The following is a 57,377-nucleotide window of genomic DNA, read 5'->3' as shown; positions in this document are numbered from 1 at the left end:
GCCCCCGCTCCGACCCCCCAGGCCGAGCCGGTCGACCTCCCGGTCGACAGGAACTCGGCCTTCTCCGTGTCACGGGCCGGTTCCGACGCGGGCGCCGCCTTCGACGACCTCTTCGCCGACCTCGGAGACGAGCCCGACGCGTCGGCGTCCGGCGGGCGCCGTGCCGACGCATCCGCTCGCTCGGCTCGGCCCTCGCGCGCCGAGCGCAAGGCCGCGAAGGCCGAGAAGGCGCCGAAGGGCGCCAAGGCCGCCAAGTCCTCCCGTTCCGCCGCCGTGGCCACGACCCCAGCGGTTCCGGTCGCAGCGCCCGAGGCGGCTCCGTCGGCGACCGCCGACTTCGCCGCGGTGATCGCCGCCTCTGCGATGACGCGCATCCCGAGCAGCGCCGAGGCGCCCGCGCCCGATTCGCAGTCCGCCGAGCAGTTCGTGCCCACCGCGGTCTGGCAGCCGTCCAACGGCGTCGCCGCGGCGCAGGAACGGCCTCGTCGTTCCGCGGGTCCCGACGCCGTCGGTGCGCGACGTTCCACGGCTCGCGAGGGGTCGTCGGCTCCCCGGGCCACGACCGGCTCCCCGAAGCCCACGGCGAAGCGCCGGGTGACGCGCGCAGGGCGAGTCGCCCGCATGTCCAGCGGCTTCGTCGCCATGAGCTTCGCGGCACTGCTCGCCGTCGCGACATCCGTGCCCTCGCTCTCGCTCCTCTCACCCGCCGACGTGCAGGCCATGGCGCTCGAGCAGGCGACGATCGGCAGCGAGCCCGGCCAGCAGGTCGAGATCACCGGCGGCACGCTCGCGCAGACCGTCCAGCGCGACGGCTACGAGACGCAGACCATCGACGAGTACGCGCGCGCAGCCGGCATCCGGCCCGAGGCGACGTTCACGAACAACCCGTCGGGCACCATCCAGTGGCCGTTCGCGGTCGGCGTCCACATCGGCGACCGGTTCGGGTACCGCGACTGCGCCGGTTGCTCGAGCGACCACGGCGGCCAGGACTTCAACCCTGGACTCGGCGCCGAGATCCAGTCCATCGCCGACGGCGTCGTCGCCAACTCGACGGACTCCGGCGGATCGCTCGGCGTCGTGATGATGATCGACCACATCATCGACGGCGAGCTCGTCACGAGCGTCTACGCGCACATGGAGTACAACTCCCGCCGCTTCGAGACGGGCGACACCGTCAAGGTCGGCGACGTGATCGGCCAGACCGGCGACACCGGCATGTCGACCGGCCCGCACCTCCACTTCGAGATCCGCCTCGGCGGCATGAGCGGCACCAAGGTCGACCCGCTCGACTGGCTGTACGCCAACACGAACTGACATGCGACCGCACGTCCACGGGCGCACCGTCGACGGTGTGACCCGGTGCGTGCACTACGCGACCGACGTCGACATCATCGCCATCCGCTTCGCGTGCTGCGATCGTTACTACCCGTGCCACGCCTGTCATGCCGAGGCCGAGTCGCACCCGGTCGTGGTCCGGCCGCGCGCCGAGTGGGACGAACCCGGCATCCTGTGCGGAGCGTGCGGCACCGAGCTCTCGGTGACCGCGTACCGGTCAACCGATTCCTGCCCCGCCTGCGCCGCCGACTTCAACCCGCGCTGCCGCCTGCACTGGGATCTCTACTTCGAGGCGTAGGCGTAGGCGCAGGCGCGCGCCCGGGCCCCGGTGCGCGCAGCACGAACGACGACGGCGCCGCCCCCGTCGAGACGGGAACGGCGCCGCAGGTGACGCGTGAGGTTACGCCGAGAGCCACACCGTGGTGTCGGCGGGCAGCGTGCGGCCGTCGATCGGCTCGCTCGAGAGCAGCACGTCGCCGTCGGGCAGGTCGACGGGGGAGTCCCCGGCGTTCGCGATCACGACGAGGTCGCCGTTGCGGAACGCGACGGTCGACTCGGGGTAGCCGGGCAGCCACTCGAGCGTGCCCGCACCGAGGTCGTGCGCCCGGCGCCGCGCGAGGGCGTCGCGGTAGAGCGAGAGGGTCGATGAGGCGTCGCCGCGCTGCACGTCGCGCGCGAGCGCGGCCCACTGCTCGGGCTGCGGGAGCCACGCGGCATCCGTCGGGCCGAAGCCGTACGAGGGCGCCGCCGATTCCCAGGGCAGGGGCACGCGGCATCCGTCTCGCCCGTAGCGCTCGTGGTTCGTGCGGAACCACGTCGGGTCCTGACGGGCGTCGTCGGGCAGGTCGATGACCTCGGGCAGACCGAGCTCCTCGCCCTGGTAGAGGTAGACCGAACCGGGCAGCGCGAGCATGAGCGCGGTCGCGGCGCGGGCGCGGCGGAGGCCGGGCGCGTACTCGGGCAGGCCCTTCGAGCGCGGGCCGAGGCCGTGGCCCTGCGGGTTCGCCTCGGTGACCGACAGTCGAGTGGCGTGGCGCACGACGTCGTGGTTCGAGAGCACCCAGGTCGAGGGCGCGCCGACCGCGGCGAACGCGGCGAGCGAGTCGTCGATGACGTGGCGCAGCGCCTCGGCGTTCCACGGCGTCTCGAGGTAGGCGAAGTTGAACGCCTGGTGCATCTCGTCGGGGCGCACCCACTTCGCGAGTCGGGGCAGCGGATCGACCCAGGCCTCGGCCGCGAGCACGCGGTCGTCGGGGTACTCGTCGAGCAGCTTCCGCCAGTCGCGGTAGATCTCGTGCACGCCGTCCTGACCCCAGTACGGAGCGCCGTCGCCGGGCTCCGCCGAGATCTCGGGCTCGAGCGGCACACCGGTGGTCGCCGCGCCGCCCATGCTGCCGCCCTCGGCCGGGGGCGTGAAGTCGGGGAGTCCCTCGGCCTTGATCATGCCGTGGGCGACGTCGACGCGGAAGCCGTCGACCCCGCGGTCGAGCCAGAAGCGCAGGATGCTGCGGAACTCCTCGCGGACCTCGGGGTTCGTCCAGTCGAAGTCGGGCTGCGAGCTGTCGAAGAGGTGCAGGTACCACTGGCCGGGCGTGCCGTCGGCTTCGACGACGCGGGTCCATGCCGGCCCGCCGAAGACGGACTCCCAGTTGTTGGGTGCCTCGGAGCCGTCGGCGCCGCGGCCGTCGCGGAACAGGTAGCGGGCGCGCTCCGCGCTGCCCGGCGCTGCGGCGAGTGCTGCCTGGAACCACTCGTGCTCGTCGGAGGAGTGGTTCGGCACGAGGTCGACGATGACGCGGATGCCGCGGGCATGCGCCTCGGCGACCATCGCGTCGAAGTCGGCGAGGGTGCCGAAGAGCGGGTCGACGTCGCAGTAGTCGGCGACGTCGTAGCCGGCGTCCCGCTGGGGCGACGTGTAGAAGGGGGAGAGCCAGATCGCGTCGATGCCGAGCTCCTGCAGCGCACCGAGGCGCGAGGTGATGCCGGCGAGGTCGCCCATGCCGTCGCCGTTCGCGTCGGCGAACGACCGGGGGTAGATCTGGTAGATCGCGGCGGTGCGCCACCATTCGGAAGTCATGCGGAAACTGTACGTCATCTCGATACCTGATGGAAACGCTTGCAGTTTCTACTCGTCGCACGATGGTTACAAACCGGTATCAATACGCGCTACCTCATTTGGTAAAGGGGACGAGGCAAGGTATACCTGTAATCGCTTGCACCAAGCGAGCACTCCATACGGAAGAACGGCCTTTCGGGCGCGGTGCCCCGTTTCACAGCGGAACGGGCGACTCTCACCAGGCGAAGGCGCCGTCTCACGCACACTGAGAAGGGCACACCAATGAGGGTGAACACGAAGAGCCTCCTTGCTGCCGGGGCCGTCGCGGTTGTCGCGACGCTCGGGCTCGCGAGCTGCTCCGCCGGCGACAGCGGCTCCGAGGGCGAAGCCTCGGCGAGCAGCACGCTGACGGTCTGGGTCGACGCCGAGCGCGTCGACGCGCTGAAGGGCGCGGCTGACGCATACACCGAGAAGACCGGCGTCAAGGTCGACCTCGTCGGCAAGGACAACGCCGACATCAAGGACGACTTCATCCAGCAGGTTCCGACCGGCAAGGGCCCCGACATCACCATGGGCGCCCACGACTGGCTGGGCGAGCTCTCGACCAACGGCGTCGTCGCCCCCATCGAACTCGGCGACTCCGCCGCCGACTACCTCCCGGTCGCGATCGACGCGTCGACCTACGAGGGCACGACCTACATGCTCCCCTACGCGGTGGAGAACATCGCGGTGCTCCGCAACGCCGACCTCGTTCCCGAGGCCGCCACGAGCTTCGACGACATGATCGCCAAGGGCCAGGCCGCCGGCCTCACCCAGCCGTTCGTGGTCGAGCAGGGCGCAGAGGGCAACCCCTACCACCTGTACCCGTTCCAGACCGCGTTCGGCGCTCCCGTCTTCGGCAGCGGCGCAGAGGGCTACGACCCCACCGACCTGCAGCTCGGCAACGCGGGCGGCGAGCAGTTCGCCACGTGGCTCGGCAGCCAGGGCAAGAACGGCACCGGCGTCTTCAACACCGACATCGACGGCGACATCGCCAAGCAGGCCTTCATCGACGGCACCGCGGCCTTCTGGCTGACCGGCCCGTGGAACGTCGGCGCCGCGACCGACGCCGGCATCAACGTCGCGATCGACTCCGTGCCGAGCCCGACCGCCGAGGTCGCGTCGCCGTTCGCCGGCGTCAAGGGCTTCTTCGTCTCGTCCGAGTCGAAGAACAAGGTCGCCGCGAACGACTTCCTCGTCAACTACATCGGCACCGAAGACGTTCAGCTCGAGCTGTTCAAGGCCGGCAACGTGCTCCCCGCGCTCTCGGCTGCCGCTGAGACCGCGTCGAGCGACCCGATCGTCGCCGGCTTCGCCGCCGTCGGCGCCGAGGCAGTGCCGATGCCCGCGATCCCCGCGATGGGCGCCGTGTGGCAGTACTGGGGCATCGCCGAGGCCGACATCATCAACGGTGCCGACCCCGTCGCGACGTGGCAGAAGCTCGCCGCCGACGTGCAGGCCGCGATCAGCAAGTAACGACTGAGAAGCTCCGGGCCGGATGCCGCTGCGGCATCCGGCCCGGAGCACTCACGTTCGACGAGAAGAGCGAGCAGGATGAGCACCACGATCGACGACGAGGTCTCCGCGGCGACGCCGCAGAAGCCGACGAAGAAGCAGCGGCGTGCCGCGAACATCGCCGACGCGGCATCCGGTGGGCTGAAGATGCTCCTCGTGAAGCTGCTGATGCTCGGCCTCGTCGACGCGATCGCGATCTACGGGGTCATCATCCTCGCGAGCGCCGAGCAGTGGCTCGTCGCGGCGATCGTCGCGGTCGTCGCGGTGATCGTCAACTGGATCTACTTCTCGCGTCGCAAGCTCCCCGCGAAGTACCTCACGCCCGGCGTGATCTTCCTCGTCGTCTTCCAGGTGTTCGTGCTCGTCTACACGGGCTACATCGCCTTCACGAACTACGGCACCGGCCACAACGGGTCGAAGGAGCAGGCGGTCTCGTCGCTCATGGCCTCCTCGCTCCAGCGCGTCGAGGACTCGCCCACCTACCCCGTCACCGTCGTCGACCAGGGCGGCACGCTCGGCCTGCTCGTGACGGACCCCGACGGCGAGGCGCTGCTCGGCACCAGCGAGCAGCCGCTCGCCCCCGTCGACGCCGAGATGGACGGCGACAAGGCCGTCGCCGTCGACGGCTGGACGACCCTGCAGTTCGCCGACGTGATCTCCCGCACCGACGAGATCACCGAACTCGCCGTGCCGTTCTCCGACGACCCGAACGACGGAGCGCTGCGCACCCCCGACGGCTCGAGCGCCTACCTCTACCTCTCGAACCTCGAGTACGACGAGGCCGCCGGCACGATGACGAACCTCGACACCGGCACCGTTTACTCTGACGTCGGCACCGGCGCCTTCACCTCCGAGAGCGGCGAAGAGCTCCTGCCCGGCTGGCAGATCGTGGTCGGCTTCGACAACTTCGTGCGCGCCGTCACCGACGAGCGCCTCGCCGGCCCGCTCGTCTACGTCACGCTCTGGACCTTCGCGTTCGCGCTCATCTCGGTCGCGTCGACGTTCTTCCTCGGCCTCTTCCTCGCGATCGTCTTCAACGACATGCGCATGAAGGGCCGCAAGTACTACCGCGTGCTCATGATCCTCCCGTACGCCGTGCCGTCGTTCCTCTCGGCGCTGATCTGGGCCGGCATGATGAACGAGAGCTTCGGCTTCATCAACCAGGTGCTCTTCGGCGGGGCATCCATTCCCTGGCTGACCGATCCCGTGCTCGCCAAGTTCTCGGTGCTGCTCGTGAACCTGTGGCTCGGCTTCCCATACATGTTCCTCGTGTGCACGGGCGCCCTGCAGTCGATTCCCGAGGAGCTGCAGGAGGCGGCGACGGTCGACGGCGCGAAGCCGTGGGCGGTGTTCCGGCTCATCAAGCTGCCGCTGCTGCTCGTCTCGGTCGCGCCCCTGCTCATCGCGTCGTTCGCGTTCAACTTCAACAACTTCAACGTGATCTACATGCTCACCGACGGCGGGCCGAGGGACTCGAACGCCCCGATCCCCGTCGGGTTCACCGACATCCTGATCTCGATGGTCTACAAGGTGGCGTTCACCGGGCAGACGCGCGACTACGGTCTCGCGAGCGCCTACTCGATCATCATCTTCATCATCGTGGCCGTGATCTCGGTCATCGCCTTCCGACGCACCAAGTCCCTCGAGGAGCTGAACTGATGGCCGCCCAGCAGCCCGTTCCCGGAACCCAGACCGGCCTCGTCATCGGCGAGGCGGCGGAGTTCGCGGATGCCTCGACGCGTGCGAGCGTCTCGATCGCACGCGACGGCGGCGACGGCGGCCCCGGCCGTGAGATCGCGCGCCGGCCGTTCAACCTTCGTCGCTGGTTCGCTGCGACCGGGTGGCGCCACATCGTCGGCATCGTGATGGTCGTGTTCTCGCTCTTCCCGATCGTCTTCGTGATCTCGTCGTCGCTGAACCCGCACGGCACGCTCACCGGCTCGAACGCCCTCTTCTCGGCGATCGGCCTCGAGAGCTACGTGCGCATCCTCACCGACCCGCAGGTGCCGTTCCTCACCTGGTTCGGCAACACGCTCATGATCGCCGGCATCACGGCGGTGCTGACGGTCTTCCTCGGGGCGCTCGCCGCGTACTCGTTCTCGCGAATGCGCTTCACCGGCCGTCGCTTCGGCCTGATCTCGATCGTCGTCGTGCAGATGTTCCCGCAGCTGCTCGCCGTCGTCGCGATCTTCCTGCTGATGAGCGCGATCGGAGACTGGTTCCCGGCGATCGGCCTGAACACGCACATCGGCCTGATCATGGTGTACCTCGGCGGCGCGCTCGGGGTGAACACGTACCTCATGTACGGCTTCTTCAACACGGTGCCGGCGTCGATCGACGAGGCCGCGAAGATCGACGGTGCCGGTCACGCCCGCATCTTCTTCACGATCATCCTGCGGCTCGTCGCCCCGATCCTCGCGGTCGTCGCACTGCTGTCGTTCATCGCCTCGGTCAACGAGTTCGTCGTGGCATCCGTGCTGCTCATCGACACCGACAAGCAGACGCTCGCCGTCGGCCTCACGAAGCTCGTGTCGAACCCGCGCTACGCCGACTGGAGCGCCTTCTCGGCGGGTGCCGTCATCGCGGCGCTGCCGGTCGTGGCGCTCTTCCTCTTCCTGCAGAAGTACATCGTCGGCGGGCTGACCGCCGGCGCCGTGAAGTAGCAGCCGCCCGCCCGGACGGTGCGGCCATGTCACCTGCGTGTCATGCGCAGGTGGAAAGGTGATGGAATGACCCCGCCGACCGTACTCGCCCAACTGGCTCCACTGGCTCCGCACCACGACGGATCACCGCTGCACGTCTCGACGCAGACGCCCGCGCTCGGCGAGACGGTGCGGCTGCGCCTGCGCGTACCCGAGTCGTTCGGGCCGCTCTCGTGGGTCGGCACCCGGTCGAACCCGAACCGGGAGCCGCGGTTCGACGAGGCCGTGCTGCTGCCTTCGACGGGCTCGGGCAGCGACGGTTCGGCTGACGGCTGGCAGTGGTGGGAGGCATCCGTCGAGGTCGAGAACCCGGTGCACGGGTACCGATGGTTGCTCGTCGGCGGCGACGGCCGCCAGCACTGGCTGAACCAGCTCGGCCTGTCGACGGTGGAGACCCGCGACCACGACGACTTCAGGCTCGTCGCGTACGAGCCCGCGCCCGACTGGGCGGCGTCGAGCGTGATGTACCAGGTGTTCCCCGATCGCTTCGCGAAGTCGGCGGCGGCGCCCTTCGATGCGCTCCGTGCGGCGGGCGAGCTGCCCGAATGGGCGATCGCGGCCGACTGGGGCGACCCCGTCGACCCCGTGTACCCAGGCCGGTCGAAGCAGCTGTTCGGCGGCGACCTCGACGGCGTGCGTGAGAAGCTCGACCACCTGGCATCGCTCGGCGTCGACCTGCTCTACCTGACGCCCGTCTTCCCGGCGCGCTCGAACCATCGCTACGACGCCACGACCTTCGACCTCGTCGACCCGCTGCTCGGCGGCGACGAGGCGCTCGTGCGGCTCGTCGAGGCGGCGCACGCCCGAGGCATCCGCGTCATCGGCGACCTGACCTCGAACCACTCGGGCGATGCGCACGAGTGGTTCCGCGCGGCGCAGGCCGACGCAGAGACGCCGGAGCGCCAGTTCTACTTCTTCCGCGACGAGGCCGACGGCGGCGGCTACGAGTCGTGGCTCGGGGTGCCGAGCCTGCCGAAGTTCGACTGGAGCTCCGACGAACTGCGCCGCCGCTTCATCGAGGGCCCCGACTCGGTCGTGGCTCGGTTCCTCGGAGCGCCGTTCCACCTCGACGGATGGCGCATCGACGTCGCCAACATGACCGGCCGGCTGGGCTCAGCCGACCTGAACGCCGAGGTGCGCCGGACGATCCGCCGCACGATGCTCGACGTGAAGCCCGACACGCTGCTGCTGGGGGAGTCGACGAACGACGCCGCGAGCGACTTCCAGGGCGATGCGTGGCACGGGGCGATGACCTACACGCCGTTCACCCGCCCGCTGTGGAGCTGGCTGCTGGAACCGGGCAGCCCGGCCGGCGGCGGCCTCGGCTTCGCGCTGCAACAGGTGCCTGCCTTCACGGGCGATGACTTCCACGCGGCGCACCTGCGGTTCGCCGCGGGCTTCCCGTGGCGCACGCGCCTCGCGACCATGAACGCGCTCGACACCCACGACACCCCGCGCTTCGCGACGCATGCGCGACCCGGGGCTCTGCCCGTGGCCCTCGGCCTCGCGATCTCGCTCCCCGGCATCCCCGTGGTCTGGGCCGGCGACGAGTTCGGGCTCACCGGCGTCGACGGCGAGGCCTCGCGCACGCCGATGCCGTGGGGGAGCGAGACCTCGCCCGAGGTCGCGCCCGTGCTCGAGACGTACCGCTCGCTGCTTCGGTTGCGCCGCGAGCGCCCGGTGCTCGCGACCGGCGGCATCCGCTGGCTCGCGATCGCCGACGACGCCGTGGCGTTCGTGCGCGAGTCGGTCGAGGAGTCGGTGCTCGTGTTCGCCGCGCGTTCGGCAGCCACGCTCGCGATCGACTCGGTCGCGCTCGGCGCGCTCGGTCGACTCGGCGAGCTCGGCGAGCTCGGCTCAGCGGATGTCGCGGCGCGACTCTTCGGGACGGCGCGAGTCGAGGCATCCGCTGGTCTCGTGACCCTTCAGGCCGACGAAGCCGGCTTCGCCGCGTGGAGCCTGCCGGGCGTCTCGGCGCCGTCCTGGGGATAGTTTCGACGAAGTCGCGGGCGGATGGCTACTGTCGGATTCCCCGACCGAGAGGACCATTCATGCAGCCTCCCGCGACGCCCCCGGCGCCCATGAGGCTCGGACACGCGCCGTCGCCGGATCCGAACGCGACGAACGCCTTCGCAAAGGTGAGTGTGGCGCTGCTCGCCGGGACCCTCGTGTTGGGACTGAACGCCTCGATCACCGCCGTCATCTTCGGCCATCTCGCGTGGGCGCAGTTGCGGCGAGTTCCCCAACGCGGGCGAGGGCTCGCCCTCACCGGCATCATCGGTGGCTATGTGATGACCGCGGTGTGGTTCGTGGTCGGGTTCGTGCTCATCGCACTGGTGATTCTCTGGCCGTACCTGCTCTGGGGACTCGCAGAAGGCTAGTTGCAGGGCATGGTCGCGCTGGTTCGGAGGTGCCGCCGAGAGGTGATATCCTCGTACGGTTGCCAAGTGCGGCAACATGCCCCGATAGCTCAGTGGTAGAGCACTTCCATGGTAAGGAAGGGGTCGTCAGTTCAATCCTGACTCGGGGCTCTGGTTCACTTCGTTCGGCCGTTCGGCTGGGCGGGGGAAGCCTACCCGGCGGGGTAGCTCAGGTGGTTAGAGCACACGGCTCATAATCGTGGTGTCGCGGGTTCGAGTCCCGCCCTCGCTACAACATCAGGACCCGGCTTGTCGCGGAATCGGTCCGTTGGCATGCGACCAGCCTGGCAGCCGGTGACGGTATGCCCCGCCCGCTCATCGACGGGCTTCCGACACATCAGCGGGTCGGTGTCAGGCCACCGGGCGCCACCGACAGCGGTGCGTCGAGCAGGTTGTCGCGCGCCAGCCATTCGGGGAGCATCGCCGAGACGAGCTTTCCCGCCCCGTCGACGTCCGCGCCGGTCTGCAGGTCCTCGTGCAGCAGTGAGAGGATCCCGCCGACGAGGAACCGCGCCCCGCGGTCGACGTCGAAGCCGACGGGCATGGCCGGCGAGCGTTCGATCGCGGTGGTGACGTGCGTCACCAGCGCGGCGTGGAGCTCTGCAAGCGCGGGCATCTGCTCATCCGAAACCAGCACCGCGACGCACAGGTCCCGATGTGCGGCGAGGTGGTCGAAGAGGTCCTGGAAACTCGCCGCCGTCGGCGCGACCTGCCCCCTGTGCTCGCGTTCGTCGTCGACCGGGTCGAAGGAATCGAGAATCGAACGGAGTGCGGCGACGCCCACTTCCTCGATGCCCGCGAAATGGGTGTAGAACGAACTCCTGCTCACCCCGGCTGCACGCACGAGGTCGGCGACCGTGGGTGAACTCGACGAGGCGAGGAGTCGCTCGTACGCGGACAGCAACTGACTCCGTGTTCGCACCGACCTCGGGTCGGTCGGATCGCCGTCGCGCATGAACGCCGCGGGTGGAATGCCTGTCAGCCCCATCGGTCCGCCTCCTCAGCATGAGCGTATCGGATGACAATCGGACAGATGTCCGTTAGTGTGATCCGCACCACTTCCGCTGAAAGGACGTCGAGATGTCAACGATGATGCTCGATCCACAGATCGCCGCCATGTACCGAGCCCTGGCCGAGAATCTGCAATCGCTCGGAGACTTCACGCCCCCTGTGCGCGGCGACGTGCACGGGCTGCGCGCCATGATCGATGGGTCGATGCCCGCATGTCCCGCCCCGCTGTCGACGGGCGTCTCCGTGCGAGAGCACACGATCACGTCGTCGCGGCAGGGACGGTTCGACCTCCGCTGGTACGAGCCCGAGACCCGGCAGGACGACGAGCTCCGGCCCGCAGTCGTCTACTTGCACGGCGGCGGCATGGTCGCCGGAAAGGCGGAGTACTACGACGGCCTCGTCCGGTACTACGTGCAGGAATCGCGAGTTGCCTTCGCCTCGGTGGACTACCGCCTGGCACCCGAGAACCCGGGCACGGGCATGGCCACCGACGCCGTCGACGCCATGGAGTGGCTCATCGAGCACGCCGACGAGCTCGGTGTCGACATCGAGCGAATCGCCGTCATGGGTGACAGTGGCGGGGGCGGCGTGGCCGCCGGAGCGGCGATCCTCGCTCGAGACCGGGGCATCGCGCTCGCGAAACAGGTCCTCATCTACCCGATGCTCGACGATCGCACCACGGTTCCCGACCCCAACATCGCCCCCTACGCCGCGTGGGACTGGGACTCCAACTGGACCTGCTGGAGTGCCGTGCTCGGAGCCGACGTCGGCGGCGACACCGTGTCGCCGATCGCGGCTCCCGCACGGCTCGCCGATTTCACCGGCCTGGCGCCGGCGTACATCGAGGTCGGCGATCTCGACATCTTCCGGGACGAATCGATCAGCTACGCCCAGCGCCTGCTCGCGGCCGGCATACCGTGCGAACTCCATGTGCTGCCCGGCGTCACCCACGGTCACGACCGCGTCAGCGTGGAGATCGACGTGTCACGCCGAACGCTCGCGGAGCGATGCCGCGTGCTCGCAGCGCTGTAGGCCTTCGCGCTCGACATCGCTTCGCCTCTGACTCCGCCCCACCCGCCCGTTCATCGCCTGCTCGACGGGTGGGGCTGGGGACCTCCTTTCTCCGCTTCGGCTAGCAGCCTCCCCTCAGTTCGGCCCGCGGCTACCCGGTTCTCGGGACGGAAGGTTCAGATCATCGGGGTCGACGTCGACGTCGCCCGTATCGTCGGGCCCGCCCGTTCCCGGAACAGCGCGCACGTCGTCGGGATCGATGCCGTCGTCGAGGTCCTCCGGGTCGACGCCGTCCTGCTTCGCTGCCGTCTCGGCCTCGCTCGACGGGCTGTAGGCGACATCCTTCCGTATCTGCTGGGTGTCGTTCAGTGGTGCGGGCTCGGACTTCGCGACTTCCGGATTCCCGGGCGCTCGGTTCTCATCATTGACTCGCATGCCGGGATGCTACGCCGATGCGATTCATGCGGTCAGCGGCTTGACAGGACCTTTGGCGCGCCTGCCGGCTGGAGTCAGAGCCCGTCCTGGTCATGCCAGTGCTACGTCGTCGACCCCGCAGAACGGCGACCGCTCACGGTCTCGGGCGACCGCCTTGGGCGGGAGCATCGATGCTACCGAGAACAAGCATGCGACCCGATCTCGTCGAGAATCCAGCGTTCGTGCGGAAATAGTCCTTGGTATCGGTAACAAATTGTGGCACGATCGGACCACCCCCACGGAGCCCCGTTCGAGGCTGCGCCGGGACTGGATCCGATCGCACCGACGGTGCGGGTCGACGGATGCGTTGCCCCCGGTGACGCAGGAAATTGGAGACGAAGATGCCTTCACCTCGCCCAGCGGGCCGCCTCTGGCGGCTCGGCCTCGGCTGCGCGATCGTCAGCGGCGCACTCGTGCCGTTCGCGGCCGCGCCGGCGACGGCCGCCCCGGACCTGGCCATCCAACCGTTCGCCGCCTCCACGGCCGGCGCAGCGCTCAACCTTCGGAGCGAGGAGTTGACCGTCGCGGCCGACGCCGGGTTCCCTCAGGTCGTCACGTACACCGATCGTGAGTCCGGTGCCGTCCTGCACGGCAACGACACGACGATCACGACGATCACCATCAACGGCGAGGCCCAGCCCGTGGGCGTGGTGTCGAAGCCGAGCGGCCGCGCAGCGGTCGACTACGTGCTCAAGCCGACCGCGCTTCCGGGCGTCTCGATCGCCGTGCGTCTCTCGGTCTCGCACCGTGTCGTGACGATCAAGGTGACGAAGATCGTCGACCCCCAGGGAGTGGTGAAGAGTCTGCAGATTCCCGATCACCGCCTGGTCACCGTCTCCTCCGACGAGCCCGGCGCGGCCGTCGCTGCGGCGAACCTCTCGGTCGACCGCGGCGTCTCGGGCGATGCGTTCCTCCCCGTCACGGTCGACACCCCGATCGACGCCGCCCCGAAGGGTTCGACGGCGATCATCGCGAACACGGGCGAGCTCGCCGCGGCGTTCGCGACGAACGCGCTCTACGACACCTCGTCGGGACCGAGCAGCAAGGATGCAGGCAACTTCTGGCGCCAGGCCGTCGCCGACGGTGACGGCGGCGTCGAGGTGGGCGTCGCGAGCGGCCCGTGGCTCTACCGTGCACAGGGGTCGGATGTCGCGGAGGAGCTGCCGTGGGTCAAGGTCGCGATCACTCCCGACGCCAACGACGACGACGTGGTCGACTGGCAGGACGGCGCGATCGCGATGCGCGGCATCCGCGTCGCCCCGTTCAAGGGCGGCCAGACTCCCGAGAACGTGATCACCCACATCCCGTTCAACTTCGCGTCGCAGGCGACGCATCCGTTCCTGCGCACCCTCGACGACGTGAAGCGCATCGCGCTCGCGACCGACGGCCTCGGCCAGGTCGCCATGCTCAAGGGCTTCACGAGCGAGGGACACGACTCGGCCAACACCGACTACGGCGACAACTTCAACGAGCGGGCGGGCGGACTGAACGACCTGAACCGGCTCGCGAAGGAAGGCGCGAAGTGGAACGCCTCGTTCGGCGTGCACATCAACGCGACCGAGATCTATCCCGAGGCGAACTCGATGAGCGACGAGGTCGCCACGACGTCGAACGGGTGGAACTGGCTCGACCAGTCGTACTACATGGACCAGCGCCACGACATCGTCTCGGGTGACCTCGACAAGCGCATCGGGCAGCTCGCCGACGCGACCGACGACAACCTCGACTTCGCCTACGTCGACGTGTACTACCAGCACGGATGGCTCGCGCAGAAGATCCAGGACTCGCTCGTGAAGCACGGGTTCCGGGTCGGCTCCGAGTGGGCCGACAAGCTGTCCGAGAACAACACGTGGTCGCACTGGGCGAACGACGAGAACTACGGCGGCGCGACCAACAAGGGCGTGAACTCGCAGATCCTGCGGTTCGTCAACAACACGAAAGCCGATGTGTGGAACCCCGACCCGAAGTTGGGCACGAGCCACATCGTCGAGTTCGAGGGCTGGACGAATCAGAACGACTTCACCGCGTTCCTCGAGAACGTGTGGGTCGCGAACGTGCCGACGAAGTTCCTGCAGCACCACGAGATCATGCGCTGGACGCCCGAGCGCATCGACCTCGAGGACGGCGTGAGCGTCACGGGGACCACCGCCGCCGATCGCTCGATCACCGTGGACGGCGCCGAGGTGCTGCGCGGTGGCACCTACCTGCTGCCCTGGTCGTCGACCGCCGATGAGGTGGCCGACAAGCTCTACCACTACAACCCCGCCGGCGGAGCGACCACGTGGACCCTGACCGATGAGTTCGCCGGGCTCGAGTCGCTGCAGCTGTTCGAGCTCAGCGACACGGGCCGCGAGAAGCTCGCCGACGTGCCGGTCGTCGACGGCACCGTGACGATCGACGCCGTGGCGGGTCAGCCGTACCTGCTGGCCGCCGGCGAGGAGGCGACGGCCGCCCAGGCGTTGCCGACGAAGGTCTCGTTCGGCCAGGGGACGACCGTCGACGACCCCGGCTTCAACGCGGGCGACCTGGACGCGTGGAACCCGACCGGAGCCGCGACCGCGGTGAGCGACGAGCTCGGACGGCGCTCCGCGCTGCTCGGGGCGGGTGAGGCCTCGATCAGCCAGCGCCTCGACCTGCTGAAGCCCGGCACCTACGCGGTCTCGGCGGACGTCGGCATCGCGGCGGGCCAGACACGCGAGACGACGCTCTCGGTCGACGTGCGCGACGACGACGGAGAGGATGCCTCGATCACGGTCGACAGCTCGGGTGCGGCCAACCTCGTCGGCTCCGACAGTTGGCACGGCACCAACCTGCAGCGCCTGCGAACCTTCCTCACCGTGACGGACGAGACCCTCCCGACCCTCACGATCGCCGCGGGCGACGGCGACGCCGCGGTGCACATCGACAACGTGCGGGTGGTCGCCACCGACGACCCGACGATCGGCGACGACGTGCTGATCGACGAGGACTTCGAGCGGGTCGACCAGGGCTGGGGACCGTTCTTCAAGGGCGACTCCGGCGGTGCCACCGACCCGCGTACGCACATCGCGAAGCGCAACGAGCCCTACACCCAGCAGGGCTGGAGAGGACGCAAGTTCGACATGGTGCTCTCGGGCGACTACTCGCTCATGGCGCACGAGGAGAACCGCGGTCTCGTGTACCGCACGTCCGAGTACACCGTGCCGGTCGAGGCCGGACATCGCTATCGGGTCTCGTTCGACTACCAGAGCGGAGTCGCGGGCGCCTACTCGTTCGTGACCGGCATCGACCAGATGGCGGACGGCGCCTCGACGCCGACGGACCTCACGGCCACGGAGTTCGGAGCCGTGCACGAGACCACCGAGTTCGTGCACGAGTTCGACGCACCGGCGTGCGGCGACACCTTCGTCGGCCTGCGCCGCAACGCGGTCGGCAGCACGGGCGCCGACCTGATCCTCGACGACCTCCGCATCGTCGACCTCGGCGAGAGCGAAGAGCCGGGCGCCTGCGCGCGGCTCACGCTCGCGGCACCGGCCAGCGGCATCGTGCCGGGCGAGGCGAACGCCTTCACCACGAGCTTCACGAACCACGAGGCGGAGGCGGCGACCGAGGTCACGACCACGCTCGCGGTACCCGAGGGCTGGACGGCCGAGCCGTCGGGCGCCGCGGCATTCGCGTCGGTCGCGCCCGGCGCCACGGTGAAGACCACGTGGCGAGTGTCGGCACCGGCCGACATCGCTCAGGGCAGCTACGAGGTCTCGGCGGCCACGAGCTACGGCGTCGGCGGCGGAACGCGCGCGGTCGAGGCATCCGTCTCGGTGGCGACCCTGCCGCCGGGGCTGATCCCGCAGTCGCGACTGTCGATCGCGGGCGTGAGCGATGCCGAGCCGGGCACCGGTGACGGCAGTGCGCGCGCCGCGATCGACGGCAACGCGGCCACGATGTGGCACTCGGCCTGGTCGCAGGTGAACCCCGACACGCCCTACCCCCACTGGATCGCGCTCGACCTCGGCGACACGTACGCCGTCGACGGGTTCGACTACCAGGTTCGGAGGGGCAACGGTTCGATCAAGAAGTACGAGCTCTACCTGAGCACCGACGGCACGAACTGGGGCACGCCCGTGAAGACGGGTGAGTTCGCGAGCGCGACGGAGGTGCAGCACCTGTCGTTCCCGGCGGCGAACGCACGCTTCGTGAAGCTCGTCGGCCTCAACGCGATCAACGGCGCGGCCTTCGCCGGCGCGAACGAGATCAACGTCTGGGGCACCCGTGAGGCGGCACCGACACCGTTGCCGAAGGACGCCATGTCGATCTCCGACGTCGACTCCGAGGAGACCGAGGGAGAGGACGGCGCCGCGACGAACGTGCTCGACGGCGACGCCGCGAGCTGCTGGCACAGCGAATGGCTGAACGCTTCGCCGGCGTATCCGCACCACGTGGCCGTCGACCTCGGCGGCTCGCACGAGCTGCGCGGCATCTCGATCCAGCAGCGACCGGGCACCGAGCCCAACGGCCGCATCAAGGGATACGAGGTGTACGTGAGCGCCGACGGCACGGACTGGGGTTCGCCGGTCGCAACCGGTGAGCTCGGCGCGGGCACCGCAGCGCAGACGGTGATGTTCGCGACGCCGGCGACGGCCGGCTTCGTCAAGGTCGTCGCGACGAGTTCGCACAACGGCCAGCCGTTCGCCTCGATCGCGGAGCTGGAGTTCTTCGGCACCGACTGATCGACCGGTGCCGGGGCGGTGGGGGCCGCCCCGGCACGGCACGAATGGCCTCGCGTTCCTCACCGCGGGGCCATTCGTGTGCCCGGACCGGCGGCGTCGTGCGAAAGTCCAAGCGGGCGCGCTACCGAGTCCATGGAGCTTCTCGGACGGGTGCCGCAGGGTGAGACCATGACCCCATCTCCCGCCCTCGGCGTCCAGACCGTCTTCGACCGCACCGAGTACCGCCAGGAGCCCGTCATCATCGATGAGCCCGGCGAGACGGCCTGGGCGCATCACGGCGTCGCCATCGCGCCCGACGGCGCGATCCACACAGCGGATGCCTCGGCTCGCCATCTCGTGATCCTCCGCGGCGAGACGGTCGAACGCGTGCCGTTCCCCGGCACCGAGCTGCACGGCCTCGCGGTCGATCACCACGGCGAGACCTGGGCCGCCGATCCCGGGCACAAGGCCGAGCGCACGGCAGAGGGCACGTACGAGGGCGAACGGCTGCGCGGGCGGGTGCTGCGCCTGCGCGCCGACGGCGTGGTCACCGCCGAGCTGTTCGGGTCCGAGACCTGGCGTCCGTGCGACGTCGCACTGTCGGACTTCGGCACTCTCGACGACCGGGTCTGGGTCGCCGACGGGTACGGCGACAGCATCGTGTACGCGTTCGACGTCGACGGCACGCTGCTCTGGAAGACCGATGGCGAGGAGACCGGGAAGCGGTTCCGCCAACCTCACGCGATCATCGTGGACTCGCGCTCGACGACCCCGACCCTGCTCGTCGCCGACCGCGCGAACCAGCGCATCGTCCGGCTCACCCTCGAGGGGGAGTTCCTCGGCGAGTTCGGACGATCGGCGCTCACGAGCCCGTCGGGATTCGCCCTCGACGGCGACCGGTTGCTCGTCACCGAGCTCGACGGACGGATCGTCGCCTTCGGGCCCGACGACGAGGCGATCGGCAGCATCGGCACCCCGCTCCGCCGCACCCCGGAGGCCTGGCCGAACGTGCTGCGCGACGGCGCGATCGAGCGACCCCGCTCGGTCGGCGTCTTCCGCGCGCCCCACGGCATCGCGGTCACAGGCGAGGGCGACATCATCGTGACGGAGTGGCTCATCGGCGGCCGGGTCACCCGCCTGGTGCCGCAGCTCCCCGCCTAGCGCCAGGCGACGCGTTCAGAGTCCGTCCTGGTCGTGCCAGTGCTCCTGCCAGCGCCAGTCGATCGGCTCGGTGGCCCGCTGGTAGCGGATGTCGGTCGAGAGCCGCATCCGGCCGCCGGCATCCACGTTGTCGAGGCCCGCGTGCACGATGTGCGCCGAGTGCACCATGACGTCGCCGGCCGTATAGTCGGTGACGAGCCATCGCGAGTCGTACTCGTCGGCGAGGCCGGGCAGGTCGGCCGTCATCGACGCGGCCGGGCGGCGCAGCGTGCCGGCGGCCTCCTGCGCCATCACCCGGTGGTGGCTGCCTTCGAGGTAGGCGAGGCCGCCGCGCTCGAGGGGGATGTCGCCGAGCGGGATCCACATCGACAGCACCCGGTCGCTGCCCTCCCGCAGGTAGACGAGGTCGTAGTGCGCCTGCGTCGCGGTTCCGATGCCTCGCTCGCCTGGCTTCGTGTGCCTGATGATCTTGCGCTTGTGCAGGTGCACCTCGTCTTCGAGGAGCCAGGCGAACCAGTCGGCGACGCGAGGCGCGGCGCAGAGCGCCTGGTACTCGGCGCCGGGCACCACGTCGTCGAAGAGGATGCGGCGGTAGGAGCCGCGGTCGAGGTCGCCGTCGGCCGCGATGCCCTCGACCGGGTCGCTGCCCTCGGCGACGAGTCCGGTCGGGGTGAGCGACTGGAAGTAGTAGCGGCGGAAGTCGAGCACCTCTGCCGGGTCGAGATGGCCGGTCAGGTACAGGTAGCCGTCGCGACGCAGTCGAGCCCAGAGCGCGTCGCGGTCGTCCCGTTCCTCCATGGGCGTCGGCTCGAGCCGTGCCAGGCGGGAGGGGGAGTCGTCGAGCACGTAGCCGTTCGAGGTGAGCATGGAATCATCCTCGGCGAGTCGATTCCGGACCTCCATGGATCCGGTGGAAAGAGCCCTTGGACTATCGTGGCGACATGGTGACGAGCTGGGCGCGATACGCCGCCCCGACGCCGCTGCTGCGAGACCACGGCCTCGACTGCCTCGGCGCCGGCGAGCAGTCCGACGCGCGAACGGGGTTCTCGGGCCGCCGTCTCGACAGCCACGCCCTCGTGTTCGTCAGCAGCGGTGACGGCGAGTACCACGATCACCGGGTCGGCCGCGTCGCGGTGCGCGGACCCGCCGTCATCCGCGTGCCGCCCGGTCGGTTGCACGGCTACGGCCCCGCCCGAGACGGCTGGACCGAGCACTGGCTGCTGTTCGACGGGGTCACGGTGCGCGCGCTCGTGGAGCTCGGGGCGTTCGACGCCCGGCGCCCCGTGGCGCCGCTGCGACGCATGCCCGAACGCGTGCCCGAGCTCTTCGCCGAGCTGAACGCCGTGCTCGAGTCGCCTCGCGGCTCGGCGCGCGCCACCGCGTCGGCCCTCTGCCTGCAGCTCATCGGGCTGGCCGCCGACGCCGAGATCCAGGAGGAGGGAGCGGATCGCGCGGCCGACCGCGTGGTCGCCGCCCTGCGCGAGACCGCCGCCGATCACCTCGACGTCGCCGAGCGCGCCCGGCGCCTCGGCCTCTCGCCGGGCAGGCTCCGCGCGCTCGTGCAGGAGGCCACCGGACGCTCGCCGCACGAGTTCATCGTCACGACGCGCATCGAGCGCGCCCAGTTCCTGCTCGCGAGCACCGAGCTGCCGGTGAACGCCATCGGTGCCGCCGTGGGGTACGACGACCCGGCGTTCTTCTCGCGGCTGTTCGCGCGCAAGGCGGGGGCTCCGCCCACGGAGTTCCGCGCCCAGCACGCGAGGCGCCCGCCCGACCGCTGATGCCGATGAGGGGCCGGGCGCGTCACAACCGCCCGATGCCGGTTCCGATGATGAACACGCCGACCATCAGCAGGATGAGCGACGTCACCACGCGGCTGTTGCGGGTCAGCCATTCCTTCATCCGCAGCAGCTTCGGCTGCATGCCCTTCGCATCGATGAGCGTCGCGACGACGGGCACCGCCACGGTCGACGCGCCGATGATCGTGTAGACGGCGATCACGATCGCCGCGTCGGATCCCGAGAGCCCCGCGCCGCGCACGGCCAGGCCGGCTGCGATGGCCAGCAGGATCTCCTTGGGGCGGATGTTCAGGGCCACCCCGAGCCCGAAGGCGCTCCACGGGCCGATCGACTCCACCTTGCCGAGCCACGCCGGCATGCCCTCGACGGGATTCCGGCGGGCACGACGCCAGGAGACGATCGCGATGACGATGAGTCCTGCGCCGACGATCATCTCGCCCACGCCGACCGCCACGTCGGGCTGTCGCGCCGACCGGGGCGTCGGGACGGCTTGCGTCGAGAGGGTGCAGATGACGACCAGCAGCACCATGCCGAGCACCCAGCCGACGAGGAACGGGGCGGCCGACTCGCGCTTCGGCGAGAGCAGGATCACGATCGTCGCCATGATCGGCACCGAACTGATCGCGACCGCGAGCGCGATCGGAAGGATGTGCCCTATCGCCTGCAGCATTCCGCTGCACCCCCTGCCTGGTGGCAACCCGCGGCGCTCGCAGCGTCGCTGAGCACACGATATCGGAGCCGAGCGGCCGGCGCCCGGAGATCGGCGCGCGCCGTCAGGCGGCGAACGCGTAGGCGTCGACGGCGGATCCCGCTGCAGCCAGCACGCCGGACGTCGGCCGATCGTGGTCGGCATCGCGATGGCACGCGCATCGCACCGGCATCCGGCCGCCGTCGACCGAGGTCACGAACTCGACGTGCTCGACGTGACCCTGCTGCTTGCGCCTGCCCCACATGTCCGACCCCCTTCACCTGAGAGATGCAGGGGGCGCCGATTCATGACGCGGGATCGACCTGAATCGGCTCGGCAGTGCTTCCGGATGCCGCGCTCGAACGCCGTGCAACGGCACGGAGCCGCAGCGCGAACGCCCCGCCGAGCACGAGGAACGCGGCGGCCGCGAGGAGCGCCCAGCGCGAGGCATCCGCCATGCCCTCGGCGAGCGCGTCGGCGACCGCCGGCCCGGCCGAACCGAGCTCGCCGTCCTCGCCCTCGGCCCGTACCTGAGGGATGGTTCCGCCGGCCGACTGCTCGGTGGCGGAGACGATCTGCTCGGATGCCGCGGCGGGCATGCCCTCAACGGTATCGACCTGCGCCGGCAGAGCGACGGCGAGTCCAGCGGCGAGCACGGCGCCGATGATGGCAGTGCCGAGCGCGGAGCCGACCTGACGCCCGGTGCTCTGGGTCGCGGAGCCCTGGCCCGACTCCTCGGGCGGGATGTCGGCGAGCACGGTGCCCGTGAGCTGCGCCGAGGCGAGGCCGAGTCCGAGTCCGTAGAGGGCCAGCACGCCGGCCAGGAGCCACGCGTTGATCTCCGACGAGAGCAGCACCGCGGCGAGCACGGCGCCGACGACCTCGAGCGCGAGGCCGATCACGACGACCGTGGGGGCGCCGAACCGCTCGGCGACGTGGCGGGCCATGGCTCCCGAGACGAACGCGCCGAGACCCATGGCCGCGAGCACGAACCCGGCCGCGAGCGTCGAGAGGCCGAGCGCGTTCACGATGAAGAGGGGGAGGACGAACAGGATGCCGAACTCGCCGATCGCGACGCACATCGCGACGAGGTTGCCCCACGTGAAGGTGGGCACGGAGAAGAGGTGCACGTCGAGGATCGCGGAGCGGCCGTTCCGTGCGCGATGCCGCTCCCAGAGGAAGAAGAGCACGAGGGCGACGATGCCGATCGCGATCGCCACCGGCACGGGGGAGATCGGCCACGACGTCGGCCAGGTCCAGCCGAACAGCTCGAACGGCTGCTTCGGCGCCCACCAGCCGAGGGAGCCGCCCTCGATGAGGCCGAACACGAGCGCGCCGAAGCCGATCGCCGACAGGAGCAGGCCGTCGACGTCGAGCCCCTTCGCCGTGATGACCGCCCGAGTCTCGGGCACCGTGAGGAACGCGCCGACGAGGATGATCGCGCCGAACGGCAGGTTGACGAGGAAGATCCACTCCCACCCGAACGACTGGGTCAGCCAGCCGCCGAGCAGGGGCCCGAGCGCGGCGACGCCCGAGATCGCGGCACCCCAGACGCCGAATGCCACTGCTCGGTCGCGGCCGCGGAACGTGGCGTTGACCGTCGACAACGTCGTCGGGAGGATGAATGCGCCGCCGATGCCCTGCACGAGCCTGGCGAGGATGAGCGAGGTGCCGCCGGTGGCGAGCGCCGCGAGGACGCTGCCGGCCAGGAAGACGAGGATGCCCGCCACCATCGCGCGGCGCCGGCCGAGTCGATCGCCGAGGCGCCCGGCGGTGAGCAGCAGCGCGGCGAAGACCACCGAGTAGATGCCGTTGACCCACTGGGCCTCGCTGAAGTCGAGCTGCAGGTCGGTGATGATCGTCGGCAGCGCGATGCCCACGATCGTGCCGTCGAGCACGATCATCGAGAGTGCCGCGGCGAGCACGCCGAGGCCCACCCATCGCCGTGCGCCGGTGCTCTCGGGCGCCGTAGCAGTGCCGTCCATCGTCCATCCCCCCGGTCGGGTCGCCCCGTCGGTTCCCACCGTATGCTCGGCGGAACCGGTTGCCAATCCGACGTTCGATTGATCCGCCGCGACGGCGGAACTGCGTTCTCCCAGCTGGACGGACTACCCTGAAGCGTGACTGCTGACGAAGCTCCGGTCGAGGTGGAGGCTCCAGAAGAGCCCGCCGCGACGACATTCTCCGACCTCGGACTCGATGGCGCCGTCCTGAAAGCCCTCTCCGACGTCGGCTACGAGACCCCTTCCGCGATCCAGGCCGCGACGATCCCATCACTCCTCGCCGGACGCGACGTGGTGGGCCTGGCCCAGACCGGCACCGGCAAGACGGCCGCCTTCGCGCTGCCGATCCTCGCGCGCCTCGACCTCTCCCAGAAGACCCCGCAAGCCCTCGTGCTCGCTCCGACCCGTGAGCTCGCGCTGCAGGTCTGCGAGGCGTTCGAGAAGTACGCCTCGCACCTCAAGGGCGTGCACATCCTCCCCGTGTACGGCGGTCAGGGCTACGGCGTGCAGCTCTCGGCGCTCCGCCGCGGCGTGCACATCGTGGTGGGCACCCCGGGCCGCATCATGGACCACCTCGAGAAGCGCACCCTCGACCTCTCGGAGCTCAAGTACCTCGTGCTCGACGAGGCCGACGAGATGCTCAAGATGGGCTTCGCCGAAGACGTCGAGACGATCCTCGCCGACACTCCCGACACCAAGCAGGTCGCCCTGTTCTCGGCGACCATGCCCGCGGCGATCCGCCGCATGTCGAAGCAGTACCTGCACGACCCCGAAGAGATCACCGTCAAGACGAAGACCCAGACGTCGGCGAACATCAGCCAGCGCTACCTCATCGTCTCGTACCAGCAGAAGGTCGACGCCCTCACCCGCATCCTCGAGGTCGAGAACTTCGAGGGCATGATCGTCTTCGTGCGCACGAAGAGCGTCACCGAGGAGCTCGCCGAGAAGCTGCGCGCACGCGGATACTCCGCCGCCGCGATCAACGGCGACATCGCCCAGGTGCAGCGCGAGCGCACGGTCAACCAGTTGAAGTCGGGCAAGCTCGACATCCTGGTGGCCACGGATGTCGCGGCTCGCGGCCTCGACGTCGAGCGCATCAGCCACGTGGTGAACTTCGACATCCCCACCGACAGCGAGCCCTACGTGCACCGCATCGGTCGCACGGGCCGCGCCGGTCGCACGGGTGACGCGATCAGCTTCGTCACGCCGCGCGAGCGCAGCCTGCTCGCCCGCATCGAGAAGGCTACGCGCCAGCCGATCGTGCAGATGCAGCTGCCGAGCGTCGACGACGTCAACGTCACGCGTCTCGCCCGCTTCGACGACCGCATCACCGCGGCACTCGGCCAGAACGAGCGCATCGACGGCTTCCGCGACATCATCGCCCACTACGTGCGCAACCACGACGTGCCCGAAGCGGATGTCGCGGCGGCTCTCGCCGTGGTGGCGCAGGGCGAGGCCCCGCTGCTGCTCGAGCCCGAGGCTGCGCGCCGTGCCGAGCGCGAGTGGAGCGACCGTCCGCCCCGCGGCGACAAGCCCGAGCGCGGCGACCGGGGCAGCCGCGACCGCGGCGACCGCTTCGACCGCGGCGGCGACCGGGGCGACCGCCCCGAGCGGCGCCAGCGCCCGAGCAGCGGTCCCATGGCGACGTACCGCATCGCGGTGGGCAAGCGCCACAAGGTCGAGCCGCGCCAGATCGTCGGCGCGCTCGCGAACGAGGGCGGGCTCAGCCGGGAGGACTTCGGCTCGATCCAGATCCGTCCGGAGTTCTCGCTCGTCGAGCTGCCGGCGAACCTGCCCCGCGAGACCCTCGAACGACTCGACGGCACCCGCATCTCGGGCCGGCTCATCGAGCTGCGCCCCGATCGCGGCGGGCCCACGCGGCGGTCGAACGACCGCGACGGTGGCGGCGACGGCGACAAGTCGTTCCGGAAGCCGCGCCACAAGGGCTAGCGGCGGATGGCGCTGCCGGCGGGCGTCTCGCGAGGCATCCGGGTGCGAAGCGGGCTGGTCGCGGCGGTCAGCCTCGCGCTCGGCCTCGGGCTGCAGCTCCTCGAGCGCACGCCCGTCGTCGACGTGCTCGGCAGCGTCGTCTACATCGTGTTCATCGCGTCCGCGCTGCGCGCGATCTGGCCGTCGCTCGGTGCCGTGGCCTGCTCGGCGACGGCGTTCGGGTTCGCGACGCTCGTCGAGCTGTCGCAACTGACCGAGTTGCCGCAGCGCGTGGTCGACGCCTTCCCGCCGTCACGACTGCTGCTCGGCAGCGCGTTCGACCCGATCGACATGTTCGCCTACGCAGGAGGGGCCGTGCTCGCGTTCCTCGTGCACGTCGCGCTGGTCGGCAGGGCCCGCGTGGCCGCGCCGTCGGCCGTGGCCGGAGACTGACGCATCCCGCGACGTGCGCCGGTTGGGTACCCTCGATGACGGACGATGTCCTCGAACGAGACCGAGAGGCGGGTGACCATGTCCGAACATGATGAGCCCGACGACCCCTCGCGTCGACCTCGCGGTCGCCGTGCCGCGCCCCCGTCACGCCTCGGCGCGATGCTCGAACCGGCGCTGCCGTTCGCGGCGGCCTCCGTCGCGTGGCTCGCCCGCCATCGCCTCGGCGCGGTGATCGCCGTCACGGCCCTCGCCGTCGTCGGCATGGGCGCGTCGGGCATCGCCCTCATGCAGGCGCCCGCGGGCGGGCCGGGCAACGAGGCGTCGACGCCGCTCGAAGAGCCGCGACCGACGTCGACGACCCCCGCGGCGCCCAGCCACTACGGCCCGGTGCTGCCGACCCCTGCGCCTCCGCGACCGATCTCGACGCCCACGCCGACGCCGGTCCCCGACGACGTCGTCGAGCCGCCCCTCGACGGCGACGAGCCGGTGGAGCCGACGGCGGCACCCGACGCGCCCGACGACCACCCCGGTCAGGGCAGAGGGCCGAAGAAGCCCAAGTGACGTCGCGGTTCGTGATCCGCGTCAGAGCCACTTCCTGTACTTGAACACGGCGTAGAGGCCGACGCCGAACAGCACCATGGCGGCGAGCGCCGTCGGGTACCCGAAGTCCCAGTGGGTCTCGGGCATGTCGTCGAAGTTCATGCCGTAGACGGTGCCGATGAGGGTCGGCGCGAAGATGATCGCGGCCCACGACGAGATCTTCTTGATCTCCTCGTTCTGCTGCAGGCTCGTGTCGGTCTGCCGGCGTGCCACGAGCGCCGAGTGCACGGTGAGGGCGTTGTCGAGGATGGCGCGGAACGACGCGACGCGCTCGTTGATGCGGATGGCGTGGTCGAGCACGTCGCGCAGCGACCGCTGCAGCTCGACGTCGACGCGGTACTTCTCCGAGCCCCGGCGCAACCACTCGAGCATCGGTGCGAGCGGCTGCACCGCGCGCTGGAAGTTGATCACCTCGCGCGAGAGCTCGTAGATGCGCCGGGAGAGGGCGTCGTCGTCGCTGTCGCCGAAGAGCTGGTCCTCGATCTCGTCGATGTCGTTCTCCAGGCCGGCGACGACCGGCTCGTACTCGTCGACGACCTCGTCGAGGATCGCGTAGAGCACCGCTTCGGGGCCCATGGCGAGCAGCGCGGGGCTCGACTCCATGCGCCTCCGCACGGCCGCGAGGTCGGGCGACTCCGCGTGGCGGATGGTGACGACGAAGTCGGGGCCGACGAAGAGGTGGAGCTCGCCGAACTCGACCGTCTCGAGCTCGTCGCGGTAGCGGGCCGGCCGCAGCACGGCGAAGAGCGTCTCGCCGTAGCGCTCGAGCTTCGATCGCTGGTGGCCGGTCAATGCATCTTCGACCGCGAGCGGGTGCAGGTCGAACTCGCGCGCGACCGAGGCGACCTCGCGGGGACTCGGCCGGTACAGCCCGATCCAGGCGAGGCCGTCATGGTCGTCCATGAGGCGGTAGGTGTCGTCGAGGTTCGTGGGCGTCTCGACGCGACGTCCGTCGACGTAGACGCCGTTGTCGACCAGAGGTGACATGAGCGATCCGTTCTCGCAGGGCGCGCGACAGCGCGCCGGTCTTCGGCAGGTGAGCGGATGTCGCCGCAGACCGCGCGCGGATCGGAACGCGTTCGCGCCGGCGGAGCGAAGCTCAGCGAAGGCGGGAACGGGAATGCGACGCAGCGGGGCCGGCGGCGTCGGTACTATGATCGGCCATCGCCCTCACCGCCCTTCGCATTCAGGGGCTGCTCGATGGCGGCCCGACGGCAGAGTCTAGCCGACGCGCCCGGGAGCCCGGAACACCCGGTCGGCGCCCACGACGAGGCGAGCGCCGAACGCGCGCACGGGCCGCGGCAGGGGGAGTTTCGCGGCGATCGAGCGGATCGCGCGGAATCGCCCGGAGCCGTGCGCGGCACGACGCATGGCCGCCTGGCTGAACGCCTGTGCCCAGAGTTGCGTGACCCGTGCCTCGTCGAACCGCGTGGCGGTGCGCATGGCGTGGGCCCGCATGCGGGCGACGCGGCGCGGAGACATCCGCTGCAGTCTGACGATCGCGCCGGCGAGTGCTTCGACGTCGCCGGCCGGCACGAGGAAGCCGTTGCGGCCGTCTCGGATGAGGTCGGCGGGGCCGTAGGGGATGTCGTAGGCGATCGGCAGGCAACCGGCGGCCATCGCCTCGACGAGCACGAGCGGGAAGCCCTCGGAGTGCGAGGTCAGCAGCAGGAACGAGGCGCCGGGAAGCCGGCTTCGCGCGTCGGGCTGGAATCCGTGCAGTCGTACCGCGGCCCGATCGGTGATGCGTCGTTCGAGCGCGGTGCGACTCTCGCCGTCGCCGTAGACGTCGAGGTGCACGGGCGGATCGGCGCGACTGCCCGCGCCGAGGGCGGCGTTCGCGCGCTGCACGGCCTCGATGGCATGCGAGACCCGCTTCCGGCGGGTCAGCGCGGCGAGCACGACGCCTCGGCCGGGATCGCGCGGCTCGTCCATCGACGTCGCCCGAGACGGCAGCGGCCGGGAGTTCGGAATCACCGTGAGGTGGTCGTGGTGGCCCACGATGCGCTCGACGTCATCGCGCTGCCGCCGTGAGAGCAGCACCACGAGGTCGAAGCCGTCGAGCTGCTCGAACACCTCGCGCCGCGACCGGCGGATCGGGTGCGGCTCGGAGTCCGCGGAGCGATGCGAGGCGTGCACGACGTGCGCGGTCACGACATGCGGTCGACGGTAGCCGATCAGCAACGGCGCCACGGTCTTGCTGTCGATGATCAGGTGGCTCGGGCGGCCCTCGGTCAGCGCGTCGAGCCAGGCCCGGTACAGCGGGCGGATGCCTCGCCACGATCGCACCGGGCGGCCGTCGGCATCGCACAGCACGACCGAGCGGCCGCCGATCACGCCGGGCAGCCGGGTGTCGCGCCGATCGCTGAGGAGCAGCGTGCCGTCGGCACGGTAGTGGTCGACCTGGAGCGTGCGGCCGTCGGCGTCGACTCGGCTGCGACTCATGACCACGTCACCGCGCAGCCGGGTCTCGAGCGCGCCGGTGCCGTCGCCGGCATCGTCGCTCGCGCGGAGCGGAGTGAACACGTCGCGCTCGAGCCGCAGCGTGCCCCCGGGCAGCGGATGCGTCCGAAGCCAGTCGTAGAGGTTCGTGATGCGCACCCCGTCGACGAGCACCCCGCGCCGTCGCAGCTCGAGCTCGATCTCAGGGGTGTCGGGGCGCGCGTCGAACGTCAGCACGTCGACCGTCGCGCCCCCGATCCGGTGGAACGCCGCTGAGCGTCGCAGCAGCGCATCCGTCATGCCCCCGAAGGTGTCGGGAATCGACCAGGTGAGCGCGAAGTGGCGCCCCTCGGGCATCCGCACGCCGGTCACCGCGCACCCTCGAGCCGTGCGAGCCGAACAGACATCCGTCAAGCCTAGCCGGGGCGTCTCGGAGGCCGCAGCACTTCAGCCGGTGACTCCCTCGAGGAAGTCGAGGGTCTCGACGAGTGCCGCCTGCGCCTCGTCGAAGTCAAGGTGGAACTGGTATTCGTGCGGCAGGGCGGGCTCGTGGTCGGCGGGCCAGAACAGCGAGGTGACGTCGACGCCGAGGTCATCGAGCCGCGCCTCCATCGGCAGCGACTGGATCCAGGTGAGCGCGTCGCCGTTGCCGCCCGAGATGTAGGTGGCCGGGAAATCGGACGTCACGAAGTCGATCGTCGACATGGTCGCGCCCGACGACTGCTGCGACCAGTCCTGACTGCCCGTGTAGCCCCACAGTGCGATCTTGAACCCCCACGCGCCGATGCCGGTCAGCTCCGACATCGCCGCGAGGTCGTAGACGCCGCAGTTCAGCACGACCCCCACGACCTGGTCGGCGTCGAGTGCCGGATCGATGCCCATGAGCCGGGCGTAGTCGGGGTTGGTGGACAGCGTCGCCATCTGGCTCGCGAGCTGGGCGCCGGCGGAGTCGCCCGCGATCACGATGCGGTCGGGATCGATGCGGTACTCCTCGGCGTCCGCCTCGAGCGTCGTCAGCGCGTCGTTCAGCTCGTGCACGGCCGTCGGATAGGTGCCCTCGGGACCGAGCGTGTAGTTCAGCCCCACCGTCGTGTAGCCCTCGGCGGCGAGGATGCGCAGGTAGGGGTCGACGTTCGCCGAGTCGCCCGAGATCCACGCGCCGCCGTGCACCCACACGATCGTGGGCAGCGGGTCGTCGCCGCCGTCGTCGGGCGAGAACACGTCGAAGGTCATGGCGGCGTCGTCATCGGCGTCGCCGCCGACCGGCACCGCGAGGTGCTCGGTGAGCGGTGCATCGGTCACGTACCGGTCCATCTCGGCGGCGGTGTCGTCGCCGCCCTTCTCGAAGACGGCGCGGATCGCCATCGCCGAGGGCCACGGCGTGAGCGTCACCACCCACGTGACCAGGAACCCGGCGACGGCGATCACCGCCACCGTTCCGATGAAGCGGCGCTGGCGCCGGCTCAGCCACAGCTCGTTGCCCCACGACGGCAGCGCATCATCACGCGTGTTCTTCGACGACACTCGTTCCCCCTCGACCTCGTTCCCGGTCATCCTGTCGGAGTTCGCGTCGTGAGACGGCTTGACGCACCGCTGGCCCGCGGCTCCGGCACCGCTCCGACCCGGCTTCGACACAGGCCGCGTTCATGCGCCGTTCAGACGGGCATGGTCGGCTAGTGTCCATGCCAGACGCCCGAGGTTGCGCGTCTCCACCGATCGATGGGACCAATCGTGACGAGCCGTACGGCCGAGTACCCCCGGCCGGACCACTTCCTCCTCCACATCAGCGACACGCACGTGCTCGCCGGCGGCGGCAAGCTCTACGACCGGGTCGAGAGCGAGCGGCACCTGCAGACCCTCTTCGAGGAGTTCGAGGCATCCGGCGGCAGGCCCGAGGCGATCGTCTTCACGGGTGACCTGGCCGACAAGGGCGAGCCCGACGCGTACGACCGCATCCGCGGCATCGTCGACCCCGTCGCCGAACGACTCGGCGCCCAGGTGATCTGGGTCATGGGCAACCACGACGAGCGGGGCGCGTTCCGGCGCGGGCTCCTCGGCGAGCGGGGCGTGAGCGCCGAAGGCGGGGTGCGCCCGGTCGACCGGGTCGACGACGTCGGCGGGCTCCGCGTCATCACGCTCGACTCCACCGTGCCCGGCCACCATCACGGCGAGATCGCGCCCGAACAGCTCGACTGGCTCGCGGAGGAGCTCTCGATGCCGGCGCCGCACGGCACGATCCTCGCCATGCACCACCCGCCGGTGCCGAGCGTGCTCGACCTCGCGGCCGCCGTCGAACTGCGCGATCAGGGCGGCCTCGCCGAGGTGGTCGAGGGCAGCGACATCCGCTCGATCATCGCCGGACACCTGCACTACTCGTCGACCGCGACGTTCGCGGGCGTGCCGGTCTCGGTGGCCTCGGCAAGTTGCTACACGCAGGACCTGAACGTGCCAGTGGGCGGCACCCGAGGCCGCGACGGCGCGCGCGCCTTCAACCTCGTGCACGTCTACCCGAACACGGTGCTGCATTCCGTCGTGCCGCTCGGGTCCTACGCCGCGCTCGACTGGATCGACGCGGAGGAGAGCTCGCGGCGGCTCGCGGCATCGGGCATCGGCATCGCGGATGCCGCGACCCCGCCGGTGCCGAAGGATCCGCCGTTCACCATGCCGATCCCCGTGCTCGCGGGCTGACGCCGTTGCGCTCGCCGAGGCCGTCACCTGATCAGCCTCGGCGGTTCGCCCGCGCGCCCTTCCTCGCGGTTCGAGCGAACTGCCATACTCAGACCACTTCTCCCGACCGCAGCGGCCTTCCACGCGCGCGAGGCGAGCAGACGACCTGGGGAGGTGGCGTATGAGCACGGAGCTCGCCGCGATCATCGGAGTGGTGCTGGTTCTCGCGGATTGGACGATCCGCATCGCGGCGCTGATCATCGTGCCGCGCGATCGCAAGCCCACCGCGGCCATGGCGTGGTTGCTCGCGATCTTCCTCATCCCCTTCGTCGGCATCCTCTTCTTCCTGCTGATCGGCAGCGTGAAGCTGCCGAAGAAGCGGCGCGAGAAGCAGCTCGAGATCAACCGGATGATCGCCGACCGTGCCGAGCATGTCGAACTCGCGCCCGATCGTGACACGTGGCCCGACTGGTTCGCGGCGATCGCCCGGCAGAACCGGCTGCTCGGAGCACTGCCCGCGATGGGAGGCAACACGGCGACCCTCATCGGCGACTACAACGGGTCGATCGACGCCATGGCCGCCGAGATCGACACGGCCGCGCGATTCGTCCACGTCGAATTCTTCATCGTCTCGTTCGACGAGACCACGAAGGGGTTCTTCGCCGCGATGGAGCGCGCCGTCCAGCGGGGCGTGACCGTTCGCGTGCTCCTCGACCACATCGCCTCGGGCAAGGCAGCCGGGGCCAAGGAGACCTACGCGGAGCTCGACCGGATCGGCGCGAAGTGGAGCTTCATGCTGCCGGTGCGCCCGCTGAAGGGCCAGTACCAGCGTCCCGACCTGCGCAACCACCGAAAGCTCGTCGTCGTCGACGGGCTGGTCGGATTCATGGGCTCGCAGAACCTCATCGACCGCAGCTACAACTCGAAGAAGAACATCAAGCGCGGCCTGCAGTGGCAGGAGCTCGTCACGCGGGTCACCGGCCCGATCGTCACGGGCGTCAACACCGTGTTCCTCTCCGACTGGTACCTCGAGACCGACGAGCTGCTCACCGAGGAGGAGAACGTGCCCGCCGTCGCGGTGCCCGCCCACCACTCGCCCGACGCGCTCGTCTGCCAGGTCGTGCCGAGCGGTCCCGGCTACGACGCCGAGAACAACCTGCGGCTCTTCCTCGCGCTCATCAACTCGGCGCAGAAGCGGGCCATCATCACGAGCCCGTACTTCGTGCCCGACGAGGCGATGCTCTACGCGATCACCTCGGCGTGCTACCGCGGACTCGACGTGCAGCTCTTCGTCTCGGAGATCGGCGACCAGGGTTCGGTCTGGCACGCGCAGCGGTCGTACTACCGCGACCTGCTCGAGGCCGGCGTGAAGATCTGGCTCTACCCCGCCCCGTACATCCTGCACGCGAAGCACCTGTCCATCGACGACGACGTCGCCGTCATCGGCTCGAGCAACATGGACATCCGCTCGTTCAGCCTGAACTCCGAGATGATGCTGCTCGTGCGCGGCGCGTCGTTCGTCGAGCAGATGCGAGCCGTCGAGCAGGGCTATCGCGACGCCGGTCGCCAGCTCACGCTCGAGGAGTGGAACCGCGAGCCCACGTCGGCGACGTTCCTCGACGGCGTGGCGCGACTCACCTCCGCGCTGCAGTAGGCGCAGCGACCCGCGTCAGGCGGAGCGGCCGGGGGCAGCGGATGTCGCGGCGCCCGCCTGCGCCGAGGCATCCGTCGCTTCCTTCTCCCACGGAGCCGGGAACGGGAAGTAGCGCTCGAGGAAGTCGATCACGGCCGCCGTGCGCTCCTCGACCGAGATCTCGGGGAAGCTGCCGTCGTTCAGGCAGAACATGTCGTGGTCGCGATGCTTCAGGAGCTCCTTCATCGCGGGCAGCGCCTGGCGCAGCGTCGTCTCGACGTACTTGACGCGGGCATCGGTCTGCACGACGGCGTGCCCGGCGAGCAGCGAGTAGTAGTGGTACAGCGAGTTCGTCACCGAGATGTCGGTCGCCGAGCGGAAGCGGCTCGCCGCGGTGCGGCGGAACTCCTCGGGGAAGGCGGCCTCCAACTCGGCCATGACGCTCTTGCGCAGCGGCGCGGCGCAGTGCTCGAGGTGCCGGGTCGTGACTTTGCCGAACCGTTCGCGGAGGAGGGCCCGGTTGACCCGGGCGGCGTTCTCGAACCCGCTGCGGCCCGGGTGCGTCGAACCGAGCCCGATACGGGTCGCCGCCTCGACGAACTTCGTGATGCCGCCGGGGGAGAAGAACAGCGACGGGCTCAGCGGGCGACCGAAGAACATGTCGTCGTTCGAGTAGAGGAAGTGCTCGGCGAGCCCCTCGATGCGGTGCAGCTGGCTCTCGACGGCGTGCGAGTTGTGCGTCGGGAGCACCGAGGTGTCGGCGAACATGGCCTCGCTCGGCACGATCGTGACCTTCGGGTGCTTCGCGAGCCAGGCCGGCGCACCCGAGTCGGTCGCGATGAAGATGCGGCGCACCCACGGCGCGAAGAGGTGCACCGAGCGCAGGGCGTACTTGAGCTCGTCGATCTGCCGGTAACGGGCCTCGGAGTCGTCGCCCTCGCCGACGACGTAGCTCTGCATGCGCTTCGCCCGCTCGCGGATGAACTCGTCGCTCGAGCCGTCGACCCAGGAGAAGACCATGTCGATCTCGAAGTCGACGTCGCTCGCGAGCGGTTCCCACATGTGCTCGAGGGTCGGCCAGTCGCGGCCGTGCAGGTGCACCACGTCGTCGGTCGTCTCGGAGCGCTGCAGCGTGCGGCGCATCAGCACGTTCTCGGCCGGAGCCTCGATCGTCTCGTCGCCGAAGCGCCAGAACTCGAGCTGCACGCCGGTCTCGCTGCCGTAGCGCAGGCGCCCGATGGGCTCGACGCGCGGACGGTAGACGCGAAGCAGCGTGGGCTTGCGCCCGGCGGAGAGGCGGCCGTCGGCCAGCAGCACGGGGTGCGTCTCGGCGGCGCGCTTCGGGGCGAGCGTGGCGGCGTAGAACGGCTCGTCGGCGAACGCCTCGGCGAAGGCGCTCGCGACGGCCTTGCGCATGGCGCGGTCGATCGCGATGATCGGGCGGTCGTCGTTGCCGCGCACGAGCAGGAACGGGATGTCGGCCTCGTCGAGCGCCGTGCCGAGCGCGAGCAGGTCCTCCACCATCGACTCCTGCGGCGTCATGTGCCCGTTGCGCAAGGCGTACTGGCCCTTGCGCAACACGAGATCGTCGCGATCGAAGCGGAGGGCACGACCGGCGGATGCCACGAGCACGAGTTCGGACGCATCGGAGAGCCGCATCGGCGGGGCGGGCGGCGCTTCCCTCCTCGCGAACGCGTGTCCGTCGTGCTGCTGCCGGTCAGGGGTTCGATCGCGGTCGGGTCTCGTCACGAAGCAGTGGCCTCCAGGGGGTGGGCGGGGCGCGAGTTGCGCGGTGTTCCGATTGTACGCAGCGCCCGGTGGGCGTTCGCCCGCGCGCTGCGCAGGATCGTGCGTCAGGAGCGCCAGACGGCGCGCAGCGCGTTCACGACATCGTCGAGTCCGCTCCCAGAGGCCTCGGCTTCGGCAGCGAGGTCGCGGATGCGCCGCACGATCGTTCCCGGGAGCACGGCCGCCGACTCCGCCACTCGCGTGCCGGCGGCGGTGCGGGTCACCACGAATCCGTCGTGCTCGAGCAATTTGTAGGCCTTCGCCGCGGTGCCGGCGGCGACGCCGAGGTCGGCAGCCGTCTGTCGTACGGTCGGCAGCCGTTCGCCCGCGCCGAGCTGGCCGGAGACGATCAGCCCCCGGAACTGGTGATAGATGTCCATCGCCGGGCCGCCGTCTGCTGCGGGACCAGGGGTACTCGGGGCATTCATCGGGCGCTCGCGGTCTCGTGAGTAGGCGAGGAGGGGCGGCTGATCGCGGCGGTTCCAGCGGGGCGCCGCCGCAATCTGCTCGCCACGAGCAGGAGCAGCACGAATGCGACGACCTCGACGGCGGGAGCGAGCCAGCCTCCGACGACCGCGAACTCGGCGTATCTCCAGGTGATGTCGAAGGAGCCGGAGACCCCCTCGATCTCGAGGCTCCCGATCGACCCGGACCGCGCGATGAAGCGCCACGCTCCGCCGAGTGCGAGCAGCATGCCCGCCGCCGCGACGGAGACCGTGCCGTTCGCCACCTCTGCGCGGGCGATCGTCTCGGCGGCGATCGTGTCGGGCCGGAGGAACGGCCGCGCCGCATTGCTCCGGAGTGTCAGCCAGGTCGCGAGCACGAGGGCTGCCGTGCAGACGAGCACGGGCACGCCGAACGCCCAGCCGTAGAACCACGGGCGCACATCGTCGATCGTCGCGTTCGGCGCGGTGAGCACGAGGTGGATCCACCGGCCGTCGGCGTCGGGCGACGACGCGAGCCCTGCGGCGATTGTCGTGGTGACGAGGGCCAGGAGCGCGAGGAGGGCGCCGGCGATGCCGGCACGGGGGCCGAACGTCGCCCACGTACGTCGCACGTTCGACGGCGCCGGTTGTTCCGGCGTCCGCTTCCTCGCGACGATGAGCACGAACGCCGCGGCGACGACGACCAGAGCCGCGAAGACCGGCGTCGCGTACTGCCACCACTCGACGACGTTTGCGAGGCGGAGCAAGTAGCCGCGCACGATGTTCTCGGTGGCGAACGCCGCGATGACGAGGATTGCGCCAACGGCCAGAGCAAGATGCTCGGGTCGATACCGCAGCGCCGTGGCGGGATCGGCCGAGCGCTCACGACGCCGATCGACACCCGACGCGCGACTGCGACGGATCACGAGCACGGCGGCGGCGATGACGGCCGCGACGACGAGGGAGAAGAGCGGAAGGTGCAGGAGCAGCCCGAAGAGTTCGCCAGCGGGGATCGGTGGGATCGTGATCTGCGGCATGTCGGTGCTCTCCCATCGGATTGTGTCGCCAAGTTAGCACAAGTTGTGTCATCACCGTGGTGCAAGTTTCCGGAGATGCCGGGGCTGATGGATGCCGCAGGGTGCGGCGGCGCTGATGTCGGCGGCGATCATCCGCGATTTCGAGGGGATCGACGATTTCGAGGGTGGGTGAGAGGCCGATGATCCTCGGAATCGCGGATCTCCTCGGAATCGCAGGCGCTCCGACCTCATGCGCGGGCAGCGCATCGTGTGTCCCCGCGAGTCGCCGCGGGTCGCCCCGGCAACCGCTGGGTGACGCCGCGTGACCTCGCGTTGACACGTGTGACAGGGTGCCTCGCGGCATCCGCTCGTGCTCTCTACCGTCGTGTTCAGGAGGTCGACATGACACGACTCATCATCGGCGCGATGGTCAGGGCGATCGGCGCCTACCCCTCGGGGTGGCGATACCCGGGCGCTCATCGCGACCCGCGCGGCGACGCGGCCGTGCTGCGGCGAGCCGCCGAGGTGGCCGAGGCCGCGCGACTCGACTACCTCTTCTTCGGCGACTGGCTCGCCACGGGCCACGACCTCGAGTTCCAGGATCCGTACCTCGTCGCCCGCGTCGACCCGATCGCGGCGATCACCTACCTCGCGGGCGTCACGAGCCGCATCGGGCTGATCGCGACCGCGAACACGAGCTACTCCGATCCGTACACCCTGGCCCGTGCGACGGCCTCTGCCGATCTGCTCTCTGGCGGCCGTGCCGGCCTCAACCTCGTGACGGGCGCCGAGCCGCGCGCAGCAGCCAATCACGGCGTCGACTTCCACACCGCGAACGAGTCGCGGTTCGATCGCGCGGTCGAGTTCGAGATCGTGCTGCGGCGGCTCTGGGACTCCTTCGACGACGACGCGATCGTCGCGGATGCCGCGAGCGGCGTGTACCTCGACCCGCAGAAGCTGCACGCCACCGACTTCCACGGCGAGCATCTCAGCGTGACGGGTCCGCTCAACGTGCCGCGCCCGGTGCAGGGCCACCTGCCGATCGTGCACGCCGGCATCTCGCCGCGGTCGCGACTCTTCGCCGCGCAGAGCGCCGACCTCGCGCTCGTCGCCGTCGGCGACCGCGAGCAGGCGATCGCGATCCGCGAGGAGTTGCGTTCGCTGGCCTTCGAGTCGGGTCGCGACGACCGCACGCTGAAGGTCATCGCGCCCGTGCTGCCGATCGTGGGGGAGACGCGCGAGCACGCCCAGTCGATCGCCGACGAGCTCAGCGAGCTCGTGCAGATCGCCGAGGACTGGCCCAGCGGCCCGCCCGCGGCGTTCCCGTCGAACCGCTCGCTTGCGCAGCTCTCGCTTCTCGTGGGGGTCGACCTCGGCGGGCTCTCGCCCGACCGCGCGGTCACGCCCGCGCTCGTGGCCGAGTTCAGCGCCGCCGGACAGGAGCTCGTCGAGATCGTCGCCGAGCGCACGGGGCGCAGCCCGTCGGGCGATCGGCCGCCGACCCTGCGGCACCTCGTCGTCGCGGCATCCGTCAACGCGTCGATGATCGTCGGCACCGCCGACGACATCGCCGCCGAGTTCGAGGCGTGGGGCGCCGCCGGCGCGGTCGACGGGTTCAACGTGCTCTCGGCGGTGCAGCCGCAGCAGTTCGAGGCGTTCGCGTTCCAGGTCGTGCCCGAGCTGCAGCGGCGGGGAATCCTGCCGACCGAGTACACGGGCGACACGCTGCGCGACCACCTCGGACTCGCGCGCCCCGAGAGCGTTCATGCCACGATCGGCGATCCGGGAGGCGTTGTCCAGCACGGCCACGGGCAGGGGTCGCGCGGACGACTCGCGTCGACGCGGCGGCATCCGTAGCGCAAGGGCGGGCAACTGTGTGTCGCAATGTGTCGCGGTGTGACCCTTCGCGGCGAGCGTGGTTGAGGGCGATTCCGGCGATCCGTAACCTGTCGCGGACACCCGCAATCGAGGAGCATCCGTGACGGTCACCGAGCAGTTCGCGACGCGCGACACCGCGCGCCGTGCACCGGCCGCTCAGGCGACGGATGCCGCGGCGCGACCCCGATCCGGCGGGCCCGGCCCGCTCGCGGTGCTCGCCGACGCCGGCCTCGAGGTGCCCGTGCTCGGCGGTGGGTTCGTGCGACACGTGAACCTCGATGTCGCGGCCTCGGCGCCCGCGTTCGACGTCGTGGCGCAGCAGGTGACGCGCGTGCTGCCGTACTACGCGAGCGTGCACCGCGGGTCGGGGTACCCGTCGCAGCTGTCGACCTCGCTCGTCGAAGACGCCCGACTCGCGGTGGCCCGGCATGTCGGCGCCCGAGACGACGACCTCGTCGTCTTCACCCGCAACACGACCGACGCACTGAACCTGCTCGCCGGTGCCGTGCCCGGCGACACGGTGGTGCTCGACCTCGAGCACCACGCCAACCTGCTGCCCTGGCGTTCGCGCCGGCTCGTCGAGGGGCGGGCGACCATCGCCGCGACCCTCGAGGCCCTCGACGCCGAGCTCGCCCGCACGCCGGCCGCGCTGCTGTCGGTGACCGGCGCATCGAACGTCACCGGCGAGGTGCTGCCGATCGACCGGCTCGCCGAGATCGCCCACGCACGCGGCGCCCGCATCGCCGTCGACGCGGCGCAGCTGCTGCCGCACCGCCGGGTCGACGTCACGGCGTCGGGCATCGACTACCTCGCCTTCTCGGGCCACAAGGCGTATGCGCCATTCGGCGCCGGCGCCCTCGTGGGCCGGGCCGACTGGCTCGACGCGGCACCCGCCTACCTCGCGGGCGGCGGCGCCGTCGCCGCGGTGCGGGCCGACGGGGTCGACTGGAAGCACGGGGTCGAACGACACGAGGCCGGCACCCCCAACGTCATCGGCGCGGTCGCGATCGCCCGCGCGCTCGCCGAACTCGAGCGGCTCGGCGACGACGCGCGACGCGACCACGAGCACGCGCTCACGCAGCGACTGCACGCGGGCCTCGCCGGCCAGCAGGGCGTGCGCGTGCTCAGTGGATTCAGCGAGCCGGTCGATTCGAACGGCGGGCCGAGCGACCGGCTCGGCATCGCGACGATCGAACTGGAGCGCGGCTCCGTCGGCCTCCTCGCCGCGGCGCTCGGCGCGGAGCACGGCGTCTCGGTGCGCGCCGGCCGATTCTGCGCCCACCCCTTCTTCGAGCGCACGGCCACCCGGTCGAACGGCCTCCGGGCGAGCCTCGGCGCCGGCAGCTCTGCCGACGACGTCGACCGGTTCCTCGACGCGCTCGCCCGCCTCGTCGCCGATGGCCCGGCCCACGCCTACGACCACTCGCCCGAGGGCTGGTGTCCGCGCGTCGACGACCGCCCCCGCCCCGACTTCGCCCTCGCCTGAGACAGGTCTCCGCCCTCGCCGGAGACCACGCCTGCGGGGGCTTCCGTGTGAAGGCGGCATCGCGCGGCCATCCGTCATCGAATCGATACGCAACGCCCGCTCGTCGTGGTCCACACTTGGCGCATGGGATCAGCGTTGACCACCATCGGACTCCCCGTCGCCCTCGGCATCATCATGTTCGGGCTCGGACTCTCACTCGCCCCCGGCGACTTCGCGCGCGTGGCGAAGCATCCGAAGGCGGTGATCATCGCCCTCGTCTGCCAGCTGCTCGTGCTGCCGGCGCTCTGCCTCGGCCTCGTGCTCGTCTTCCAGCTGCCGCCGGTGCTCGCGGTCGGCATGATGCTGCTCGCCGCCTCGCCCGGCGGCACGACGGCGAACCTGTACAGCCACCTGTTCCGCGGCGACGTCGCCCTGAACATCTCGCTCACGGCGATCAACTCGGTGCTCGCGGTCTTCACGCTGCCCCTCATCACGAACCTCGCGATCACGTACTTCCTGCCGGGCGACGACGGGCTCGGGCTGCAGCTCGCGAAGGTCGTCGAGGTGTTCGCGATCGTATTGCTGCCGGTCGCGATCGGCATGCTCGTGCGCTGGTGGCGCCCGGGCTTCGCCGACCGCATGGACAAGCCCGTGCGCATCGCGTCCGTCGTCATCCTCGTGGTCGTCATCGCCGGGGCGATCGCCTCGAACCTCGAGCTGCTGCTCGAGAACTTCGGCAGCCTCGCCGCCATCACGGTGCTCTTCTGCGTGCTGAGCCTCACGATCGGCTACCTCGTGCCGCGGCTGCTGCGCGTCGGGCCGGCCCAGTCGATCGCGAGCTCGTTCGAGATCGGCATCCACAATGCGACGCTCGCGATCGTCATCGCGCAGACCGTCATCGGCAGCGTCGAGATGAGCCTGCCCGCCGCGGTCTACGGCGTGCTGATGTTCTTCGTGGCGCTCGCCTTCGGCTTCCTGATCCGCCGGCGGGGCCCGGCGCCCGAGCGAGCGGATGCCGCGGCCGACGGCGTGCCCGCCGAGAGCAGAGGTGCCGGGGAGCCAGCGAGCTGAGCTCCCGGCCGGCCGGTGCGGAGGTGCCGGCGACCCGCGCGGATTCGTAGACTGGGCGGGTCACGCAGGGAGGGGACGGCATGCAGCCGCTCGACGAGAAGGTCGTTCGCTCGCTCTTCGGCAATGCGAACGCCGCCGAGGTCGAGCAGCTCGCGCTGCCCGTGCACTTCTTCGTGACCGAGTGGGCGCCGCTCGACGCCTTCGGCTGGCGAGACCCCCGCATCCCGTCGCGCGGCTACCTCGTCACCGAGATCGAGGGGATGCCGGTCGGCATCGTGCTCCGGGCCGCCGATCGCACCGGCTCGCACCACCGCGCGGCGATCTGCAACCTCTGCCACACGCATCAGCCCGGCGACCAGGTGGAGCTGTTCTCGGCCCGGCGCGCGGGCGCTGCGGGCGAACGCGGCGACAGCATCGGCACCTACATCTGCGCCGACCTCGCCTGCCAGGAGACCGTGCGGCTCGGCCGCCCGCCTGCGCCGTCGGAGGTGCTGCCGAGCGTGCACGAGCTCGAGCGCATCGAGGGGCTCGCGCGCCGCACACGGGCGTTCGTCGCCGACGTGCTCGGCCTCGCCTGAACGCTCAGGCGTCAGGCCGCGGCATCCGGAACCGGCTCGAGCGTCGGCCGCTTGGCCGCGCGCCCGTCGCCCGACGAACGGCCGGTGAGGCGCCGCCCGATCCACGGCAGGACGAACTCGCGGTAGTACGCGGCGGTGTTGCGGCTCTTGGGGCCTGCAGGCGCAGCGGCGACCTCTTCGACGCCCCACTCGGCCGGGACGGCGACGCCCAGCCCGGTCAGCACGTTGCTCGCGACGCGCGCGTGGCCGAGCGCGTTCAGGTGCAGCTTGTCGGGCGACCAGTAGCGGATGTCGCGGAGGCCCACGTCGTTGAAGTTGTCGACGAAGGTGACGCCGGGGCGGTCGGCGAGGTCGACGAGCGCCGCGGTGAGGCGCGCGCCGCGTGCGTCGAACACCTTGCCCATGGGGATGTGGTCGGTCGGGTTCGCGCCGCTCAGCATGAGCACGTGGATGCCCTCGGCGCGGATGCGCTCGATCGCGTCGCGGAAGCGGGAGGCCGTGACCTGCTCGTCCATGCGGGGGCGCAGCATGTCGTTGCCGCCGCCGTTGAAGCTCAGGAGCTCGGGCCGCAGCGCGATCGCGGGGTCGAGCTGCTCGTCGATGATGGGGCCGAGCTTGCGGCCGCGGATCGCCAGGTTCGCGTATCCGATGGGCTCGCGCGCGGCGGCGGCGAGGCCGATCGCCACGAAGTCGGCCCAGCCGCGCACGGAGCCGTCGGGGAGCTCGTCGCCGACGCCCTCGGTGAAGCTGTCGCCGATCGCCGCGTAGGAGTGGAACATGCCTCCACGCTATCGCGGGCCACCGGCGGCGTCGCCGCGCGGCCTCCGCTTCGGGGGCGCCGCGCCGGCAGCGCCGCATCGCCGGGTGCTCAGCCCGCAGTCTGCTTGGGCTCGATCTCGCAGTCGGCGCCGGGGTAGAGCAGGGTCTCGTGGCCGTCGTCGAACCGCACGAGGTAGGGCGGGCCGCCGTCTTCGCCGCGGATCTCGAGGATCTCACCGCGGCGGGTGGCTTGGCCGACCTGCTTGCCGTGGATGATGAGGCGTTCTCCGACGGTTGCGTGCATCGCGTCCTCCTCCGAGTCCTTCCAGCGTACGCCGGTGGGTCACGAGGTGGAAGGTGCGGGAGGCTGCCGGAGGTCAGTCGTGGCGCGCGTCGGGCATGCGGTCGATCGCGCGCCGATTCATGGCGATGAAGAAGCGGTTCTTCTTCGTGTTCTGGAAGGCGGCACAACGCCAGGTCGCCCCGTCTCGCACCATGACGAACGTCTGCACCTTGTCGTGTCGAATGCGGGCACCCTTGCCGATGCCGCCCTCGGTCAACACGACTGCGACACCGGGTGCGATGAACCGCAGGTCGAGCATTCGCATCGACATGCGGCTGCCGCGCTGCCACGTGCCGAAGACGGGGATGTGCGCACGACGGATGGCCGCCTGCCCGAGGTCGTGCAGTCCTGCGAAGATCACGTAGCTCGCGTCCTCGGTGAACTCGGCCGCGTAGGCGTCGGCATCGCCGGCATCCCATGCCGCCCGGATGCGGTCGAGCGCAACGAGCACTTCCGCCTGCTCGTCCGTGGTCATTGTCGTGGTGGTCGTGTTCTTCATGAATCTCATCCTGGCATGCACACTGCCATAATGCAATCTGCACTAATGAAGTCCGCCGGTAGGCTGGTCTGGTGAGCACCCGGGACCGTCTGCAGCGAGCTGATCGAGACTTGCCGTCGCTGACGGTGCTGGCACTGCTCAGCCTGGGGCCGCGACATACCTACGACATGCACCGGTTCATGGTCGCCACTCGCAAGGACTTCGTCGAGGGCCTGCCCCGCAGCCTCTATCACGCGGTCGACAGGCTCGAAGCGTCCGGTCTCGTCATCGAGGCCGGCGCAGAGCAGACTCCCGGCCGGCCCGAGCGAATGCGGTATGCCATCACCGATGCCGGGCGAGCGGAGCTGCGACGACGTGTCGCACTGCTGCTCGCGACGCCCGAGCCCGACGCCACGCTCGCCTACGCCGCGCTCTCGTTCGTCGGTGCACTCGGCCCGGGTGAGACGGTGGCAGCGTTGCGTGCTCGCGTCGCCATGATCGAGTTGAAGCTCACCCGGCTCGCGGATGATCTCGCCGAGGCTGCCGGGGTGCCGCGTCTGCTGCTCCTCGAAGCCGAGTTCGAGCAGTCGCGGCTGACTGCCGAGAAGGAATGGATGGCAGGGCTCATCGTCGAGCTGGAGTCCGGAGGCCTGCCGTGGCCCGACCTCTCCGAGGTGCCGGCCCCTGGCTGGTGAGTCTGGACCGGCTCTTCCCGATCGCCGCCTCGACGGATAGGGTGGCCGGAGTGGGTCAGATGTCCCACTTCGAGCCGAGCGGATGCCGCGGCATCCGCTCACCGCCGCCAGCCGACGAACAGCGAGGTTCCCCATGGCCGATGCCGCCACCCCCGACCGCCCGGGCGAGGCGCTGACGTTCCCGCAGGGATTCCGCTGGGGCGCCGCCACCGCGGCCTTCCAGATCGAGGGCTCGACGCGCGAGGGCGGCCGCGGCGAGTCGATCTGGGACGTCTTCACGCGGACGCCCGGCCTCGTGATCGACGGCTCGAACGCCGAGCTCGCGGCCGACAGCTACCGTCGGTACCGCGACGACGTCGCACTGCTCGCCGGGCTCGACGCCGACGACTACCGGTTCTCGATCTCGTGGCCCCGGGTGCAGCCCGGTGGCACGGGGCCGGCGAACGAGGCCGGGCTCGCGTACTACGACCGCCTCGTCGACGAGCTGCTCGCCGCCGGCATCGCGCCCGTGCCGACGCTCTACCATTGGGACCTCCCGCAGGAGCTCGAGGCCGCCGGCGGCTGGCTGAACCGCGACACCGCCTACCGACTCGCCGAGTACGCCGGCCTGGTGGTCGACCGACTCGGCGATCGCGTGCAGCGCTGGATCACCCTCAACGAGCCCGCGATGACGACCCTGCAGGGCTACGCGCTCGGCAGCCAGGCACCGGGGCACGCGCTCATGATGGGGTCTTTGCCGACCGCCCACCACCAGCTGCTCGCGCACGGACTCGCCGTCGCCGCGATCCGCGAGCGGGGCGACGCCGAGGTCGGCATCACGAACAACCACACCCTGATGGTGCCGGCGACGGATGCCCCGGCCGACCTGTTCGCCGCGGGAGCCTTCGACCTCATCTACAACCGCATCTTCGCCGACCCCGTGCTCACGGGCGCCTACCCCGATCTCTCGGGCTTCGGCCTCGAGGCGATACCCGGGCTCGAAGACGGCGACCTCGAGCTGATCGGCGCGCCGCTCGACTTCTACGGCATCAACTTCTACAACCCGACGCGCGTTGCGGCGCCTGCCGAGGGCTCCGAGTTCGCCGCGGCCGGCCTGCCGTTCGAGCCCGTCGAGTTCGAGGACGTGGCGACCACGGGATTCGACTGGCCGATCATGCCCGAGACGTTCACCGAGCTGCTCGTCTCGTTCGCGCGCGACTACGGCGAGCGGCTGCCGCCCGTCGTCATCACCGAGAACGGCGCGTCGTTCCCCGACGAGGTCGTGGAGGAAGCCGTCGACGGCGGGGTGCGGTGCACCGTGCACGACGAGCGGCGCATCGGCTACCTCGACGAGCACATCGCGGCGGTGCGGCGGGCGATCGACGAGGGCGTCGACGTGCAGGGCTACTACCTGTGGTCGCTCACCGACAACTTCGAGTGGGCCGAGGGGTACACGCAGCGCTTCGGGCTCGTGCACGTCGACTTCGAGACCGGCGAGCGCACGCCCAAGGACTCGTACGCCTGGTATCGCGACCGCATCGCGAGCTCGCGCGGCTGACGTCTCGGGGCGTCAGTCGACCGCGAGGAGCGCGGCCCACAGGTCGGCCCGGGCGTGGAAGCCCGAGAGGTCGCGGCCGAGCAGGCGCTCGGCGAGCGCGATGCGGCTCCGCACGGTGTGACGGTGCACCCCGAGCGCCTGTGCGGTGGCGTCGAACTGGCCGCCGTGCTGGAGCCACGTGCGGGTCGTCGTGAGCAGCGTCGTGCCGTTCTCGGCGTCGTGCTCGGTGAGCGGGGCGAGCGTCGCGAGCGCGACGGCGCGGGCATCGGTGCGGGCGAGGAACGCGAGCACGCCCTGCCGGCTGATCTCGTCGAACAGCACGACGCCCGAGCCCGATTCGCGGGCGCGTTCGACTGCTCGCAGCGCCTGCTCGTGGGCGAGCGCGATGCCGCCCGTGCCGACCGGGTCGGAGAGGCCGACGGGCAGTTCGAACTCGGTCGCGAGCTCATCGGCGAGCCCGGTGTCGACCTCCTCGAGCAGCAGCACGAACTGCTCGTCGTCGCGGCCGAAGAAGAGGCGTCCGCCGCGCTCCTCGACACGCAGCTCGAGCAGCTCGGTCAGGCGGTCGACAGCGGTGAGCGGCGCATCCATCACGGCGATGCGCATCGGCGCCGACGGGAGCGGCCCCCACATCTCAGTCGCGACCCGCTCGGCGAGCGTCAGATCACCCGCGAGGATGCCGCGGAGCAGCCCCGAACGCAGGTGGCCGCGTGCTCGGTCGAGGTCGCGGTTCTGCTCGAGCGCGAGGCCGGCGAGGGCGATCACCGAGGTGACGACCTCGCGACCGGCCTGGTCGAGCTCGGGGGAGTCGCCGATCGCGAGCACGCCGCGGAGCGCGCCACCACCGCCGAGGGTCTGCAGCGTCATCCGCTGCGGTGACTCGGTCGACTCGCCGGCGACCACCGTGCGGCTGGCGCGTTGTCCGCGGCGGAGCATCGAGCGCGCCTCGCCGACGACCTCGCCGAGCAGCGGCTGGCCGAGTCCGTCGTCGGGCGCTTCGCGGTCGAGCGACCCCGTGGCGTCGATGAGTCCGACCCATGCCCCCAGGCGGTGGGAGAGTTCGGCGAGCGTCGCGGACAGACCGTCGGGGCGGAGGGCGGCGAGCGAGATCGCACGCTGTGCGTTCAGCGCCCAGGCCTGCCGTGCGTAGGCGTCTTCGGCGATGAGGTCGGCGACCGTGCGGGCGATCGCGATGAACGGCACCCGGTAGGGCACCTCGAAGAGCGGGAGCCCCTGCGCAGTGCAGGCCTCGACGAGCGACTCGGGCGTGCCCTCGCGGATCACCTCGGTGCCGAATCCGAGGGCGGCGACTCCCGTCTCGCGGAGCCGCGCGACGTAGCCGGAGGCGAAGCCGACCTCGGCGTCGTCGCCGAACTGGGTGCCGGTCGTCAGGAGCACGTGGCCGGCATCGAGGAAGGGCGTGGGATCGGCGAGGTCGGAGCTGTGCGCCCAGACCACGCGCGCCGAGAGCGCCCCCTCGGGCAGTTCGGCTGCGGGGGTGCGCAGGCCGAGCGCGAGCTCGGGGCGGTCGAGCAGGGTCTGCACGGTCGGCTGCACGGGGCTCCTCTTCCTCGGCGGGGATCGAATGTACGTGGTGTCCAAACGGATGCACCTGAGTGTACACGCGGGCGCTGAGGCATCCGCTCGGGCCGACCTAGCATTGGCGGCATCAGCCACCGTCGTCACCCCGCATCGGAGCACTCATGACTCTCGTCGACACCCCGGCCACCCTGACCGGAGGACCCTCGCTCGCCCAGGAGCGCCGTCTCGTCACCGCCATCCCCGGCCCCCGCTCGCAGGAGCTCATGGCCCGCAAGGCGGCCGCCGTCGCCGCGGGCGTCGGCCACACCCTGCCGATCTCGGTCGTCGCAGCGGGCGGAGGCGTCATCGTCGACGCCGACGGCAACTCGCTCATCGACCTCGGCTCGGGCATCGCCGTCACCGGCGTCGGCAACTCGGCGCCCCGCGTCGTCGAGGCCGTCACCGCGCAGCTGAACTCGTTCACGCACACGTGCTTCACCGTCTCGCCGTACGAGGGCTACGTCGCCGTCGCCGAGAAGCTCAACGAGCTCACCCCCGGCGACCACGTCAAGCGCACCGCCCTCTTCAACTCGGGTGCCGAGGCCGTCGAGAACGCCGTCAAGATCGCCCGCCACTTCACGAAGAAGCAGGCCGTCGTCGCGTTCGACCACGCGTACCACGGACGCACGAACCTCACCATGGGCCTCACGGCGAAGAACATCCCGTACAAGAGCGGCTTCGGCCCGTTCGCGTCCGAGGTGTACCGCGCACCTCTCAGCTACCCCTTCCGCGACGGCGGCCTCTCGGGCGCCGAAGCGGCGGCCAAGGCCATCTCCGTCATCGAGAAGCAGGTCGGCGCCGAGAACCTCGCCGCGATCATCATCGAGCCCATCCAGGGCGAGGGCGGCTTCATCGTCCCGGCACAGGGCTTCCTCTCCGCGCTCGTCGAGTGGGCCCGCGAGAACGACGTCGTCTTCATCGCCGACGAGGTGCAGACCGGCTTCGCCCGTACCGGTGCCTGGTTCGCGAGCGAGCACGAGGGCATCGTTCCCGACGTCATCGTCACCGCCAAGGGCATCGCCGGCGGCCTGCCGCTCTCCGCGGTCACCGGCCGTGCCGAGATCATGGACTCCGCGATGGCCGGCGGCCTCGGCGGCACCTACGCGGGTTCGCCCATCGCCTGCGCCGCCGCACTCGCGACGATCGAGACGTACGAGCAGGACGGCCTCATCGAGCGCGCCCGCGAGATCGGCTCCGTGCTCATCGGCCGCCTGAACGCGCTGCGCACCGCCGACCCCCGCATCGGCGACGTCCGCGGACGCGGCGCCATGGTCGCGATCGAGCTCGTCGACCCCGCCACCGGGGCTCCCGACGCCGCGCTCACGAACGCGGTCGCGAAGTACGCGCACGCCAACGGCGTCGTGCTGCTGACCTGCGGCACCTACGGCAACGTCATCCGCTTCCTGCCCCCGCTCACCATCTCCGACGAACTGCTCATCGACGGCCTCTCGGTCGTCGCGGAAGGACTGAAGAACGCATGACCGACCTCCTGGCGGCGACGACGACGTCGACCGCAACGTCGGATGCCGCGGCATCCGCTGCCCTTCGACAGGCTCAGGCAGCCGGCGCGGCCGCGCAGCACATCGCGACGCCCCTCACCGACGCGCGCTCCCAGCTCGCCGAGGCGGTGGGCCTGCTCGGCTACACCGACGGACTGCACCAGATGCTCGCGACCCCGCGCCGCGAGCTGACCGTCGCCGTGCCGCTGCGCATGGACTCGGGTGAGAGCCGGCTCTACATCGGCCACCGCGTGCAGCACAACTTCTCACGCGGCCCGGCCAAGGGCGGCCTGCGCTACGCACCGAACGTCAACATCGACGAGGTGCGGGCGCTCGCGATGTGGATGACCTGGAAGTGCGCCCTGCTCGACGTGCCGTACGGCGGCGCGAAGGGCGGCATCGCGATCGACCCCCGCGAGCACTCCAAGGCCGAGCTCGAGCGCGTGACCCGCCGCTACACGAGCGAGATCCTGCCGATCATCGGCCCGGAGCGCGACATCCCCGCGCCCGACATCGGCACCGACGAGCAGACGATGGCCTGGATCATGGACACCTACTCCGTGACCAGCGGCTACACGGTGCCCGGCGTCGTGACCGGCAAGCCCATCGCGCTCGGCGGTTCGCAGGGGCGGGCGAGCGCGACCTCGCGTGGGGTGACCCACATCGCGCTCGCCGCGCTCCGGCACCGCGGCATCGAGCCGTCGCGCGCGACCGCAGCGGTGCAGGGCTTCGGCAAGGTCGGTGCGGACGCCGCACGGTTCCTCTCCGAGGCCGGCGTCACCGTCGCCGGGGTCAGCGACCAGTACGGCGCCGTGTTCAACGCGACGGGCCTCGACATCGAGGCGCTCGGGGGCCACGTGCGCGCCACGGGTTCGGTCGTCGGCTTCGCCGGCGCCGAGGCGATCGACGGCGCGCAGCTCATCACGCTCGACGTCGACCTGCTCGTGCCGGCCGCCGTCGAGGGCGTGCTGCACGAGGGCAACGCGGCCTCGGTGCAGGCCACGGTCATCGTCGAGGGCGCGAACGGTCCGACGACGCCCGGTGCCGACCGCATCCTCCGCGAGAACGGCGTGCTCGTCGTGCCTGACATCCTTGCGAACGCGGGCGGCGTCATCGTCTCGTACTTCGAATGGGTGCAGGCGAACCAGGCCTACTGGTGGCGCGCCGACGAAGTGGAGTCCAGACTGGAGGAGCGGATGCTCAGCGCGTGGCAGCACGTGCTGGGATACGCCGAGACACGGGGGCTCTCGCTTCGCACCGCCGCGACGGCGCTCGCCGTCGAACGCGTCGCCGAAGCGCACAAGCTGCGCGGGCTCTACCCCTGATCGCGGCATCCGCACCGCTCTCGACCCCGTCACCCCGAATCATCGAACGGAAACCACACGCATGACGACCGCAACACAGGAAGCGACCGTGCTCGACCGCATCAACGGCGGGCTCTTCATCGGCGGCGAATGGGTCGACGCGGAGGGCGGCAAGACGCTCGCCGTCATCGACCCCGCGACCGGGGCGACGATCAAGGAGATCGCCGACGCCTCCGTCGCCGACGGCACCAAGGCGCTCGACGCCGCGGTCGCCGCGCAGGACGCGTGGGCCGCGACGGCTCCGCGTGAGCGCGGCGAACTGCTGCGCCGGGCGTTCGACCTGCTGCAGGAGCGCAAGGAGGACTTCGCCCTCCTCATGACGATGGAGATGGGCAAGCCCCTCGCCGAGGCACGCGGAGAGGTCGCCTACGGCGGCGAGTTCCTGCGCTGGTTCAGCGAGGAGGCCGTGCGCATCTCGGGCCGCTACGGGCTGAACCCCGAGGGCACCGGCAACATGATCGTCTCGCAGCGCCCCGTCGGCCCGTCGTTCTTCATCACGCCGTGGAACTTCCCGCTCGCGATGGCGACCCGCAAGATCGCGCCCGCGCTCGCCGCAGGCTGCACGGTCGTCATCAAGCCCCCGGCACTCACCCCGCTCACGACCCTCGCGTTCGTGCAGCTGCTCGAAGAGGTGGGCCTCCCGGCCGGCGTCGTCAACGTCATCGCGACGTCGACCTCGTCGAAGGTCTCGGGCCCGATCATCGCCGACCCGCGCCTGCGCAAGCTCAGCTTCACCGGTTCGACCGAGGTCGGCCGCAGCCTCATGAAGGAGGCCGCGCAGGGCATCCTCCGCACGTCGATGGAGCTCGGCGGCAACGCGCCGTTCGTCATCTTCGAGGATGCCGACCTCGACAAGGCGGTCGACGGCGCGATGCTCGCCAAGTTCCGCAACATCGGGCAGGCCTGCACCGCCGCGAACCGCTTCATCGTGCACGAGTCGGTCGCCCACGAGTTCGGCAAGCGCGTCGCCGAGCGCGTGCAGGCGATGCGCGTCGGCCGCGGCACCGAAGACGGCATCGCGATCGGCCCGCTGATCGATGCGAAGGCGGTCGCCTCGACCGACGAGCTCGTCAACGACGCCGTCTCCAAGGGCGCAACGGTGCTCACCGGCGGCGCCGCGATCGAGGGCGAGGGCACGTTCTACGCCCCGACCGTGCTCGGTTCCGTGCCGGCCGACGCCCGCCTCCTCCGCGAGGAGATCTTCGGCCCGGTGCTCGGCATCACCACGTTCTCGACGGAGGACGAGGCTGTGCGCCTCGCCAACGACACCGAGTACGGCCTCGTCTCCTACGTCTTCACGCAGGACCTCGCGCGCGGCCACCGCATGATCAACCGCCTCGCCACGGGAATGATGGGCCTGAACACCGGCCTCGTCTCGAACGCCGCCGCGCCGTTCGGCGGCATCAAGCAGTCGGGCATCGGCCGTGAGGGCGGGCTCGAAGGCATCCACGAGTACCTCGACACGAAGTACACGCTCATCCCCGTGAGCTGAACCACCCGAGCGGATGTCGCAGCTCGCGCTGCGGCATCCGCTCGCCCAGGTCTCGATACGGCCCTGGAGGCCTACTCGACCAGCAGGACAACCGAAGGAAGTACGAACACCATGGAACGCATCGACTGCGACGTCGTCATCGTCGGCGCCGGGGCCTCGGGCCTCACCGCCGCCACCAAACTGAGGGCCGCCGGCAAGTCCGTCGTCGTGCTCGAGGCGCGCGACCGCATCGGCGGCCGCCTCTGGACCGACGACATCGACGGGGCCATGCTCGAGATCGGCGGCCAGTGGGTCTCGCCCGACCAGGACGCCCTCATCGAGACCCTCGAAGAGCTCGGCCTCGCAACGTACGAGCGCTACCGCGAGGGCGAGAACGTCTACATCGCCGAGAACGGCGAGCGTCGTCTCTTCGAGGGCGACATCTTCCCGGTGCCGGCCAAGACCGAGGGCGAGATCGTCGGCCTCATCGAGAAGCTCGACGCGCTCGTCGCCGAGATCGACCCCGACGCGCCGTGGGCGCACCCGCGCGCGAAGGAGCTCGACGAGGTCTCGTTCGCCGAGTGGCTCGGCACCCAGACCGACGACGAAGAGGCCAAGCTCAACATCGGCATGTTCATCGCCGGTGCCATGCTCACCAAGCCCGCCCACGCGTTCTCGGCGCTGCAGGCGCTGCTCATGGCGGCATCCGCCGGCTCGTTCTCGAACCTCGTGGACGCAGACTTCATCCTCGACAAGCGCGTCGTGGGCGGCCTCCAGCAGGTGCCGCTGCTCCTCGCGGAGCGCCTCGGCGACGCCGTGCGCACCGGTCAGGCCGTGCGCACCATCCGCTGGACGCCGGATGCCCCCGACGCCGGTGTCGTCGTCGTGACCGACTCCGTCGAGGTGCACGCGAAGCACGTCGTGCTCGCGCTGCCGCCGATCCTGATCAGCCGCATCTCGTACGAGCCGCCGCTGCCCCGTCGCCAGCACCAGATGCACCAGCACCTCTCGATGGGCTTCGTCATCAAGGTGCACGCGGTGTACGAGACGCCGTTCTGGCGCGAGCAGGGCCTCTCGGGCACCGCGTTCAGCCCGTACGAGCTCGTGCACGAGGCCTACGACAACACCAACCACGACGACCCCCGCGGCACCCTCGTCGGCTTCGTCTCCGACGAGGAGGCCGACGGTGTCTTCAGCCTCTCCGCCGAGGAGCGCAAGGCCCGCATCCTCGAGTCGATCTCGCACTACTACGGCCCCGAGGCCCTGAACCCCGTCGTCTACTACGAGAGCGACTGGGGTTCCGAGGAGTGGACCCGCGGCGCGTACGCTGCGAGCTTCGACATGGGCGGGCTCGCGCGGTACGGCGCGGACCTCCGCGCCCCCGTCGGACCGATCCACTTCTCGTGCTCCGACATGGCGGGCAAGGGCTACCAGCACGTCGACGGCGCGATCCGCGTCGGCCGCGAGGTCGCCGACGAGATCCTCGGCACGAGCTGATGGTCACCCGCATCGTCGTCGGCTACACGGCGAACGAATCCGGCGCCGACGCGCTCGCCCTCGGCGGGCGACTCGCGGCAGCCAGTGAGGCGCTCCTCGAAGTCGTGATGGTGCTTCCCATCGAGGCGCGCGGCGCCGTCGTGCCGCCCGACACCGGATACGAGCGCCACCTGAAGGAGCGCTCGCGGGGTTGGCTGGCCGAGGCATCCGCTCGACTGGGCGACGGTGTCGAGCAGGCGCTGCACATCCGCTACGCCGAGTCGTTCGCCGAAGGCCTCGTGGCGGCGGCGCACGAGTTCGACGCGTCGCTCATCGTCGTCGGCGCCGCGCGCGGCGGTCTGCTCGGCCGGTCGCGCATCGGCTCGGTGGCCAACGACCTGCTCCACGCGTCCGACGTGCCCGTGGCGCTCGCTCCCGCGGGTTCCCGCGAGGTGCCCGTCTCGCTCGGCGTCACCCGCATCACCGGTGCCGTCGGCACGCGCTCCGGAGCGGGGTCGGTGCTCGACATCTCGGTGCGCCTCGCCCGCCTGACGCACGCGCCGCTGCGGCTCGTGTCGCTCGTCTCGATCGACCTCCCGGCCGGCATGGACGAGGAGCTCGCGTCCCTCGCGAGCACCGCTCACGCCGACGACGTGCTCGAGGCGGCGCGACGTGCGCTGCCCGCCGGGACGACGGCCACCGCGGTCGTCGCGACCGGCGACACGATCGAGCAGGCGGTCAAGGCGCTCGAGTGGCACGCCGGCGAGGTCGTGCTCGTCGGTTCCAGTCGCCTCGCGGCCTCCAGCCGCCTCTTCCTGGGCTCGACGGCATCGAAGATGCTGCGCGAGCTGCCGGTGCCGATGATCGTCGTGCCGCGCTCCACCTCCTGAAGGACCATGCAATGACGCAGCAAGAACCCGTCCAGCACCACACCGAGCCGCATGCGCCGCTGACCACGGCGAGCGCCGCGATCGACGGCAAGGAGGGGGGCATCTCGAAGAAGGGCCTCTCGGCCGGCTCGGTCGGCCTCATCGGCGCGATCGTCATCGGCATCTCGTGCATCGCCCCCGCGTACACCCTGACGGCTGCGCTCGGCCCGACGGTGTCGGAGGTCGGCGTGCAGGTGCCCGCGATCATCCTCGTCGGCTTCATCCCGATGCTGCTCGTCGCCTTCGGCTACCGCGAGCTCAACCGCCGCATGCCCGACTCGGGCACCTCGTTCACGTGGGCGACCCGCGCGTTCGGGCCGTGGGTCGGCTGGCTCGCGGGCTGGGGGCTCGTCGCCGCGACGATCCTCGTGCTGTCGAACCTCGCGGGCATCGCGGTCGACTTCCTGTTCCTCCTGATCTCGCAGATCGCGGGCAATCCCGAGATCGCCGACATCGCCGCGAACCCGTTCGTGAACGTCGTGACGTGCCTGCTGTTCATGCTCGGGGCGACCTGGATCTCGTACCGCGACATGCAGACGACGCAGAAGCTGCAGTACTGGCTCGTGGGCTTCCAGGTGCTCGTGCTCGTGGTCTTCTCGGTCGCAGCGCTCATCGAGGTCGCGAACGGCAACGCCTTCGACGCGACGCCGATCGAGCTGTCGTGGTTCAACCCGTTCGCCGTCGAGTCGTTCTCGGCGTTCGCGGCGGGCCTGTCTCTCTCGATCTTCATCTTCTGGGGCTGGGACGTCACGCTCACGATGAACGAGGAGACCCGCGGTTCCGAGAAGACGCCCGGCCGCGCGGCGACCATCACGGTCGTCACGATCGTGATCCTGTACCTGCTCATCGCGGTCTCGCTCATCTCGTTCGCGGGCGTGGGCACGGGGGAGTACGGCCTCGGCAATCCCGACATCCAGGACAACGTCTTCTTCCACCTCGCCGGACCGATCCTCGGACCGCTCGCGGTGCTCGTCTCGCTCGCCGTGCTCACGAGCTCGGCGTCGAGCCTGCAGTCGACGTTCGTCTCGCCCGCGCGCACGCTGCTCGCGATGGGTCACTACGGCGCGCTGCCCGAGAAGTTCGCGAAGGTCAGCCCCCGCTTCTTCACGCCCGGGTACGCGACGATCGTGTCGGCGATCGTGGCCTCGGTCTTCTACGCGGTCATGCGCTTCGTGAGCGAGAACGTGCTGTGGGACACGATCACGGCCCTCGGCATGATGATCTGCTTCTACTACGGCATCACGGCGTTCGCGTGCGTGTGGTTCTTCCGCTCGGTGTGGTTCCGCTCGGTGCGGAACGTCTTCTTCACCCTGCTGTTCCCGCTCATCGGCGGCGTGATCCTCGCGGTGCTGTTCTTCACGACGCTGATCGACAGCATGGACCCGGCCTACGGCAGCGGCTCGAACGTCTTCGGACTCGGCCTCGTCTTCGTGCTCGGCATGGTGGTGCTGCTCTCGGGCGTCGTCATCATGCTGTGGCAGTGGCGCAAGCGCCCGGCCTTCTTCCGCGGCGAGACGCTCTCGCGCGCGGTCGCAGAGGACTGAGCCCGAGGTTCAGTACAGCCGAGGCTGCCCCCTGCGACACCAGGGGGCGGCCTCGTTCCGTCGTGCTGCTCGGCGCTGCGAAACAGACTCCGACCGTTCTTGCGCCGGAACTGCAACGAATCACCCGTTGCCGGACATGTCTTCTGTGAGGGCATGCATCCGAAGGGACGAACACATGAACGACGACTTCATCCACCCCGCCGACCTCGAACTGCCGCCCACGCAGCCGCTCGACATCACGGCGTACCTGCCGGACCCGCGAGATGAGGCAACTGCATAGCGAAGAGCCGCTCCCGCATTCGTCCGGATTCCTCATGTGAGTTCTGCCTCACATGAGGCGGAACTCACATGCGCCCGGTGGGAGCCTGCTGAGCCCGGCTTTCCAGATGGGTCGGGGGTGCGATAGATCGCGCGCGGCGCGCGCGGCGCGCGCGGCGCAGGCGGCGCAGGCGGCGCAGGCGGCGCAGGCGGCGCAGGCGGCGCAGGCGACGCAGGCTGCGCCGGCGTCACAACCCGTAGACGGAGGCCCCCGCCACCACGGTGCGCACGACCTTCGCGCTGAGCAGCGATTCCTCGCCCGCCGTGAACACGTCGGTGTCGAGCACGACGAAGTCGGCGGCGAGCCCGGCGGCGAGACTCCCGCGCAGGTGCTCCTCGCCGCAGGACGCCGCGGCATCCCGCGTCGCATGGACGATCGACTCGGCGAGCGGCAGCGCGAACTCGGGCTGGTTCGTTCCGTACGACGGGTCGAGCGCCGAGCGCCGGGTCGCGGCGACGTACATGTTCGGCAGTGCCTCGTGGGGCGCTGTCGGCGCGTCGGTCGAGAACGCGAGCAGCGCGCCCGCCTCGACGTACTCGGGCCAGGCGAAGCCGCGGTCGGCGCGCTCGTCGCCGAGCATCGCGGCCCAGTTCGCCCAGACCGCAGGGTCGGCGTGCACGGGCTGCATCGACGCGGTGACGCCGAGCCGCGCCATCCGCTCGGCCGTGCCCGGCGCCGCGTACTCGAGGTGCTCGATGCGGTGGCGTCGGGCGCGCTCGCCGTTGACCTCGTGCGCGTGCTCGAGGGCGTCGAGTGCGTGATCGCTCGCGAGGTCGCCGATCGCGTGCATCGCGACCTGCAGGCCGGCCGCGTCGGCCGCCGCGACGACCGGCTTCAGCCGGTCGAGCGGCCAGATCGGGTCGGCGTTCGAGCCGTCGGCGTACGGATGCCGCATGGCCGCCGTGCACGCATCGATGACGCCGTCGAGCACGAGCTTGATGCCCGCGACTCGGAGCCAGGGCGAGTCGACCTCCGTGGCAAGTTCGGAGGCACGCCGCACCTGCTCGAGGTTCGCCGCGTCATCGCCCGTGTTCGCGACGAACCAGTGCCCGACCACGCGGATGGGGAGGCTGCCGCCCCGGCGCTCGGCTGCACGCTGGAAGGCCGCGAGGCCGAGCTCGTCGAACGCCATGTCGACCACGCCCGTGACGCCCGTCGCGAGATAGGCGGCGATCGTGCGCTCGACCGCGGCGTCGCGGTCGGCGTCGCTCGTGACGGAGGCGAGGTGGCTCCACACGAACTGCTGCGCGGCCGTCTCGAAGAGCATGCCGTTCGGCTCGCCGTCGGCGTCACGCCCGATCGCGCCGCCGATCGGGTCGGGGGTGTCGCGCGTGATGCAGAGTTCGGCGAGCGCCGCCGAGTTCACCCAGACGGAGTGGTAGTCGTTCGCGTCGAGGTAGACCGGCACGTCGGCGACGACGGCGTCGATCATCCCCGCGACGGGGGTGCCGCCCGGCACGGAGTCGAACAGCCAGCCGCGACCGAGCAGCCGCGGCGCATCGGGGGCGGCCTCGCGGGCGGCGCGGAGTCGTGCCTGGATCTCGTCGAGCGAGCGTGCATCCGTGAGCCCGACGCGACCGAGCGCCTCGCCCATCATGACGAGGTGCGTGTGCGCGTCGGTGAAGCCGGGCAGCACGAGTCGGCCGTCGAGGTCGAGCGTCGCGGCATCCGCGCCCGCAGCTGCCCGCGCACCCTGCGCGTCGCCGACGTAGGCGAGCGTCGAGTCATCGACGACGAGTGCTTCGGCCCACTCGTTCGCCGGGTCGGCCGTGAAGACACGGGCATTGGTGACGAGCGTGCGGGTCATGCGGAGACCTCCTGGAGTTCGGCGGCGGCAGCGGATGCCTCGGCGCGCTCGCGCCGGGTCGAGAACGCGGCGACGGCGGCCACCGGCACGGCGAGCACGAAGCTCGCGACGCCGAGCACCACGGCGAAGCCCTGGAAGCCGAAGGCCTCGACGAGCGCGGCCCCGATGACGGGGGTGAGGGCTGAGCCGACGAGGTACACGGCGAGCAGCGGTGCCGACCAGCGGCCGTCGGCGTCGAGGGCCGACGAGGTCGAGACGAAGTACATGAACGCGAGGGCGTAGAGGGTGTTCCATGCGATGAAGACCACGATGAAGGTGGTCTGGTCGGTCACGAAGCCCTCGACGATCTTGAGGATGCCGCCGCCGACGAGCAGCACGGCGAGGGGCACTGCCCGGCCGAGGCGGTTGCCGACGATCATAAGCAGCACCGAGCCGATGAGCCCACCGGCGGTCGCGCCGCTGAGCGCGAGGCCGAGACCCTCGGGCGTGAGCGATGCCTGTGCGCCGCCCATGACCCCGGCCATGGCCCAGAGCGAGTCCTCGCTCACGGCCCACAGGGCGAACGAGACGAGCAGCGTGAAACCTGCGATGCGCACGGCGCGCGGGGAGGGGAGAGAGCGCGACGTCGCGGCGGCTGCTTCGAGCGCCGGCACTGCGGCCGTCGGCGGCACCTCGACGGGCACGGCCTCGGCGACGGCGACCGCCGACTTCGGCGCGATGACGGGTGCGGC

The 57,377-nt window shown here is 70.5% G+C and carries 47 protein-coding genes and 2 tRNA genes (2 of these 49 cut by a window edge); 30 read left to right on the top strand and 19 right to left on the bottom strand.

Annotated features, from left to right (window positions below; translation table 11 throughout):
- Window positions 1-1,314, top strand: the 3' portion of a protein-coding gene (locus ESP57_RS18840) for a M23 family metallopeptidase (RefSeq protein ID WP_129231245.1). Its footprint begins 537 nt before the window's first position; 1,314 of the gene's 1,851 nt are visible here — the last part of the coding sequence; the start codon falls outside the window, past its left edge; it ends in the stop codon at window positions 1,312-1,314.
- A gap of 1 nt (window position 1,315) precedes the next feature.
- Window positions 1,316-1,633, top strand: a complete 318-nt coding sequence (locus ESP57_RS08610) for a CHY zinc finger protein (protein ID WP_129231244.1) — start codon at window positions 1,316-1,318, stop codon at window positions 1,631-1,633.
- A 102-nt stretch (window positions 1,634-1,735) separates the two neighbouring features.
- On the opposite strand, the gene ESP57_RS08605 is transcribed toward ESP57_RS08610, so the two are convergent.
- On the bottom strand, window positions 1,736-3,412 hold the full coding sequence (locus ESP57_RS08605) for a glycoside hydrolase family 13 protein (RefSeq protein ID WP_129231243.1): 1,677 nt from the start codon (window positions 3,410-3,412) through the stop codon (window positions 1,736-1,738).
- Window positions 3,413-3,673: 261 nt separating this feature from the next.
- Here ESP57_RS08605 and ESP57_RS08600 point away from each other — a divergent pair, with 261 nt between their 5' ends.
- From ESP57_RS08600 to ESP57_RS08570, 7 genes are all read left to right on the top strand, one after another.
- On the top strand, window positions 3,674-4,906 hold the full coding sequence (locus tag ESP57_RS08600; RefSeq protein WP_056005987.1) for a sugar ABC transporter substrate-binding protein: 1,233 nt from the start codon (window positions 3,674-3,676) through the stop codon (window positions 4,904-4,906).
- Window positions 4,907-4,984: 78 nt separating this feature from the next.
- Window positions 4,985-6,604: an ABC transporter permease subunit gene (locus ESP57_RS08595; protein WP_056005985.1), complete on the top strand. Its 1,620-nt coding sequence runs from the start codon at window positions 4,985-4,987 to the stop codon at window positions 6,602-6,604.
- Window positions 6,604-7,608: a sugar ABC transporter permease gene (locus tag ESP57_RS08590; protein WP_082571135.1), complete on the top strand. Its 1,005-nt coding sequence runs from the start codon at window positions 6,604-6,606 to the stop codon at window positions 7,606-7,608. The genes ESP57_RS08595 and ESP57_RS08590 overlap by 1 nt, the downstream gene beginning before the upstream one ends.
- 66 nt (window positions 7,609-7,674) lie before the next feature.
- Window positions 7,675-9,639 carry a glycoside hydrolase family 13 protein gene (locus tag ESP57_RS08585; protein ID WP_243648462.1) on the top strand — a complete coding sequence of 655 codons (1,965 nt, stop codon included), beginning with the start codon at window positions 7,675-7,677 and terminating at the stop codon, window positions 9,637-9,639.
- Between the two features lie 59 nt (window positions 9,640-9,698).
- On the top strand, window positions 9,699-10,028 hold the full coding sequence (locus tag ESP57_RS08580) for a DUF4190 domain-containing protein (RefSeq protein WP_115958916.1): 330 nt from the start codon (window positions 9,699-9,701) through the stop codon (window positions 10,026-10,028).
- Window positions 10,029-10,106: 78 nt separating this feature from the next.
- Window positions 10,107-10,178, top strand: a tRNA-Thr gene (locus ESP57_RS08575).
- Between the two features lie 47 nt (window positions 10,179-10,225).
- A tRNA-Met gene (locus ESP57_RS08570) sits at window positions 10,226-10,299 on the top strand.
- A gap of 105 nt (window positions 10,300-10,404) precedes the next feature.
- Here the strand turns inward: ESP57_RS08570 and ESP57_RS08565 are convergent.
- The gene (locus ESP57_RS08565) at window positions 10,405-11,055 is read right to left on the bottom strand and encodes a TetR/AcrR family transcriptional regulator (protein WP_129231242.1); all 651 of its coding nucleotides are present in this window, start codon (window positions 11,053-11,055) and stop codon (window positions 10,405-10,407) included.
- 101 nt (window positions 11,056-11,156) lie between these two features.
- Between ESP57_RS08565 and ESP57_RS08560 the strand changes: the two genes are divergently transcribed.
- Window positions 11,157-12,110 carry an alpha/beta hydrolase gene (locus tag ESP57_RS08560; protein WP_207904512.1) on the top strand — a complete coding sequence of 318 codons (954 nt, stop codon included), beginning with the start codon at window positions 11,157-11,159 and terminating at the stop codon, window positions 12,108-12,110.
- 114 nt (window positions 12,111-12,224) lie between these two features.
- Here ESP57_RS08560 and ESP57_RS08555 read toward each other — a convergent pair whose 3' ends face one another.
- Window positions 12,225-12,524 (bottom strand): hypothetical protein, encoded by a 300-nt coding sequence (locus tag ESP57_RS08555; protein WP_056005970.1) that lies wholly within the window; start codon window positions 12,522-12,524, stop codon window positions 12,225-12,227.
- A 380-nt stretch (window positions 12,525-12,904) separates the two neighbouring features.
- Here ESP57_RS08555 and ESP57_RS08550 point away from each other — a divergent pair, with 380 nt between their 5' ends.
- Window positions 12,905-17,269, top strand: a complete 4,365-nt coding sequence (locus ESP57_RS08550; protein WP_129231241.1) for an endo-alpha-N-acetylgalactosaminidase family protein — start codon at window positions 12,905-12,907, stop codon at window positions 17,267-17,269.
- A gap of 168 nt (window positions 17,270-17,437) precedes the next feature.
- Window positions 17,438-18,409 carry an NHL repeat-containing protein gene (locus ESP57_RS08545; RefSeq protein WP_129231240.1) on the top strand — a complete coding sequence of 324 codons (972 nt, stop codon included), beginning with the start codon at window positions 17,438-17,440 and terminating at the stop codon, window positions 18,407-18,409.
- A gap of 15 nt (window positions 18,410-18,424) precedes the next feature.
- Here ESP57_RS08545 and ESP57_RS08540 read toward each other — a convergent pair whose 3' ends face one another.
- Window positions 18,425-19,276, bottom strand: coding sequence for a phytanoyl-CoA dioxygenase family protein (locus ESP57_RS08540; protein WP_129231239.1), 852 nt, complete (start codon window positions 19,274-19,276; stop codon window positions 18,425-18,427).
- 74 nt (window positions 19,277-19,350) lie between these two features.
- Between ESP57_RS08540 and ESP57_RS08535 the strand changes: the two genes are divergently transcribed.
- On the top strand, window positions 19,351-20,190 hold the full coding sequence (locus tag ESP57_RS08535) for a helix-turn-helix domain-containing protein (protein ID WP_129231238.1): 840 nt from the start codon (window positions 19,351-19,353) through the stop codon (window positions 20,188-20,190).
- Window positions 20,191-20,212: 22 nt separating this feature from the next.
- Here ESP57_RS08535 and ESP57_RS08530 read toward each other — a convergent pair whose 3' ends face one another.
- The 3 genes from ESP57_RS08530 to ESP57_RS08520 all read right to left on the bottom strand — a co-directional run bounded on the left by ESP57_RS08530 (window position 20,213) and on the right by ESP57_RS08520 (window position 22,881).
- Complete coding sequence (locus ESP57_RS08530) at window positions 20,213-20,878, bottom strand: GAP family protein (RefSeq protein ID WP_165877420.1); 666 nt, start codon at window positions 20,876-20,878, stop codon at window positions 20,213-20,215.
- Window positions 20,879-20,981: 103 nt separating this feature from the next.
- The gene (locus tag ESP57_RS08525; protein ID WP_129231236.1) at window positions 20,982-21,161 is read right to left on the bottom strand and encodes a hypothetical protein; all 180 of its coding nucleotides are present in this window, start codon (window positions 21,159-21,161) and stop codon (window positions 20,982-20,984) included.
- A gap of 40 nt (window positions 21,162-21,201) precedes the next feature.
- Window positions 21,202-22,881 (bottom strand): DHA2 family efflux MFS transporter permease subunit, encoded by a 1,680-nt coding sequence (locus ESP57_RS08520; protein ID WP_129231235.1) that lies wholly within the window; start codon window positions 22,879-22,881, stop codon window positions 21,202-21,204.
- Between the two features lie 135 nt (window positions 22,882-23,016).
- Between ESP57_RS08520 and ESP57_RS08515 the strand changes: the two genes are divergently transcribed.
- The 3 genes from ESP57_RS08515 (at window position 23,017) to ESP57_RS08505 (ending at window position 25,842) form a co-directional block, all read left to right on the top strand.
- The gene (locus tag ESP57_RS08515) at window positions 23,017-24,849 is read left to right on the top strand and encodes a DEAD/DEAH box helicase (RefSeq protein WP_129231234.1); all 1,833 of its coding nucleotides are present in this window, start codon (window positions 23,017-23,019) and stop codon (window positions 24,847-24,849) included.
- Window positions 24,850-24,855: 6 nt separating this feature from the next.
- Window positions 24,856-25,281: a ribosomal maturation YjgA family protein gene (locus ESP57_RS08510; RefSeq protein WP_129231233.1), complete on the top strand. Its 426-nt coding sequence runs from the start codon at window positions 24,856-24,858 to the stop codon at window positions 25,279-25,281.
- A gap of 78 nt (window positions 25,282-25,359) precedes the next feature.
- Window positions 25,360-25,842 carry a hypothetical protein gene (locus ESP57_RS08505; RefSeq protein ID WP_129231232.1) on the top strand — a complete coding sequence of 161 codons (483 nt, stop codon included), beginning with the start codon at window positions 25,360-25,362 and terminating at the stop codon, window positions 25,840-25,842.
- Window positions 25,843-25,863: 21 nt separating this feature from the next.
- On the opposite strand, the gene ESP57_RS08500 is transcribed toward ESP57_RS08505, so the two are convergent.
- From ESP57_RS08500 to ESP57_RS08490, 3 genes are all read right to left on the bottom strand, one after another.
- Window positions 25,864-26,868, bottom strand: coding sequence for a magnesium and cobalt transport protein CorA (locus tag ESP57_RS08500; protein WP_129231231.1), 1,005 nt, complete (start codon window positions 26,866-26,868; stop codon window positions 25,864-25,866).
- A gap of 234 nt (window positions 26,869-27,102) precedes the next feature.
- A complete protein-coding gene (locus ESP57_RS08495; protein ID WP_129231230.1) occupies window positions 27,103-28,695 on the bottom strand; it encodes a glycosyltransferase in 1,593 nt (530 codons plus the stop codon).
- 75 nt (window positions 28,696-28,770) lie between these two features.
- Window positions 28,771-29,847: an alpha/beta hydrolase gene (locus ESP57_RS08490; protein ID WP_243648461.1), complete on the bottom strand. Its 1,077-nt coding sequence runs from the start codon at window positions 29,845-29,847 to the stop codon at window positions 28,771-28,773.
- A gap of 207 nt (window positions 29,848-30,054) precedes the next feature.
- Between ESP57_RS08490 and ESP57_RS08485 the strand changes: the two genes are divergently transcribed.
- Both ESP57_RS08485 and cls read left to right on the top strand, forming a co-directional pair.
- Window positions 30,055-31,011, top strand: coding sequence for a phosphodiesterase (locus tag ESP57_RS08485; protein WP_243648460.1), 957 nt, complete (start codon window positions 30,055-30,057; stop codon window positions 31,009-31,011).
- Window positions 31,012-31,171: 160 nt separating this feature from the next.
- Complete coding sequence (cls, locus tag ESP57_RS08480; RefSeq protein ID WP_129231227.1) at window positions 31,172-32,644, top strand: cardiolipin synthase; 1,473 nt, start codon at window positions 31,172-31,174, stop codon at window positions 32,642-32,644.
- Between the two features lie 15 nt (window positions 32,645-32,659).
- Here cls and ESP57_RS08475 read toward each other — a convergent pair whose 3' ends face one another.
- The 3 genes from ESP57_RS08475 to ESP57_RS08465 all read right to left on the bottom strand — a co-directional run bounded on the left by ESP57_RS08475 (window position 32,660) and on the right by ESP57_RS08465 (window position 35,873).
- The gene (locus ESP57_RS08475) at window positions 32,660-34,282 is read right to left on the bottom strand and encodes a stealth family protein (RefSeq protein ID WP_115958891.1); all 1,623 of its coding nucleotides are present in this window, start codon (window positions 34,280-34,282) and stop codon (window positions 32,660-32,662) included.
- Between the two features lie 194 nt (window positions 34,283-34,476).
- Window positions 34,477-34,791 carry a GntR family transcriptional regulator gene (locus tag ESP57_RS08470; RefSeq protein ID WP_056005933.1) on the bottom strand — a complete coding sequence of 105 codons (315 nt, stop codon included), beginning with the start codon at window positions 34,789-34,791 and terminating at the stop codon, window positions 34,477-34,479.
- Window positions 34,792-34,835: 44 nt separating this feature from the next.
- On the bottom strand, window positions 34,836-35,873 hold the full coding sequence (locus ESP57_RS08465) for a hypothetical protein (protein WP_129231225.1): 1,038 nt from the start codon (window positions 35,871-35,873) through the stop codon (window positions 34,836-34,838).
- A gap of 381 nt (window positions 35,874-36,254) precedes the next feature.
- On the opposite strand from ESP57_RS08465, the gene ESP57_RS08460 reads away from it, so the two are divergent.
- The 4 genes from ESP57_RS08460 (at window position 36,255) to ESP57_RS08445 (ending at window position 40,844) form a co-directional block, all read left to right on the top strand.
- A complete protein-coding gene (locus tag ESP57_RS08460) occupies window positions 36,255-37,709 on the top strand; it encodes an NtaA/DmoA family FMN-dependent monooxygenase (protein ID WP_129231224.1) in 1,455 nt (484 codons plus the stop codon).
- A gap of 121 nt (window positions 37,710-37,830) precedes the next feature.
- Entirely contained in the window at window positions 37,831-39,216 is a 1,386-nt protein-coding gene (locus tag ESP57_RS08455; protein ID WP_115958887.1) for an aminotransferase class V-fold PLP-dependent enzyme, read from the top strand.
- A gap of 123 nt (window positions 39,217-39,339) precedes the next feature.
- Window positions 39,340-40,266 (top strand): bile acid:sodium symporter family protein, encoded by a 927-nt coding sequence (locus ESP57_RS08450; protein WP_129231223.1) that lies wholly within the window; start codon window positions 39,340-39,342, stop codon window positions 40,264-40,266.
- Window positions 40,267-40,346: 80 nt separating this feature from the next.
- Window positions 40,347-40,844, top strand: a complete 498-nt coding sequence (locus ESP57_RS08445) for an FBP domain-containing protein (protein WP_129231222.1) — start codon at window positions 40,347-40,349, stop codon at window positions 40,842-40,844.
- An 11-nt stretch (window positions 40,845-40,855) separates the two neighbouring features.
- Here ESP57_RS08445 and ESP57_RS08440 read toward each other — a convergent pair whose 3' ends face one another.
- The 3 genes from ESP57_RS08440 to ESP57_RS08430 form a co-directional block, all read right to left on the bottom strand.
- Window positions 40,856-41,623 carry an SGNH/GDSL hydrolase family protein gene (locus ESP57_RS08440; RefSeq protein ID WP_129231221.1) on the bottom strand — a complete coding sequence of 256 codons (768 nt, stop codon included), beginning with the start codon at window positions 41,621-41,623 and terminating at the stop codon, window positions 40,856-40,858.
- Between the two features lie 89 nt (window positions 41,624-41,712).
- On the bottom strand, window positions 41,713-41,907 hold the full coding sequence (locus tag ESP57_RS08435; RefSeq protein WP_056005918.1) for a DUF1918 domain-containing protein: 195 nt from the start codon (window positions 41,905-41,907) through the stop codon (window positions 41,713-41,715).
- 73 nt (window positions 41,908-41,980) lie between these two features.
- On the bottom strand, window positions 41,981-42,445 hold the full coding sequence (locus tag ESP57_RS08430) for an SgcJ/EcaC family oxidoreductase (protein ID WP_207904511.1): 465 nt from the start codon (window positions 42,443-42,445) through the stop codon (window positions 41,981-41,983).
- Window positions 42,446-42,516: 71 nt separating this feature from the next.
- Between ESP57_RS08430 and ESP57_RS08425 the strand changes: the two genes are divergently transcribed.
- Together ESP57_RS08425 and ESP57_RS08420 are read left to right on the top strand one after the other, a co-directional pair.
- The gene (locus ESP57_RS08425) at window positions 42,517-43,119 is read left to right on the top strand and encodes a PadR family transcriptional regulator (protein WP_129231220.1); all 603 of its coding nucleotides are present in this window, start codon (window positions 42,517-42,519) and stop codon (window positions 43,117-43,119) included.
- A gap of 133 nt (window positions 43,120-43,252) precedes the next feature.
- On the top strand, window positions 43,253-44,656 hold the full coding sequence (locus ESP57_RS08420; RefSeq protein WP_129231219.1) for a GH1 family beta-glucosidase: 1,404 nt from the start codon (window positions 43,253-43,255) through the stop codon (window positions 44,654-44,656).
- A gap of 12 nt (window positions 44,657-44,668) precedes the next feature.
- Here ESP57_RS08420 and ESP57_RS08415 read toward each other — a convergent pair whose 3' ends face one another.
- Window positions 44,669-46,213, bottom strand: coding sequence for a PucR family transcriptional regulator (locus ESP57_RS08415; RefSeq protein WP_129231218.1), 1,545 nt, complete (start codon window positions 46,211-46,213; stop codon window positions 44,669-44,671).
- 146 nt (window positions 46,214-46,359) lie between these two features.
- On the opposite strand from ESP57_RS08415, the gene gabT reads away from it, so the two are divergent.
- From gabT to ESP57_RS08385, 6 genes are all read left to right on the top strand, one after another.
- The gene (gene gabT, locus ESP57_RS08410) at window positions 46,360-47,718 is read left to right on the top strand and encodes a 4-aminobutyrate--2-oxoglutarate transaminase (protein WP_129231217.1); all 1,359 of its coding nucleotides are present in this window, start codon (window positions 46,360-46,362) and stop codon (window positions 47,716-47,718) included.
- Window positions 47,715-49,061 (top strand): Glu/Leu/Phe/Val family dehydrogenase, encoded by a 1,347-nt coding sequence (locus ESP57_RS08405; protein WP_129231216.1) that lies wholly within the window; start codon window positions 47,715-47,717, stop codon window positions 49,059-49,061. Before gabT ends, ESP57_RS08405 begins: the two co-directional genes overlap by 4 nt.
- Window positions 49,062-49,122: 61 nt before the next feature.
- The gene (locus tag ESP57_RS08400; RefSeq protein ID WP_129231215.1) at window positions 49,123-50,592 is read left to right on the top strand and encodes an NAD-dependent succinate-semialdehyde dehydrogenase; all 1,470 of its coding nucleotides are present in this window, start codon (window positions 49,123-49,125) and stop codon (window positions 50,590-50,592) included.
- Between the two features lie 63 nt (window positions 50,593-50,655).
- The gene (locus tag ESP57_RS08395; protein ID WP_341539084.1) at window positions 50,656-52,068 is read left to right on the top strand and encodes a flavin monoamine oxidase family protein; all 1,413 of its coding nucleotides are present in this window, start codon (window positions 50,656-50,658) and stop codon (window positions 52,066-52,068) included.
- Complete coding sequence (locus ESP57_RS08390) at window positions 52,068-52,937, top strand: universal stress protein (RefSeq protein WP_056005859.1); 870 nt, start codon at window positions 52,068-52,070, stop codon at window positions 52,935-52,937. The genes ESP57_RS08395 and ESP57_RS08390 overlap by 1 nt, the downstream gene beginning before the upstream one ends.
- Window positions 52,938-52,948: 11 nt before the next feature.
- A complete protein-coding gene (locus ESP57_RS08385; RefSeq protein WP_082571126.1) occupies window positions 52,949-54,520 on the top strand; it encodes an APC family permease in 1,572 nt (523 codons plus the stop codon).
- Window positions 54,521-55,026: 506 nt separating this feature from the next.
- On the opposite strand, the gene ESP57_RS08380 is transcribed toward ESP57_RS08385, so the two are convergent.
- Together ESP57_RS08380 and ESP57_RS08375 are read right to left on the bottom strand one after the other, a co-directional pair.
- On the bottom strand, window positions 55,027-56,646 hold the full coding sequence (locus ESP57_RS08380; RefSeq protein ID WP_129231213.1) for an amidohydrolase: 1,620 nt from the start codon (window positions 56,644-56,646) through the stop codon (window positions 55,027-55,029).
- Window positions 56,643-57,377, bottom strand: partial view of an MFS transporter gene (locus ESP57_RS08375; protein WP_129231212.1) — the 3' portion only. The gene runs 552 nt beyond the window's last position; 735 of the gene's 1,287 nt are visible here — the last part of the coding sequence; its start codon lies beyond the right edge, outside the window — the gene reads right to left on this strand; the stop codon is at window positions 56,643-56,645. Before ESP57_RS08375 ends, ESP57_RS08380 begins: the two co-directional genes overlap by 4 nt.

Origin of the sequence: Agromyces fucosus (assembly GCF_004134865.1) — a bacterium.
GTDB lineage: Bacteria > Actinomycetota > Actinomycetes > Actinomycetales > Microbacteriaceae > Agromyces > Agromyces fucosus.
Note: the sequence above shows the minus strand (reverse complement) of the source record. Positions and strands in the feature narration are given on the sequence as shown.

Excerpts from the sequence above, each read along its gene's own strand:
- ESP57_RS08610 (WP_129231244.1), top strand. The coding sequence starts at position 1,316 with ATGCGACCGCACGTCCACGGGCGCACCGTCGACGGTGTGACCCGGTGC.
- ESP57_RS08605 (WP_129231243.1), bottom strand. The coding sequence starts at position 3,412 with ATGACTTCCGAATGGTGGCGCACCGCCGCGATCTACCAGATCTACCCC.
- ESP57_RS08600 (WP_056005987.1), top strand. The coding sequence starts at position 3,674 with ATGAGGGTGAACACGAAGAGCCTCCTTGCTGCCGGGGCCGTCGCGGTT.
- ESP57_RS08595 (WP_056005985.1), top strand. The coding sequence starts at position 4,985 with ATGAGCACCACGATCGACGACGAGGTCTCCGCGGCGACGCCGCAGAAG.
- ESP57_RS08590 (WP_082571135.1), top strand. The coding sequence starts at position 6,604 with ATGGCCGCCCAGCAGCCCGTTCCCGGAACCCAGACCGGCCTCGTCATC.
- ESP57_RS08585 (WP_243648462.1), top strand. The coding sequence starts at position 7,675 with ATGACCCCGCCGACCGTACTCGCCCAACTGGCTCCACTGGCTCCGCAC.
- ESP57_RS08580 (WP_115958916.1), top strand. The coding sequence starts at position 9,699 with ATGCAGCCTCCCGCGACGCCCCCGGCGCCCATGAGGCTCGGACACGCG.
- ESP57_RS08565 (WP_129231242.1), bottom strand. The coding sequence starts at position 11,055 with ATGGGGCTGACAGGCATTCCACCCGCGGCGTTCATGCGCGACGGCGAT.
- ESP57_RS08560 (WP_207904512.1), top strand. The coding sequence starts at position 11,157 with ATGATGCTCGATCCACAGATCGCCGCCATGTACCGAGCCCTGGCCGAG.
- ESP57_RS08555 (WP_056005970.1), bottom strand. The coding sequence starts at position 12,524 with ATGCGAGTCAATGATGAGAACCGAGCGCCCGGGAATCCGGAAGTCGCG.
- ESP57_RS08550 (WP_129231241.1), top strand. The coding sequence starts at position 12,905 with ATGCCTTCACCTCGCCCAGCGGGCCGCCTCTGGCGGCTCGGCCTCGGC.
- ESP57_RS08545 (WP_129231240.1), top strand. The coding sequence starts at position 17,438 with ATGACCCCATCTCCCGCCCTCGGCGTCCAGACCGTCTTCGACCGCACC.
- ESP57_RS08540 (WP_129231239.1), bottom strand. The coding sequence starts at position 19,276 with ATGCTCACCTCGAACGGCTACGTGCTCGACGACTCCCCCTCCCGCCTG.
- ESP57_RS08535 (WP_129231238.1), top strand. The coding sequence starts at position 19,351 with ATGGTGACGAGCTGGGCGCGATACGCCGCCCCGACGCCGCTGCTGCGA.
- ESP57_RS08530 (WP_165877420.1), bottom strand. The coding sequence starts at position 20,878 with ATGCTGCAGGCGATAGGGCACATCCTTCCGATCGCGCTCGCGGTCGCG.
- ESP57_RS08525 (WP_129231236.1), bottom strand. The coding sequence starts at position 21,161 with ATGTGGGGCAGGCGCAAGCAGCAGGGTCACGTCGAGCACGTCGAGTTC.
- ESP57_RS08520 (WP_129231235.1), bottom strand. The coding sequence starts at position 22,881 with ATGGACGGCACTGCTACGGCGCCCGAGAGCACCGGCGCACGGCGATGG.
- ESP57_RS08510 (WP_129231233.1), top strand. The coding sequence starts at position 24,856 with ATGGCGCTGCCGGCGGGCGTCTCGCGAGGCATCCGGGTGCGAAGCGGG.
- ESP57_RS08505 (WP_129231232.1), top strand. The coding sequence starts at position 25,360 with ATGTCCGAACATGATGAGCCCGACGACCCCTCGCGTCGACCTCGCGGT.
- ESP57_RS08500 (WP_129231231.1), bottom strand. The coding sequence starts at position 26,868 with ATGTCACCTCTGGTCGACAACGGCGTCTACGTCGACGGACGTCGCGTC.
- cls (WP_129231227.1), top strand. The coding sequence starts at position 31,172 with ATGAGCACGGAGCTCGCCGCGATCATCGGAGTGGTGCTGGTTCTCGCG.
- ESP57_RS08475 (WP_115958891.1), bottom strand. The coding sequence starts at position 34,282 with ATGCGGCTCTCCGATGCGTCCGAACTCGTGCTCGTGGCATCCGCCGGT.
- ESP57_RS08470 (WP_056005933.1), bottom strand. The coding sequence starts at position 34,791 with ATGGACATCTATCACCAGTTCCGGGGGCTGATCGTCTCCGGCCAGCTC.
- ESP57_RS08465 (WP_129231225.1), bottom strand. The coding sequence starts at position 35,873 with ATGCCGCAGATCACGATCCCACCGATCCCCGCTGGCGAACTCTTCGGG.
- ESP57_RS08460 (WP_129231224.1), top strand. The coding sequence starts at position 36,255 with ATGACACGACTCATCATCGGCGCGATGGTCAGGGCGATCGGCGCCTAC.
- ESP57_RS08450 (WP_129231223.1), top strand. The coding sequence starts at position 39,340 with ATGGGATCAGCGTTGACCACCATCGGACTCCCCGTCGCCCTCGGCATC.
- ESP57_RS08445 (WP_129231222.1), top strand. The coding sequence starts at position 40,347 with ATGCAGCCGCTCGACGAGAAGGTCGTTCGCTCGCTCTTCGGCAATGCG.
- ESP57_RS08440 (WP_129231221.1), bottom strand. The coding sequence starts at position 41,623 with ATGTTCCACTCCTACGCGGCGATCGGCGACAGCTTCACCGAGGGCGTC.
- ESP57_RS08435 (WP_056005918.1), bottom strand. The coding sequence starts at position 41,907 with ATGCACGCAACCGTCGGAGAACGCCTCATCATCCACGGCAAGCAGGTC.
- ESP57_RS08430 (WP_207904511.1), bottom strand. The coding sequence starts at position 42,445 with ATGAAGAACACGACCACCACGACAATGACCACGGACGAGCAGGCGGAA.
- ESP57_RS08420 (WP_129231219.1), top strand. The coding sequence starts at position 43,253 with ATGGCCGATGCCGCCACCCCCGACCGCCCGGGCGAGGCGCTGACGTTC.
- gabT (WP_129231217.1), top strand. The coding sequence starts at position 46,360 with ATGACTCTCGTCGACACCCCGGCCACCCTGACCGGAGGACCCTCGCTC.
- ESP57_RS08405 (WP_129231216.1), top strand. The coding sequence starts at position 47,715 with ATGACCGACCTCCTGGCGGCGACGACGACGTCGACCGCAACGTCGGAT.
- ESP57_RS08400 (WP_129231215.1), top strand. The coding sequence starts at position 49,123 with ATGACGACCGCAACACAGGAAGCGACCGTGCTCGACCGCATCAACGGC.
- ESP57_RS08390 (WP_056005859.1), top strand. The coding sequence starts at position 52,068 with ATGGTCACCCGCATCGTCGTCGGCTACACGGCGAACGAATCCGGCGCC.
- ESP57_RS08385 (WP_082571126.1), top strand. The coding sequence starts at position 52,949 with ATGACGCAGCAAGAACCCGTCCAGCACCACACCGAGCCGCATGCGCCG.
- ESP57_RS08380 (WP_129231213.1), bottom strand. The coding sequence starts at position 56,646 with ATGACCCGCACGCTCGTCACCAATGCCCGTGTCTTCACGGCCGACCCG.